Here is a 55,626-nt window from a genome sequence, read left to right on the forward strand (position 1 = left end):
AACTGGGGTCCCACCGACGAACTCGAACGGAGCCGTAACAGGTCACCCCTGTCACGCCGCCGCACACGGACACCACGCTGCGGCTACCTGCCGGGTCGCGCACCGCACACGAGGAAAGGTACGACCGTGACCACCACGTCGATCGACTTCATCTCCGCCCGTACCGTCTTCGACGCTCTCAGCCCTGCCGGGGCCGTCCGAGCGCTCGAAGAGGCGCTGCGCGCGGGATTCGATCCGGCCACGGACTTTCAGCGCAGCATCCTCGACGTCGCACACGGTCAGCTGCTGGTCATGCCGTCCCAGTCTCCGACCGGCGTCGGTGTCAAGATCGCCACCGTCGCCCCCGGCAACCCCGCTCGCGGACTGGCCCGCATCCAGGCCGTCTACGTGCTCTTCGACGCAGAAACCCTCACCCCGCGGGCGCTGTTAGACGGAACCGCCCTGACCACGCTGCGCACACCGGCCGTCTCGATCGCCGCCGTCAAACCCGCCCTGCTGCGCGGCTCGGCGCCGCTGCACGTGACCGTGTTCGGCGCCGGACCGCAGGGCACCGGCCACGTCGAGACCATCACCGCCGTCGTCCGCGGCACCCGAACCGTCGCCTCGGTCACCTACGTCCTGCGCAGCCCGGTCGACGCGATCGGGCTGCCCGGAACCAATCCTCGGGTGGTGCGGGCCGGCTCACCTGAGGCCGACGACGCGGTCCGCCGCGCCGACGTCATCGTCTGCGCGACCGGATCCGGAGAGCCACTGTTCGACTCCCGCACCAGCAAGGACGACGTCATCGTCATCGCCGTCGGCTCCCACGACGCCGACCGCCGCGAGGTCGACGCCGCCCTGTGTGCGCGCGCCCAGGTCGTCGTCGAGGATGTCGACACCGCACTGCGTGAGGGCGGCGACGTCATCATGGCCATCGCCGAATCCGCTCTGACCGCGGACACGGTGATCCCGATGAAAGACGTCGTCCGCGGTGATGTCGAGCTCCGCGGCGATCGCGCCGTCTTCTTCAAGAGCTCCGGCATGTCCTGGGAAGACGTGGTGGTCGCCGAGGCCGTCGCCGCCGAGCTCGCCCACTGACCGACCGGACCGCTCCGAGGAGAACCACCATGACCCTGACCGTCGCCGCCGGGACCGCGCACGACTACGCCCTCGAGCTGCTGCGGGCCGACGTCGGCTCCGGGTTCACCATCGCGGTGAACCCACCCGCCGACACCCGGCTCACCTCGTCGACCGAAACCACCAACGGGACCCTGACTGCGGTGGAACTTACGTACGGCACCTCCGGACCGGTCGCCCGCATCCGCACCGGCTTCCGCTCCAGCACAGATTCGCCACCGGAACTGCCCACCACGGCGCTGGCCCGGTTCGTCCTCGACAACACCCCGGACGTGCCCTGGGACGAGCAGGCCGGGTTCGTCGAGGACCTGCAACTGGCCCTGGCCCGGGTGCCGCGCTTCGAATCCCCCGTGCTGCTCGACGGCACCGCCCGGCAAAGTCAGCTCACCGTCTTCGGCGGCTACAGCATGCATCATCTGGCGTTGCGCGAGCGCACCATCACCCTGATCACCGCCTACCCTCGGCGCGGCGAACTGGCGCTGCAGACCACCTGACGCACCCTGCGCCGACGTCGTCACCTGGCTGAACGAACCCGGCATCGACGACTCTGCCTGACCTCGACTTTCGAAAGGACATCATGGCCACCATCGCCGGAACCGATCCCCGCACCGGAACCACCCTCGACCCTGTCGCCGACACCACCACGCCCGAGCAGGTAGACCAGCTCGCTACTGCAGCGGCGGCCGCATTCACCGAGCTGCGCCGTCTCGGCCGCGGATTCCGGGCCGAATTGCTCGACGCCCTCGCGGCCGCGGTCGAATCGCGCCGCGACGACCTGATCGCCACCGCCTCGCGCGAGACCGGCTTCAACGACACCAAACTCGGCGGTGAGCTGACCCGAACCGTCTTCCAGTTCCGGTTCTTCGCCGACGTCGTCCGTGACGGCGGCTACCTGGAGGCGACGATCGACCCGGCCGCCGACACCGGCATGGGACCGCGCCCGGACCTGCGCCGACTGCTGGTGCCGGTAGGCCCGGTCGCCGTCTTCGGGGCCAGCAACTTCCCGTTCGCCTTCTCCGTCCTCGGCGGCGACACCGCCTCGGCCGTCGCCGCGGGCTCGCCGGTGATCGTCAAGGCCCACGGATCGCACCCGGCCACCTCACTGCTGTCCTTCGAGATCCTGCGCGACGCCGCCACGGCCGCCGGCGCACCCGCGGGCACCTTCGGCATCGTCTTCGGCACCCAGGGCGGCGCCGACCTGGTGGCACACGAGGCCATCACGGCCGTCGGGTTCACCGGGTCGCTCTCCGGCGGCAAGGCCCTGCTCGAGATCATCAACGCCCGCCCGGAACCGATCCCGTTCTACGGCGAGCTGAGCAGTATCAACCCGGTGATCGTGACCGCCGCCGCGGCCGCCGAGCGCGGTGAGGACATCGGCCGCGGACTGATCGCCTCGATCACCGTCGGATCCGGTCAGCTGTGCACCAAACCCGGCCTGGTCCTGGTGCCCACCGGTCCCGACGGGGACCGGCTCGTCGCCGCCGCCCGCGCGGCCGTGGCCGAGGTGCCCGCCCAGATCCTGCTCAACAAGCGCATCTTCGACTCCTACACCACCGACACCGACACGCTCGGCACCCGCGGCGAAATCACCCACGCCACCGCCGGGCACCCCGCCGAGGCCGGGTACGCGGTGGCCTCGAAGCTGTTCGAGACCGATGTCGACGACCTCACCACTGGGCTGGTCGACGAGATCTTCGGCCCCGTCACCGTCGTGGTCCGCTACGACGCCGGATCGGCAACCAAGGACGTCACCCGCGCCCTGGACACGCTCCACCACGCGCTGACCGCCACCCTGCACATCGGATCCGGCGAGACGGAGCTGGCCGGCCAGCTGCTCGCCGTCGTCGAACCGCGCGCCGGCCGAGTGATCTTCAACGGCTTCCCCACCGGTGTCGCGGTCTCCTGGGCGCAGACGCACGGCGGACCGTGGCCCTCGACCAACTCGATCCACACCTCCGTCGGCGCCACCGCCATCCGCCGGTTCCTGCGACCGGTCACCTTCCAGGACGCCCCGGAAGCGGTACTGCCCGAAGAACTGCGCGACGGCTTCACCCAGATCCCCCGCCGCATCGACGGGGTCCTGCAGGCCGCGCACTGACCGAGCCTCACAGACAAAACTGACCCGCGGCGGCGCCGGACATCCCCAGGGGTGCCCGGCGCCGCCGTCGTTGCCGACCCCGCCCACCACAGGGCCTACGGGTTCTGCACCGGATCCGTTGCCGACGAGGCAGTCACGCGCCGCGGGGACATGGGCCGCCGGGTGACCATCCACACCGCGGCCACCACCACCGCACACCCGGCGAGTTGGGCGGGGCCGGGGCGCTCACCGAGGACGACCATCGCGATCACGAGCGCCGTGACCGGCTGCGCGAGCAGCAACGTGGCCCCGACCTCGGCCGACAGCCGGGGCAGCGCCGCCCCGATCAGCACCCACCCGACGACCTGACTGGCCAGCGCCAGCGCCGCCAGCCAACCGAACGCCGCCCACCCGGGGGTGAGATCGATGGTGCCCCATAACGACCCGACGGCGGTGCCGACCACACCGGCGGCGACGGTGGAGACGAACACCTGTGAGGAAGCCCGGTGCGCCGCCCCGGCCCGGCCGCTGAGAAACAGGTAGACCCCGTAGGCGCCGCCCGCGGCCAGCGCCAGCACCGTGCCGAGCAGCAACTGGTCCCCGGCCCCACTACCGCCGAGCATGCCTCCAGCCAGGGCGACCCCGGCGAACAGGAACGGCACCGCCACCACGAATCGCATCGGCACCGGCTCGCGGAAGAACAGCCACGCCAGGATCGGCACGACGACCACCTGGACATTGGCCACGACGGTGGAGATACCGGCGCCGATCATCGAGATCGAGTGCGCCCACAACGCGAAGTCGGCACCGAGCATGGCCCCACCGAGGACCTGGCCCGCCAGCACCTTCAGCGAGATGCCGCCATGCCGGCGGAACTCCCGCCACGCCAGCACCCCCAGGAACGGAGCGGCGATGGCGCAGCGGAAGAACGTCGAGGTCGCCGGGCTCACCCCGGACAACTTGATCAAGCTTCCGGTCAGCGACGTCGCGGCCGCGCCCAGCAGCACAATCAACCTCGGATCGACGCCGTCCGCCAAGGGCAGGAATCGTGTGAAAATACCGGGACGCGAATGTAACTCCGTCGCATACATCAATTCTGCAAACTCCGAACAGGTAGGAAAGTCAATGGTTCTTCGGGTGTAGAACAGTGTGGGTATGGTCGCGCTCGCGCCGGTCCGGTCGAGACTCGACACGGTGCCGAAGTCGGAGCGGGCGAGATGACGATCGGGCCGGGAAGGTGTTCGTTGCAGCCCGCAACACCCGCCCGGCCCGATCGCCGCCGTCGCCGTGTCCTATCCGGTGAGCACACCGGACTTGATCACGGCGAGGACGCCGGTATCCGGTCTGGCCAGCACCCCGAGGTCGTCGTAGGGGTTTGCTCGGGTGAGCACGATATCGCCGTACGCCCCCTCGGCGAGCACCCCGAGTTCGCCTGCCCGGCGCAGCAACTCCGCCGCCGTCGTCGTGGCCGAGCGCACGATCGCCTGCGGCGACTGGACTTTCGCCCGCAACGCGAACTCCTCGGACTGACGCTCGTGCATCTCGCCGAGCAGATCCGTGCCGAAGGCGATCTTCACCCCCGCCCCATCGGCCAGCGCCAACGCCCGGAATCCGTCGTCGACCACCGACCGGATCTTCGTCAGCTGCCCGGGATCGAGTCCGAGGGTCTGCCCGTCCTCGACCTGGGCGACGTAGGTGGCCAGCGTCGGCACGTAGAACGCGTCGTGTGCCAAGAACAGCTCGATCGAGGTGTCGTCGAGGAGGTTGCCGTGTTCGATGGTGCGCACCCCGAACCTCAGACCCCGATTGACCGCGGCCGCGGTGTAGGCGTGGCCGGCGCAGTAGATGTTGGCGGCGTGCGCCTCGGCGACGATCGCGGTGAGTTCCTCGTCGGAGAACTGCAGGGAATCCACCCGGTCCGTCGGGCTCGCGCATCCGCCCGAGATCATGATCTTGATGTGGCTTGCGCCGCGCCGAATCTCGTCGCGCGCGGCCCGGCGGACCTCGGCAATGCCGTCGCACACCCGGCCGAGCACCGGCAACGCGTAATGCAGGTCGTGCACGTCGCGACCGGCCGGGCGCAGATCCCCGTGACCACCGGTCTGCGACAACGCCTTGCCGCCGAAGATGATCCGTGGTCCGGGCAGCAGTCCGTCGTCGACCGCCGCGGCGATGCCGAAGTCGGCGCCGCCCACATCGCGGACCGTGGTGAACCCCCGGGCCAGCATCCCGCGCAGGATGCCGGCCGCCTGCGCGGTGACGTAGGCGGGGGACATGTCGGCGACCGCACCGAGTGAGGCGGTGACGGCATTGACGTGCACGTGGCAGTCGATCAGGCCGGGCAGCGCGAACGCCCCGGTGCCGTCGAATTCCCCGGGCAGGATCGGTGTGTTGTCGTCGGCTCCGATGTCGGTGATCCGGCCCGTCACGATGCGGATCCGCTGATCAGCGATCACGGTGGCGTCGGCGGGGTGCACCGCCGAGACGTGTCGGATGGTCAGGTCTTTCGTGGGGGTGGTCATCGGCCGATCAACTCCTTCTTGCGTTCGTCCGACAGTGGCCATTCGAGGACCCTCGCCCCGACGTGGACACGGATGTCGGCGGTCTCGGTGGTCAGGGCGGGCATCTCTTCGCCGACCCGGCGACCCTGAGGGGTGGTCGAATGCCAGATCAGTGCCTCGAGGTCGTCCCACCGCTGGACCGACATGATGACCAGGGGGTCTTCGATGTCCCGGTAGAACTCGTAGAAGTCACAGCCGGGCTCGGCCCTGGTGGCTGGGATGACGTCGGTGAACAACGCCAGCGCAGTGTCGACGGTCTCGGGGCGGAATCGCATCCGCGCGGTACAGGTGATCATCACTGGCTCCTTACCGGTTGACGGTGTTCTGGCCGATCGACTCGAGGGATTTTCCGGTGGTGCGCTGTCCGAAGACGGCGACCACCGTCGCGCCGAGGGCGAGCAGTACGAGCAGCATCACGAACACCCCGGCGAAGCCGACGCTGCCGTAGGAGAAGCCGATCGCGATCGGCGCGATGATGCCGCCGATGCGCCCGACCGCCGAGGCCACTCCCAGGCCGGTGGTGCGGATCATGGTCGGGTAGATCTCCGAGGTGTAGGAGTACTCGAGGGCGGCATTGCCGTTCATGAAGAACGACAACAGCATTCCCCAGACCACGATGGAGGTGGCGGAGTCGGCGAACGCCATGCCCGTGGCGGCGGCCGCTGCTCCGGACAGGTACAGCACGATCGCCCACTTGCGCTCCATCATCTCGCTGACCCACGCGGCCGAGAAGTACCCGGGGGTTTGCGCGATGTAGATCAAGATCGCGAACATGAAGCTCTTCGAGATGTCGAAACCGCGCTCCACCAGTAACGACGGAATCCAGGTGAAGAAGCCGTAGAAGGTGAAGATCGCCACGAACCAGTAAATCCACGCGGTGAAGGTGGTCTTGCGCAGGCCGCCGCGGAAGAGCGCCTTCAGGTTGTCGGCGACGTTTCCGGCGGAGACGACCACGTCCGGGTCGGGAGCCGTCGCGGGCGGCGGCGGCAGCGGCTTGCCGGTGCGCGCCTGCACGTCCTCCTCGATGGCGGTGACGATCGCCGCCGCTTCCTCCTTGCGGCCGTGCACGTGCAGGAACCGCGGGGACTCGGGCAGGCTGCGCCGCCACCACAGCACCAGCAGGATCGGGACCGCGGTGATCAGCTGCACGTACCGCCACCCGTGATCGAACTCGCTGACGATGAAGTAGCCCAGCAACGCGGCCATGATGTAGCCGAACGAGAAGAACGCGGCCAGCGAACCGATGTACCGGCCGCGCAGGCGGGAGGGGACGAACTCCGACAGGTAGGGGGCGATGATCGCGCTCTCGGCTCCGGTGCCGATGCCGGCGACCACCCGGGCGCCGAACAGCACCCAGAAATTGGGGGAGAACGCGGCGATGACGCTGGCGATGCAATAGATGATCAGCGCGGTCACCATGACCTTCTTGCGGCCGATCTTGTCGCCGAGGATGCCGGCACCGAGAGCGCCGATGAGGAATCCGATCAGCAGGCTGCTACCGAGGATTCCGGTCAGCCCGGTCGACAGTCCCCATTCCTCGCGCACCGACGGGAGGATGAACGCGACGATCGCGCCGTCCATCGCATCGAAGGTGTAGCCGAGACCGCCGGCGAAGAGCAGTTTGTAGTGAAACCGGGACAGGGGCAGCCGATCGAGTCGAGCCGCCAGTTCACCGGATGACATCGTGGCACGCTTCGACTGCGCGCCGACCGATGGTGTGGTTTCCATGTGTTTCTCCAACCTCAGGGGTCGCCCAATGGCACCGATACAATGTCACACATCACATTGTTTGAGGTGAAAACTAGGCAACTTCCGTGAAGGGTCTGGATAATGTGACGTGTGACATGGTACTCCTAGGAATGGGAGGTGTGGAAGGGCGGATCGGCTGCGTACCCGGCCTCGGGAAGCGCTGGTCGAGATCGCCCGCCGCCGCACCATCCACCCCTCGCAGGCGGCCCCGGCACGGTCCTACCCCAGGCATCGGCGCCGAGAACCGTCATGTCCCCGCGCACACCACCGGATGTGCCACACCCCGAGGAAGACCATGACGCCATCGCACACCCCACCCGACATCGCCCTCGGTGACTTCGAGCAGTCCGACGCCCACCTACAGAGAAAAATCGGTCTGTGGCAGCTGATCGCCATCGCGGTCACCGTGCAGATCGGAGCGTCCTGGCTGCTCGCGCCGCTGGCCACCGCCGGCCTTGCCGGCCCCGCCGCCGTCGTCACCTGGATCTTCGGCGGCCTGATCTTCACGATCATGGCCATCCCGTGGCTCGAGGCCTCGACCGCGCTGCCCCGTACGGGCATCAGCGTGCGGGGCCCGCAATTCACCCACGGCTCCCTGCTGAGCTGGATGAACGGGTGGGGATACATGATTGCGTGCATCACCCTCCCGCCGATCGAGGCGCTCGCCGCACTGACCTACCTCGGCGGGCAGTTCCCCGGGCTGGGACTGCTGCACGTCGTCGACGGTGTCACCATGCTCACCTGGCCCAACGGGATCCTCGCCGCGGTCCTGCTGATCGCAGTCTTCTTCCTGCTCAACGTCTTCGGCGTGAAAGTGCTGGCGAAGACCAGCGCCTGGTTGTCGCTGTGGAAGATCGTCATCCCGATCGTCGTGGCCATCCTGCTGTTCTTCTCGTTCAAGTCGGAGAATTTCACCGACTTCGGCGGCTTCGCGCCCTACGGGGGATCGTCGATCTTCCACGCCATGACTGCCGGCGGCGTCGTGTTCGCCTTCAACGCCATTCGCGTCATCGCCGACTTCGGCGGTGAGTCCGCGAACCCCCGCAAACACCTGCCGATCGCCATCGTTGTGGGCGGCCTGTTGATTCCGCTGGTGATCTACCTCGCCCTGCAGGTCGGGTTCCTCGGAGCGATGGACTGGACGAGCCTGGGCCTGACGCCCGGCGACTGGCAGGGGCTGAGCGAAAGCAACTGGGCCGCATCCCCACTGGTCGACGCCCTCGCGGTGGCCGGCTTCGCCTGGTTCGGGACCATCCTGCTCATGGACGCGGTCGCCGCCCCCGCGGTGACCGGTCTGACCTTCGCCGGAATCTCCGGCCGCACCACCTACGCCAACTCCGTCAACGGCGCGCTCCCGACGATCTTCCAGCGCCTCAACCGCTTCGGCGTGCCCTGGGTGTCGATGCTCCTGTGCCTGATCGTCAGCCTGCTGTTCCTCTTCCCGGCCCCGAGCTGGTACCAGATGGTCGGCCTGGTCTCCACTGCCCTGATCGTCAGCTACCTGATCGGCAGCCCGCTGGTGATGGTGCTGCGCCGCACCGCCCCCGACCTGACCCGGCCGATCCGGCTGCCCGCCGCCGGACTGCTGTGCGGACTCGCGCACGCCGCATCCCTGCTGGTGATCTACTTCGCCGGCTGGTGGACCCTGACCAACCTGCTCACCATCTTCTTCTTCGCCCTGCCCATCGCCGCCGCCTACATCGGACCCCGCCTCGGCTGGTTCAGTCACACGGTCGGCTACACCATCGCGATCGTCTTCACCACCGCCTGGATCACGCTGGCCTGGGCCGGCGGATGGATCCTCACCGTCGGCACCACCAAACGGGAAGGCACCCTCGGCGACTGGACGTTCATCACCCTGTTCGTCGCCGCCGTCCTCCTCACCCTCCTGGTCATGTGGATCGCCGGCAACGCCGACGGCAAGCGGCAAGTCGCCGCCGCGGTATGGATGCCGGTCTCCCTGCTGTTCGCCATGATCGCCGCCTACCTCACCGACACCACCAACGGACACGAGAAGATCCTCGGCGACCTCTGGACCGCGCTGCTCGTCGTCGCCGCCGGTCTCGTCAGCGCAGTCTGGGCCACCCGCAGCGGTTTCGAGACCGAGGAGATCCTCGCCGTGCTGCGCTCGGAGAAGGAACTCGCCGCAGGTCGCGAGCACGGTGACGAATCGCTGCAAGAGCAGAAGGTCTGACGTGGCGGCGGGACCGCACGCACTGTCGATGTCCGTACTGATGACCCCCGACATGAGCAACTTCTCCGGAAACGTTCACGGCGGAGCGCTACTCAAACTGCTCGATCAGGTCGCCTACGCCTGCGCGAGCAAGTACGCGCGGTCCTACGTGGTGACCATCTCGGTCGACCGAGTCATCTTCCGCGAGCCCATCCACGTCGGTGAACTGGTCACCTTCTCGGCCTCGGTGAACTACACCGGCCGCACCTCCATGGAGGTCGGCATCCGGGTCGAGACCGAGAACATCAACACCGGAAACACCCGGCACACCAACAGTTCCTACTTCACCATGGTGGCCGTCGACGAGCAGGGCCGGCCCACCGCTGTCCCGGAACTGGTTCCCGCCGACGATGTCGCACACCAGCGCTACCAATCGGCCCGCCGCCGACGCCGGGCGTTCCGAGATCTCGCCGCCCACCAGCAACCCAAGGACGCACTCGGGGCCGATCCCGCACCGGTCTGACAGCTGCTCTTGCCGGTGACTGCCCCCGCCCACCCTCCGGAGGGGCGGGGGCAGTCACACGGAGAAATGTCGCATGCCACACCGCACGCATAATGCCATGTAACATTGCATTGCTCCTGGTATGATCAGCAGAACGAAATCACGTGGGAAACGCACCCGTGCACCCCACCGATCTGCATGCGTCGAGCGACGCCCACCGGTCAATCAGGAGGAAGCATGTCCACGAGCATTTCAGCTCCTGTTCTGGCCGCGTTCGCACCTCGACGCAACATGCGAGAAGAGATCATCGAAACCCTCCGGGGTGCCGTCATCTCCGGTGAACTCCGACCCGGGCAGGTCCATTCCGCGCCGGTGCTTGCAGAGCAATTCGGTGTCTCGCCCACTCCGGTTCGCGAGGCCATGATCGACCTCGCCAAGGAAGGTCTGATCGAAGTCGTCCGTAACAAGGGCTTCCGGGTGCGGGAGCTCTCCGAGGAAGAACTCGACAACCTGACTGCATTGCGCCGGTTGATCGAGGTCCCGACTGTGCGACGAATCGCCGAGGTCGGCGCCCCCACGGAGGCGCTCGAGGCATTGCGGCCCCTGGCGCTCGGCATCGAGAAGGCCGCGGTCGAGGGTGACCTCATCGCGCACGTCACCATCGATCTCGAATTCCACTCCGGACTGCTCGCGCTGTCCGGAAACCCGCAGTTGGTCGAAACCGTTCGATCGTTGCGCGCCCGCTCCCGGATCTACGGTCTCAAAACCCTCGCCGAACGCGGCGACCTGATTCCCTCCTCCCATGAACACGCGGAACTTCTCGACCTGATCGCCGCCCACGATGCCGACGGCGCCGAAGATCTCATGCGCCGGCACATCGGGCATGTACGCGGAATCTGGGCCGACAAGGACTCCGACCCCACCTGAGAAGCGGATACGGCGGCGACCGTTCACGGCACCGCCGGCGCGAGGTCCTTCCCGGCCGACAGTAGGCTGCGGACGTGCAAGCGCGCTGGAAGACCGCTCCGACCCCGGACGCAATCGAGCCGGACCGTGCCTTCGGGCGATTCGACGGGGGGATGCCGTGAACAATGCTGGTTCCATGCGTGCACAAGGCGCGGCGCGCGCACGAAAGCCCACGATGGACGACGTCGCTGCACGGGCGGGAGTGTCCCGCACCCTGGTCTCGTTCGTGATGCGTGGAAAGCCCGGAGCGGGGGAGGAAACACGCCGGCGCGTGCTGGAGGTCGCTGCGGAACTCGGGTACAAACCGGACAGTGCGGCACGATTGCTGGCCCGCGGACGCAGTCGAACGCTGGGGGTGCTGCTCGACGTCCAGCAGCCATTCCAGGCCGAGCTGGTCACGAGGATCTACCCGGTCGCGAAGGCGGCGGGGTACGAGGTGCTGTTGTCGGCGAGCGCACCGGGGCGCAACGAGGTCGAGGCGATCGAATCGATGCTCAGTCATCGGTGCGAAGGTCTGATCCTCCTGGGGCCGAGTTCGGGCCAGGAGTACCTCGACGAACTCGAGGACCGCGCCGTCGTGGTGGTGGTGGGAAAGCCGATGCGGCCGAGCGTATTCGACACCGTGCGCAGTGCCGACGACAGCGGTATCCGGCAGTCGGTCGATCATCTCGCCGACCTCGGGCACCGCGTCATCCATCACATCGGCGGAGGCTCGTCGCCGGGCGCGGCCGCGCGAAGCGACGCCTACGTCGCGGCGATGTACGAGCGTGGCCTGGCGGAGTTCACTCGGGTGATTCCGGGACTCCACACCGAGGCCGCGGGAGTGGCGGCGGGACGCCTGATGCTCGAGGTGGGTGTCCTTCCGACCGCAGTCCTGGCGGGTAACGACCGGTGTGCGCTGGGACTGATGGACTCCCTGGACCGGGCGGGTGTCGACGTCCCCCGTGACGTGTCGGTCGTGGGTTACGACGACAGCGAGATCGCGCATCTGTCGCGCATCGACCTGACCACGGTTCGTCAGGACGTCGATCAGCTGGCCGAGAACGCGGTCGACTTCGCGGTGCGGCGGCTCGAGGACGACACCGCGGCCGCTACCGATGTCGTCGTCGAACCGCGGTTGATCGTGCGGGGGAGCACCGGACGTGCCCGGTCCGCTCAGCGCGAGCGCGCTCTCCGTCGGCGCGTTCTCGAGCGATGAGGCGCCGGGCCTGTCGTCGACCGCAGGCTGAGGCGTGGCCGGAGGACCACCGATACGGGTTCGGTCCGTCCGTCGTCGAGCCGTTCCAGCACGGCCGCCACCGCCCGCCTGGCCTGTTCGCGCGGATCCTGGCTCACCGACGTCAACGCGATGTGCGTCAATTGCGCCAGCTGGGAGTCGTCGTATCCGGTGATCGACATGTCGCCCGGAACGTCGATCCCGTCCTTCTGGATCGCGTCCAGCAGTCCGATCGCGCAGCGGTCGTTGACGCACACCACAGCGGACGGTAGCTCGTCGCGATCCAGCAGCGCCGCGGTGGCGGCGCCCGCCATTTCGGTGAAGCCGCTGACGACGATCTGCGGTTCCAGCCCGTGGCGGTTCATCGCCCGGGTGTAGCCGGATGCCCGGTCCGCGCCGATCGCGCCACTGCCCGAAGCATGGATGATGTCTGTGTGTCCCAGTGCGACAAGGTGATCGACGATCATCCCGACTCCTCGACCGTCGGCGGTCCGAATCGTATCGACGGTCGTCCCGGGTAGGCGGCGCCCCACGCTGACCACCGGCGCGCGTTCGTCGATCGCGCGGAGCATGGCGGCGTCGAGTTGCGGTCCGAGCAGGACGAGCGCTTCGCATTGGAACTCGAGCAGCATGTCGACGGCCCGGGCCTGGGTGCGTGTGGCGGTCACGGGTCCGAGCACCACGTCGTATCCGGCTCGTTCCGCGTCGTCGACGAGAAAGTCGACCAACTCCGTGTGGAACGAGTTTCCGATCTCGGCCATGACGCCGATCAGTCTGGTGCGGCGCAGGGACAGGAGGGCGGCGGCACGGTTGTGGCGGTAGCCGAGCTCGTCGGCTATCTCCGTCACGCGGTTCCGAGTGGCTTCGCTGGGGCCGGCGACGTTGCGGAAGACCATCGACACCAGCGCTTTCGAGACGCCGGCGCGATCGGCGATGTCCTGCATCGTCGTTCGTCGTGGGGTGCGCTCGTCGATGGTCGATCTCCTTGTTCGTGCCGCTCCGGTGATTCATTTCGTCACGGGCTTGACCGCGGGGTGTGATGTGGCCGATAGTAGGCTACTGAAGCGCTTAAGTAGACCGATCTAACCACACCCGTTTCGTGGGCACATCGTCCTACCGGCGCCCGGTGATCGATCAGTTCAGTGCAACCGCGACGAAGGAAGAAATGATGAAGCTCGGCGTCTACAACGCGATCCTTCACGACAAGAGCCTGCCCGAGGCCCTGGAGACCATCGCGTCCCTCGGTCTGGAGGGCATCGAGATCAACTCGGGCGGATTCCTGCCTCCCGTCCACATCCCGGTGGCCGATCTGCTGTCCGGCAGAGTCGCTCCCGCCGAGTACCTCGCCGTGTTCGAGGGAACGGGCGTGTCGATCGCCGGCCTGAACTGCAACGGCAACCCGCTGCATCCCGATCCCGAGGTCGGCCCGGAAGACGCCGACGACCTGCGTAACTCCATCAAGGTCGCCGGACTGCTCGGCATCGACCGGGTCGTCACCATGTCGGGTCTGCCCGCCGCACATGCCGGCGGTCAGTGGCCGGCCTGGCACGTCAATACCTGGGACTCGGGCTACCTCGATTCGCAGGACTACCAGTGGGACGAGGTCGCGGTCCCGTTCTGGACGGAGATCGACGCGCTCGCCCGGGAGAACGGCGTCAAGGTCGCCATCGAGATGCACCCCCAGAATCTCGTGTTCAACCCGCCGACGATGAAGCGCCTGGTCGACAAGATCGGTGCCACCAATGTCGGCGCCGAGATGGACCCGTCGCACCTGTTCTGGCAGGGCATCGACCCCGTGAAGGCGATCGAGTGGCTCGGCCCGCTCGTCTACCATGCGGCAGCGAAGGACACTCGCATCAACGAGAACTGCGAGATCTACGGAGTCCTCGACGATCGCTTCACGCGCATTCCCGCGGACCAGAATCCGACCGGGCTCGGCGGCAAGCACGTCGTCAACAAGTGGCCCGAGGACTCGGCGTGGGACTTCGTCGCCGTCGGCAACGGACACGACGTGGACTTCTGGAGTCGCTTCCTCACCGCCCTGTACAAGGTCGATCCCGACATGGCCGTCAACATCGAGCACGAGGACACCGCATACAGCGCACTCGAGGGACTGCGGATCGCGACCGACACCCTCTTGGCGGCCAAGAAGTCGGCCGGAATCTGACGAAGGGGAGGGCGACGGTGACAATCGGCTGGGCGACATACCCGTACGACGGCCGCGTGGTGGTGGTGACCGGGGCCGGATCGGGCATCGGCCGGCAGATCGCCGTCGCATTCCTCGAGCAGGGCGCGACAGTCTGTCTGCTGGGGCGCTCGCCCGAGGCGCTCCACGACACGGTTGCGCGGTTCCCTGCCGACCGCAGCCTGGTGGTCCCGACCGATGTGACCGTGCAGGCCGAGGTCGACCGCGCTGTTCGGTCGATACTCGACCGTTTCGGCCGGATCGACGTCGTGGTGAACAATGCCGGGCTGAGCGAGCCGAGTGGCATCGACGAATTCGACCACCAGGCATGGGAACGAATGTGCTCGGTCAACCTCGACGGGTTCATCCATGTCGCACGCGCGACGGTGCCGGCACTGGAGACCACGGCCGGCAACCTGATCGCGATCTCGTCGGTTGCGGGACTCGGTGGCGACTGGGGCCAGTTCGCTTACAACGCAACCAAAGGCGGCGTCAACACCATGGTGCAGAGTCTGGCGTTGGACCTCGGTGGCCGGGGGATACGAGTCAATGCGATCGCCCCCGGTTTCATCGCAACCAAACAGACCCGGTCCCGACTCGACGACGTCGAGTTCTCGAACGCGTTGATGAACCGCGTGCCGATGGACCGCGCGGGTGTGCCGGAAGATGTTGCACGACTGGCGTTGTACCTCGCCGGCCCGGATGCGGGCTACATCACGGGCGCGATCATCCCCGTCGACGGCGGCATCACCGCGTCATCGGGGACTCCACGTCCCCTGCGGCCGATTCGGTACCAATAGCGGTCATGCCACTCGGGGGTGCGACGAATGTTCACCGACTTGTCGCCCCCCGGTCGACGTGGCGCCGGTCTGCCGACATCGTCGCGGACGATGCTGCGGATATGAGCGCACTGCGTCCGGTTCACGTCGTTCTCGCCGAGCAGGGATCGGTCACCACCGAGCAGCAGGCAATGGCGTACGTGATGGAGGGATTGGTCCTCGTCAACGGATTGCCGGTGCAGAATCCGCGGCGGCTCGTCGGCCCCGACGATTCGGTCGCACTCGATCAGTACCTGTGCACCACAGTGTTCTGAGAACTACCGATCGCGCGCTTCGGCGAGTGCGGTGGTGCGCTGGTCGATCCAGGTGCGCATGGACTCGACCTTCTCCCGCAGTGCGTCGGCGGTGAGGCCGTCACTGGTCGGGATGGACGCCGAGACGGTGTCGAGCAGTTCGAGGGCGCGGCCGCTGCCGTACATCTCTTCGTACAAATCCCAGTACGCGGCCTGGTAGCTCGCGTCGAACGCGTCGGAGGCCAGGAACCGTGTCTTCAGGGAGTTCCCCATTCCGGCCGGCGACCTCGCCGGATCGTTGCCGGCACCCGGACCGCGTCCCATGCCGCCCATCGTGACGGCCTGGTCCGGCCCGGTGGTCGCGTCACCGTTCATGGCCAGGTTCAGGTCCCAGGAGATGACGGAGATCTTCTCGGTGTCCAGGTCGTACCAGAGGTAGTAGTTCTGACCGGGGCCGGACATGTCGTCGCCGTTGACGAGCAGGTTCTGCGTGGCCAGGTAGCGGGCGAAGGAGTCGACATCGACCCAGTCGCCGAGGTGGGCGTCGAACTCCTCGTCGTCGGCCGAGTCCAACCATTTCAGGAAGTTGATGATGGGCTGGACGTCGCCGGTGCCGGCGGCGTTGAGTTGCTTGAACTGGTCGGTGTAGTCGGCCTGATCGTCACCGACGTAGGTGAATCGGGAGTTGGCGTCTGCCTTGTACAGGTACCCGTCGGAGTCGAACAGCGAGTTCGCGTACGACTCGTCCGGGTGCTCGAGCACCAGACGCGTCGCGGTGGCCCTGTCCCCGATCGAGTACACGGTGTAGGCGTAGCGCTGCGACGGCTGCCCGGTCTCCGCGGTCAACGACAACGCCATCGCCTCGTTGAGGACCGGGGTGCCCGGGCGCACGGACAGTTCGGTCATGCCCTGGTATGCGCGGCCTTCGGCGTTCCTGTCGAAGCTGATCAGCAACGGCAGAGACGTCGGATCGTCCTCGGAGATCGCGGTCATCCCGCCCATGGCGGCCGCCGGATCGAATCCTTCGGGCAACTGCCCGTCCTGCGGCATCTCCATCCCCTCGGGTGGTTGCATTCCACCGGGCGGGCCGGCGCCGTCCCCGCGGAGGCCCATCAACGTCGAATTGCCTTTGAGTCTCACCTCGGCATCGGTGATGGTGGTGCCGTCGATGGTGATCGTGGCGTTCACCCACTTCTTCTCGCCGTTGTCCCGGTAGGCGGAGATCATCTCGTCGTACTCGGCGTCGGTGATGTCGATCGTCAACTCGTGACCGACGGTGCTGTCGAACAGATCAACGGTGCCGGTGATGTTCTCGGTGATCTCCGAGGCGATGACGGTGGCATCACCGGTGATGTAGGGGTGAATTCGGTTGGCGCCGAACACCGTCGCCATGAAGGTGACGAACGCGACGAACACCGCGGCCAGCTTCCAGTGTTGGCGCAGCGACGTCGGGATCCGGTGCCGGAGTCGGCGCTTCGGTGGTCCGGCGGCGGCGGTGGTCGTCTCGTCCATCAGATGTCCGTCTGGTCGTATCCGGTCAGGACGGTCACACGCTGACCCGTGTTGACTCCGCTGAGGGCGGAGATCAACTCGGTGGGTTTCTTGTTCTTCTTCAGCTGCGCTGTGTAGTACAGCTCGTTGAGCGCCCCGGACCTCACCGCTTCGGTCGAGACCAATTCGAACTCGGTGCAGTACTCGATCAGCACATCCTCGACGAGGGAGGTGTACTCCTGCTCCGGCGGAACCTGGACCTTGACCACCTGACGCTGCACGTCGAGCTTGAACCAGTTGAACTTGTACATGATCAGCATCACCAGGCAGATCGCGACGGTCGCGGCGATCGCCAGCACGTAGAAGCGGGTGCCGGTGGTCATGCCGATCGCCATCACCAGGAAGATGAACCCGACGTCGCGGGTTTCCTTGATGGCGTTGCGGAATCGGATCACCGACAGGGCCCCGACCAGGGCGAATGCGCGGGCGATGTTGGAGCCGACCACCAGCATGATCAGGGTGATGATCATGCCGCACAGCACCAGAGTCTGCACGTAGGACTGACTGTAGGAGACGTTCTTGTGGGTGTACCGGTACACCCACGCGATGATGGCCGAGAGGACGAACGACAACGACAACGACACGATGATGTCGAACGTCGTGAACGTCCCGCTCAGATCCTGCAGGTCGAAGTTCATTGTGATCCTGTTTCGATAGAGGTGAAGGCACTCCGGCCCGCCCTGGGCGGAGGCACCTGGAAGGTCAGCGCCCCGCCGGGGCCTGATCGTTCAGGAGTTCGGCAGGCGCACGATCGTCGAAGCCATCCGGCAGCACCAGCTCGGGTGCCCCCATCCGCGACCGCGGGGCCAGCCCGAACGCCTCGACGGACTGGCAGTACTTCGACACCCGGATGACCGACATGTCCAGGCGCGCAGTCAGGTCCGTCGCCCAGTACGGCACCCGCTCGTTGGCCTTGAGTTCGACGACGGCCAGCTTCGGCGGAATGCTGAACCGGTTCGGTGCACCGGAGGCGAAGTGGAAGTCCCGGTCGCGCCCGTGCACCTTGTGGTCGATCGTCACCCGCAAACCCAGGTCGGCGTCACGGCCGACGAAGGCCTCCCGCAGATACCCTGTCGTCACCACCGGCCGCAGGTCGAGGTTGCCGATCATTGTCGTCACCTCGTTGACGAAGGAGCGCTGCGTCGGATGGCAGTCGATCTCCTGCCGGCCGTTGAGCCACCGCTGCGCCTGACCGTAGGGCAGGGCGATCCGCCGCTTCTGCGTCACGCGATTGACTCGCTGCTTGATCTCGATCTGCACCGGAGTCTCGTCCGTGCAGTCGGCCGGCGATCCGTACAGCCGCAACCGCAGCTTCCGCCGGAACTTCAACCCCTCGATCTTCTCCCAATAGAAACGCAGATCCGGGGTGTCGTAATACAGCGAGGTCACCGGGTATCCCCCGTGCGGAGAGTAGGGGTCGGCGTCCATCCGCGCCGCCAGTTCCCGACGCAGCTCGGGCACCTCCAGCTCGTCGACGAAGTACTTGATCTCGTACCGGTTGAACGCATGCAGCCTACTGGCGGTCTGCTGATAACCGGTCGGAGTCGTGGGGACGTCGTCGGGTCGATGACTGCTCTCCGCCGACGGTCTGCGGAAACGCTCGAACACACCCATGAAGCCGCCCCTCTACCCTCTGCGCACCACTCGGGTGAACTCTGCATGAACGGCATCAGTTCACCCGACTAACCTCGAGGAACAATGCACTGAACCTGGCAAGTAGCTGGCAAAGGGTAGGTAAAGTCCGCGCTGGTTGTCGCGGCGCGAGGCGGAGTGGACCGCTACGGCGCCGCCGCAGGGAAGGCGCCGGGTGCGGGGTGGCCGGTCACGTACAGGCCGGGGATGCCGATGCTGCCTCCGGCGGCGGTGATGTCCATCAGTGAGTTCAGGACGGTGGCGGGTTGCTCCCGGTCCGCTTCGGCGCCATGTCCTTTGGCCTCGAAGCCGACGGCGTCGACGTCGACGGTCTGGCAGCCGAACGAGCGGGCTTGTGCGAGCCGGTCGGCGTTCATGTCGGCCACGATGACCACGGCGGCCCCGAGCAGCTGGGCGGCGACCGCTGCGGCGAGACCGACGGGTCCGGCGCCCGCGATGTAGACGGTCGACCCCGGACGGACCCCGGCGGTCACGGCGCCGTGGAATCCGGTGGGGAAGATGTCCGACAACATGGTCAGGTCGAGAATCTTCTCCATCGCTTGATCGCGGTCGGGAAATTTCAGCAGGTTGAAGTCGGCGTAGGGGACCATGACGTACTCGGCCTGACCGCCGACCCAACCACCCATGTCGACGTATCCGTACGCCGACCCGGGCCGGTCGGGGTTCACATTCAGGCAGATCCCGATCCTGCCGAACTTGCAGTTGCGACAGCGTCCGCAGGCGATGTCGAACGGCACCGAGCACAGGTCGCCGATCTCGACGAATTCGACATCGCGGCCGACTTCCACGACTTCGCCGGTGATTTCGTGGCCGAGGACCAGACCCTCGGGGGCAGTGGTGCGGCCGCGGACCTCGACCGTGCCGGGGCCGATGTAGGTGACTGCTCGGTTCGACGCCACTGCCGTGTTCCTTCGTTCGGGATCCGAGGGAGACGGTGGTGTATCAGTGGGCCGCGGGGCCCAGGCGGACGATGCGGCCGCCGATCATCCATTCGGTCAGGTAAAGGGCATCGTCGCGGACGGTGATGCCGTGCGGGCTGTTGAACGATCCGTCGCGGAGTCGGGGTGCGACGGTCTGCCCGGTGTCGTCGATGCGGTTGGGCCAGCCGGGTTCGTTCCGGTCACGCGGAGACGACCCGATGTGACCGAGGTAGTCGTCACCGTCGAATATGGCCAGTGCGCCGAACAATTCGGTGACGACGAGGTGTCCACGGTAGTCGACCATGCTGGACGGGCTGTCGACCACGTCGGCGGCGAGGGTGCGCAGGTAGGTGCCGTCGAGACCGAAGACGACGATGCGGCGGTTCGATCGGTCGGCGACGTAGAGCCTTTTCTCGGTGCCCTCGGACCGGATCAGGATGCCGTGCGGGCAGTCGAAGCGTGTCCCCGACTCGGTGCCGTCGACAGTGGCGAGCAGGACGCCGTCCGCCGAGTAGCGGTGGATCAGGCTCTGCCCGTAGCCGTCGGCGACCCAGATGTCGCTGCCGGGGTCGTCCGCGTCGACGAGGGCGACGGAGGTCGGGCTCCACGGCCGGGAGGCGTCGGGGTCGTCGAGTTCGCGCACCACGTGTCCGTCGAGGTCGAGAGCGACCACCCTTCCGGGCGCGTGGATTTCACCGTAGTCCGGGGTGTCGTGGACGAAGCGGTGCCCGTTGTCGGCGGCCCACACCACGAGTGCGCCGTCCGTGGTGTTCGCGACGGTGAGGCAGTGCATCTCCGTCAGGGCAGTGGTGATGCGCGTGCTGTCTCCGCTGTCGTCGATGCGGATCAGGTCGCGGCCCTCGGGATGGGCGACCAGCAGCGAGCCGTCGGGAAGGGCGGCGATGCCCGAATGGAGCCAGCCGGTGCCGCCGTCGTGCCCGGTGGGCACTCGGGTCCAGCGGAGTGGGGTGTCACCGATGGCGAGTGCGGTGAGGTCGAGGCGGGTGCGCAGCGGGGTCGGCAAGAGAATGGTCCTCCGGTGTCGGGGCGGTGGGTGTCAGCGCAGGAACTGTTTGAGGTTGACCGTCGGGTCGGCGAGCGCCACCGGGTCGGCGACGACCCGCCTCGCGATGGCCATGTCGGCCAGGCGGATGTCCCTGGCCACGCTGTTTCCGATGCCGACGGCGGCCGCCGAGACGAGTCGGCCCGTGGTGTCGAGCCCGTAGCGGATGCTGACCCCGTCGGGACGGGACCGCACGACCTCGGCGGCGGCCTCGGCCGGCAGCCCGGCGACCTGCAGGCTGAGATCGTATTGATCGGACCAGAACCAGGGGACTGCGTCGTAGGTCCGGTCGCCGCCGACCATGTTGTGGGCGGCGACGACGGCCTGGTCCTGGGCGTTGCGCCAGGCCTCGAGGCGGATCCGGCGGCCGTCGTAGAGAGGGTGGGGGAAGGAGCAGCAGTCGCCTGCGGCGAAAATCCGCGGGTCCGACGTGGTGAGGCGATGATCGACCACGATGCCGTTGTCGACCTGCAGTCCCGTCTTGTCGGCGAGCGCCGTCTCGGGAACGGCGCCGATGCCGACCACGAGGACATCGGAGGTGATGAGGTCGCCGTCGCCGAGCGTGACGGTGGTGCCGGTCTCGGACTCGGTGATCTCGGTGAGGGTGACGCCGCACCGGACCGTGACCCCGGCCTCGACATGTCGGGCGTGGACGCGGTCGGCGACCTGCGCGGGCACCGCACGGCCGAGGAGGCGGTCGGCGACCTCGAGGACGGTGACCGCGCAGCCGAGGGAGCGTGCGGCGGCAGCGAGTTCGAGCCCGATGAAGCCGCCACCGATAACCGTCACCCGGTCGGCCGAGCGGAGCCCGGCACGCAGCCGGAGGGCGTCGTCGTGGGTGCGGAGGGTGTGGGCCCGGTCGAAGCCGGCGGCCATCGGCAGCTTCCGTGGCGTCGCCCCGGTGGCCAGCAGCACACGTTCGTAGTCGATGCGCCCGCCATCGGCGAGAACGACTTCTCGGTGGTCGCGGTCGAGGTCGGTGACCTCGACGCCGGTGCGATGCACGATGTCGAGGTCCCGCAGCGCGGCCTCGTCGTAGATGGACACCGGCACCGGGTCGAGGTCCGCGAGCAGGGTCGCCTTGGACAACGGTGGCCGCTCGTACGGCAGGTGCCTTTCGGCGCCGATCAATTCGATCCGGCCGTCCCACCCGGCCTCACGCAACGCGGCAGCGGCCCGGGCGCCGCATTCGCCGGCGCCGACGATCACCATGGCGCGCATGTCAGCCGATTCCGATGTGGACGGTGTCGGAGTCGTCGACCTTGACCGGGTAGGTGCGCAGGTTCTCGATCACCGGTGCGCCCTGCGCTGTGCCGGTCGCGTAGTCGAAACGGCCGTTGTGTTTGGGGCATTCGATGGTCTTTCCCATGACGAGGCCGTCGCAGAGGAGTTCGCGTTCGTGGGTGCAGTAGCCGTCCGTGGCGAAGAACTCGTCATCGGCGGAGCGGTAGATGGCGTACTGGGTGCCGGCGTGCTCGAACGGGACGATGTCCTCGGTGTCGATGTCGTCGGCCTGGCAGGCGGGGATCCAGTTCATGATGGTGAGGCCTTTCGTGCGGAAGACGGAGCGTTCTCGGGGTGGGCGTGGGTCACACGGCGACGGCGCGATCCTCGGCGGGCGCGGGGGTCGGCTCGTTGTACGGCGCGGCTCCTTCGGGAAGTTCGCGGCGTACGTAGTACGTCTGGTCTTTCAGCTGCGCGAGGACGGCCGGGATGATCTCCTTGTACGCCGCCCACATCGACGGGTACGGCTCGGCGCAGTCGTCCTTGATTTCCTCGTGCAGTTCGGCGAGCCGATGCGACGGAATCATCGGGAACATGTGGTGCTCGACGTGATAGTTCATGTTGCAGTACAGGAAACGGTTCAGTCGGTTCATGTAGACGGTGCGGGTGTTGAGCCGGTGATCGAGGACGTTCTCGCCGAGGCCGGCGTGCTGGGTGAGGCTGTACACCCAGAGCATGGAGGCGCCGTAGGCGCGAGGCAGTCCGATCAGCAGCGCGGGAACGATCGAACCGGTCGCGACACAGCCGGCGGCGGTTGCACCGTAGATGCCGAGCCAGATCCGGGCCGTGCGGTACACCTTGGGTCGCTCGGACTCGGGCACGAATGTTTCCTCCTCCTCGTCCAGCCGCCCGGCCGCCCGCGTCACCATCTGCTTGAATGCGGTCGGCACGTCGATGAGCCCGATCATGTTGGCCGCGATTCGCGCCAGCCGAGCCGGCCGCATCGCCACGATCTCCGGATCCCGCCCGACGACGAGGGTGTCGGTGTGATGGCGGGTGTGACTCCAACGCCACACCGTCGGGTCCTTCATCATCATGAACGATGCGATCTGGTACACCGCGTCGTTCTTCCATCGGGTGGCGAAGAATGTGCCATGACCGGCTTCGTGCCACCGTGCGTCCGATGCCGAGCCGTACAGGACCCCGTACGCGGCCAGCGCAGGCACGGCGGCCCATTTCTTGCCCTTCGACCAGGCCAGCGCGCCTGCCACGCCGGTGACGGCGAGTGAGCCCAGCCAGAGAGCGGTGTCCTTGGTGGCCGGCTCGTCCGAACGGCGCATCAGTTCCTTCATCCGCTTACGCGGGATCGCACTGCGAAACCAGTTGCCGCCGGACAGTCCTTCCTCGACGGCCTTCTGCCCCTCCGGGCCGGTCAGATCGTAGCGGGCTAGACGTTCGGTCCCCATGGGACGACCACCTCTGCTTTCCAGTCTCTCGCCGCGAGAGCCTCGCGGGCCTGTCGCGAACGGTGCGGTGAGGCGCATCACTAGAGCGCTCTAGAACAGAGAGTAGAAAGTCGATGTGGTGATGTCAACCGCTGGCGGGGTAACTCAGGCGCGGGCGGGGCCGGTGGTTGCCCGCACCATCAATATGGGCTCGAGGACCTGTTCGCGTTCGTCGATCCTCGCGCCCTCCACGCGGGTGATGGCCCGGTCGATCGCGAGTTTGGCCATGCGCCGCGGGTCCTGCGCCACGGTGGTGAGGCGGATGTGCGGGAGCTTGGAGACGGCGCTGTTGTCCCATCCGATGATCGAGATATCTTGGGGCACTCGATATCCTGCATGCATGAAGGCCTCGAGAATCGAGACCGCCACCTCGTCGTTGAAGGCCACCACCGCGGTGGGCAGCTCGGGATCGTCGAGAAGTGTCCGGGCGGCCGTGTAGCCCTCGAGCTGCGTGAGGCCACCGGATAGGACCCGGGATTCGTCGGCGAGGCCCTGGGTGCGCATGGCTGTCAGGAATCCGTCGCGCCGGGAGTCCGCGACGGCGCCCTCGCCACCGTCGACGTGCACGATCCGTCGGTGCCCACGCTGGACGAGATGCTCGACGGCCATCGTCATGCCGTCGGCGTCCGAGGTGCGGACGACGTCGACGTCCGGGTCGTCGACGTGCCAGCCGACCACGACGAGCGGTACCTTTCCCGCGAGCACGGGCTTGGGCGTGGCCGGGCCGAGCATGATCAGTGCGTCGAACCGGAAATCCTGCAGGCTCTCCACCGCGCGATTCTCGTCGCGGCTCTGCGTGAGTGCGCTGAGGATCAGCTCGTAGCCGCGGTCCGCGGCCGCCGTGTACAGGCCGTCGAGGACGTCGAAATGGAACGTGCCGCTCATTCCGAAGACGGTCCCGATCAGCTTCGATCGGCTCCTGGCCAGCATCTGGGCGCGCACGTCGGGCCGGTAGCCGAGCTCGTCCGCGGCCCGCATCACCCGCTCGCGTGTCGCTGCGCTGGCGCCGGGAGCGTCGCGGATGACGATGGAGACAAGTGCTCGCGAGACACCGGCACGGGCTGCGACGTCCGACAGCGTCGCACGCCTTTTCGGGAGGGCCGCTTCTCCACCTCTGGTGCTCACCGCACGCCTCCCGTCCGAATCGTGAACTGCTCGGGAATCGATCCTACGGCGACCCCGCGACCGCCCGAGGGGGTGAGCGCCGTGGCCGGGATCCGAAGAATTTGCGGATGTGCCCTTGATCACGCCGCTAGAGCGATCTAGTGTTCTGGATCACCCGTTGAATGTGCGTATGTCAGGACATGACATCGCCTCCCTCCCGGTTACTGCCACTTCGTCGAAGGACTACGCAATGGCCATCCAGAACACCACCACCCCCGGTACGGAGCAGCCACCCACGGCGCGCGCCGGCAGGAGGTTCCTCACGAAACTCACCGTCATCTCCACGCTCGGCGGCCTGCTGTTCGGTTACGACACCGGCGTGATCTCCGGGGCGCTCCTGTACATGCGCGACGACCTGGGCATGACCAGCGTCCAGGAAGCCGCGGTGGTCAGCGCCCTGCTGTTCCCCGGGGCGGCGTTCGGCGCCGTCTTCGGTGGCCGCGTCGCAGACCGGCTGGGCCGGAAGTCCAGTCTCGTACTCTGCGCGGTCATCTTCCTGGTCGGCGCGCTCGGGTGCGCCCTCGCGCCGAACGTGACCATCATGATTCTCGCCCGCATCGTCCTCGGATTCGCGGTGGGCAGCGCTTCGGTGACGTGCCCGCTCTACCTCGCCGAGACAGCCCCTGTGGATCGGCGCGGCCGCATGGTCACGATCAACGAGCTGATGATCGTCACCGGGCAGTTCCTGGCGTTCGTGATCAACGCGGTGCTCGACCAGTTGATCGACCATGCATCGGTGTGGCGGTACATGCTCGCCGTTGCCGCGATCCCCGCCGTCGCCCTGTTCGTCGGCATGCTCACGCTCCCCGATTCGCCGCGCTGGTACGCAGTCCGCGGTCGCCTCGACGCGGCGCACAGCGCCCTGCGCAAGAGCCGGAGCGCCGCCGAAGCCGACGCCGAATACGCCGAGATCGTTGCCGCCGCCCAGGAGGACGTCCGTGAAGACAAGGGCGCCGCACTCCGCGACCTGCGTGCCTACCCGTGGATGCGCAAAATCCTCTACATCGGAATCGGTCTCGCCGTCGTGCAGCAGGCCACCGGCATCAACACCGTCAACTACTACGCTCCGACCATCCTGGAGAACAGTGGGCTCACCGCCTCCGCTGCCCTCGTCGCCACCGTGGCCATCGGCGTCACCCTCGTGGTCACCACCGTCCTCGGAATCTGGCTGCTGGGCTTCGTCCCACGTCGCCGCATGCTTCTGATCGGCTTCACCGGTGTCACGCTCGCCCAGGGTGCCCTGGCCCTGGTGTTCCTGCTCCCCGAATCCACCGTTCGCAGTTACGTCATCCTCGCGGCGATGATGCTGTTCGTCGGTTTCATGGCCACCTTCATCGGCACCTGCGTCTGGCTCCTGCTCTCGGAGATCTTCCCGATGGCCATCCGCGGATTCGCCATGGGCGTAGCGGTATTCGTGCTCTGGACCACCAATGCCGGCATCTCGTTCCTGTTCCCGATCATCGAGCGGGCACTCGGCGGGAGCGGCACATTCGGTCTGTTCGTTCTCGTCAACCTCGTCTCGCTCGCCTTTGTCGCACGCTACGTCCCCGAAACCAAGGGACGTAGCCTCGAAGAGCTCGAGAGCGAGTTCCGTCACGGCGCCGCTGCTCGATGACCGACCCGAACCCGTGCGGCGCATGTACGAGGTCGAGGAGGGTCGTCCCGTGTGGAAGCTACGGCCCCTGATGCTGGCCGTGATCGTCGTCGGTCTGGTCCGCCCGCTGGCCGTTCGTCCTCGGCATCGTGGTGGTAGCCGTGGCCATCCTCTATTACGTCACACCGAATGTGAGACAACCGAAGTTCCGTTGGATCAGCGCCGGGGCGTTCCTCGCCATCGTCACGTGGATCATCGCGTCGGTCCTGTTCGGGCTCTACGTCGCCAACTTCGGCAGCTACAACAAGACATACGGCTCCCTGGCCGGAGTCATCGTGTTCCTGCTCTGGTTGTGGATCACCAATCTGGCGTTGCTCTTCGGCGCCGAACTGGACGCCGAACTGGAACGCGGACGAGAGTTGCAGGCCGGCATGCCGGCCGAGGACGAACTGCAGTTGCCGCCGCGAGATACCCGGGTTTCGGACAAGAACGCGGAGAAGTACGAGGAGTACGTCCAGCAGGGCAGGGCATTACGCGAGAGTGACGGTAACACCGCCGACGTCGATGCGGTGGAGCGGTAACCGGCGTCGGAATTGTCGGTCTGCATCACCCGGCTCGCCGGGATTCAGCGAGTGGAGGATGTCGCGCTTACCCACTCGGATACGAGGTTCGTTCTCGACGTCGCCGGGCACGGCCGGTGGACCGTCACCGTCAACGATGCCGGCCATGTACCCGGTCAGACAGTCGCGAGCACATACGAGAGCACGAATCCCGCCCGTCTCGGACGCCGCGCCGTCGAGTTTCTCGCTGCCATGCGGCTCCCGGTGTGCGCCCTCGGCGAGCCGGTCCAGTCGCTGGCTGAGGACGGTGAAAACGATCGCGCCGGCAGCGAGTCCGAGTGCGGCCCGCGAGATTCCGCCTTGGTGGTACGACTCTTCGAACAGCTCGAAGGTCAACGCGGTGATGAGAGCGCCTGCGGCGAACGCCAGCATGCCGGCGAGGACGCGTTTGGGAAGCGTGAACCGGCCGCCGACCAGCGCTCCGATGACCAGAACTCCAACATGCCGCTCAACGAGGTTGCCCTGAACATCATCGAACACGGACCCGACCCCGCGAAGTGAGCGACGGTGGGTCGCGGAAACACGTTGTTCGCTGCCGTTTCTCCCGGGTCGGGGTTCATCCGGTCGGAGATGGATTGCCCGGGCGGATTTCGGGGAAAGCGGTGAGTCAGGGCCGGTGCTCGACCGGTAGGGACATCGGTCCAGGTTCTGCGGGTTGACCAAACCAGCCCGCGGGACCGTTCCCCAGTCCACTAGAAGAGACGTCGCCACCACCAGCTGCGGTTCGCCCTCCCACCGCAGCCGCCTCGGCGATGTGCAGCTGCGCCGAGTTCGAAGCGATGTCGAGTACCCCCAGCCGCACACCGGGCGACTACCCCGGACCTGCAGAGCGAACCATCGAGCGGCATCGTTTCCGTGCCTCCCAGGCCGCCATTCTCAGGCTCTGGGTGTTCGGATCCGCACGGGTGAGGAGTCCGGCGCCGGGACGCGCTCCCTGGGTCGGGCGGCCGCGAGGCGGGTTCGTCGGGTGTGGCGGGCGCGTTCGGTTTCGGACATGCCGCCCCAGATGCCGTGACTTTCGGCGGTGAGGGCGTGGGCGCGGCATTCGGTGAGGACGGGGCAGTCCTGACAGATGAGTTTGGCAGTGTGCTCGCGCTGCGCACGGATGCGGCCGCGTTCACCGTCAGGGGAGAAGAACACCTCGGTGTCGGTTCCCCGGCAGGAGGCGCGGCGCTGCCAGTTGCGGTCGATGTGGTGGTGCGAACGATCAGGCATTTCGAAATGGGTCGCTTTCGGGGTCGAACAGTGACGCGATCCGCCGGCAAGAGCAGGGCACGTAAAGCTGCGGGTGGGGACCTGGGCCGGTCGCCGGCGGTGTGACCGAAGAGGTCGATGTCGGAGAGTGGGTTGGTATGGCCTCCTTGCGGGATCGGACAGTCTTGCCCGGGATGGTCGGGAAGTGTTGTGCAACAAAGAGCTTCGATTCTTCGCGGTTCTACACCTGATGTCCGGGCGCGGGCAGTGGCAGACCGGGGACATGGACGGCGATCTGTACGGCACCGGGTCCGCGGTCGAAAATGAACGGTCTCGGCGCGGTGATGCCATGGCTCGACATCGGGGTCAGGAGGCACCCTCCGCGCTCTCAGAAGAGCTGGTGAAAGGGTGTGATGCTGATGCTATCGGCACACCGGTGGACGATTGACAGGAATCGCTCGACAGTAACTGGCATCACATCGGCCGCCTCGGCCGATGAGCATGAGCACGCCGGTGCGGTGTGCTTGATCGCGCGAACACGCGCACGGGCACGGACTGGTGAACCGAGACGATCGAATGGGTACAAGTGTTGACATGAGATGGCCACTTTCCGAGTGGGCCGGGACCCGGACGCAGCGACCCCATGCGGGTGGCTGGGGTACCTGGCTGCGCAGGGAGCTACAGCACCCGGGCCTGGTGTCCGCCGTGAAGTGCACGGTGGCGGTGCTGACCGCCTGGTTGCTGGCCGATCGAGTGTTGCAGAGCCCGGAGGCCTTCCTTGCGCCCTACGCCGCCTTGTTCATCATCGGCACCACGGTCCGCAGCTCGGTGTCCGCCGCCGCACGTCAGGTCACGGTCGTGGTTCTCGGTGTGCTCGTTGCCGCGTTGGCGGCAGGCACCCTGCCTGGACTCGCCGCCATCGCAGGTGCGGTGGCAGTCGGGACGATCCTCGGCCGCAGCCGGTGGTTGGCGCCGGACGGGATGTGGGTAGCGATCACCGCCCTGTTGGTCGTGCTGTACGGATCGGCCACGAACGCAGCCCTGGTGTTTCATCGCGTCCTCGATGTCACCGTCGGTGTGCTCGTCGGCGTCGCGGTCAACGCGCTCGTGCTGCCTCCCGACCAGCTTTCCACGGCCCGCGATCTGATTCTGCAACGTGCTCATGAACTCTCGACGCTCCTTGCCGATCTTGCCTACGGCCTCCGGTCCGGCCGTCACGACGGTGACCGAGGACGGCAACGGGTGTGGGATCTGCACAAGTCGACCGGCGCCGGGGTTGCGCTGCGCGAGGGCCGGGAAAGTCTGCGCGGCAACCTTCGTAGCCCCGGCTGGACCAAGGTAGGCGGATCGCAGGTGTACCTCCCGGTAGCAACGGTCCTCGACGACACCCTGCTGCATGTGTCGGTGCTGGAAGTTGCGGTCGAGGCGCTCACCGGCACCGATGATCTGCCGGCAGGTCTCCCGGCGCCCACACTGGAGCAACTTCGGCACGAGGCAGCGGCACTGCTCGAGGCATTCTCGGCCGCATTCGACGAACTCACCTGGGACCCGGCTCACCATCGAGAGCCCTACCTGCGTGTCGTGCAGACCGCTCTGCCTGAAGCCCGCTCGCGCCTCGAGTCCTTCGAGGAATCTGTCCGACGACACCAACCCGTACCCGGTGCGTGGTCGGCGATCGCCTTGGCCGCGGATGGCCTGTGGGCCGCGCTGGCCGTGCTGGACATGTCCGATCCGCGCTGACGCGCGAAACTTGCAGCAACGTTCGTCGCCGGACGTGGAACTGAGTGAGTTGGGGAGCGCTGCGCTACAGAGAGTTTCGCGCGGATCCGGCTGTGATGGTTCCGGTACGGCAAACAAGGTAAGAATGAACCGCAGGACACCCCGGCGGCGCGGTGGCGCCGGTAGAGGATGCCGGAGCTCGTCCGGGCTGTGTGGTGATGCCCTGCACCCGACCGGGGGCCGGCCGGTGTACGGCGATGTGCTCGCGTGGGTTGTCGAGGCCACTGTCGGTGTGGTCACTGCGCGGCTGGGTGGCGCGGGTCCGGAGGAGACGTTGATCCTCGACGTTCGCTTCGCCGAAGGACGGTACGACGACGGCGACGCATTGCCTCCGTCGGAGCGCTGGGTGCTGCGGACGGTGTCGGCGTTCCTCGCCGAGGATCTGGTAGAGGGAGAGCGGTCGCTTACTGCCGCTGAACAATTTGACATCACCCTGCGCGCGGAAATCTTGGCCGACGCCCTGATCTGGCTGGACTTCGTCCTCGATGTCGATCTTCCCGACCCGCCCGACTTCACCACCGCACAGGAGGGGTGACGGCTCGATCACCGCGCCGATATCCTCGGGAACCGCCTCACCCGCCCTCAGCTCGTGCGGGGCGGCTGGTGTGCGGTGAGCAACAGGTGGTCGAACCGCGTGCGCAGGCCGGTGTCGGGTTCGAGCTCGCGGAATCTGGCGACGATTCGTTCGGCGAGGATGCGGAGCCGGATGTTTGTTTCCTGTGAACGCCAGGTCAGGATGTCGAACGCGCGGTCGGCGGGGATACCGTAGACGAGCATCAGGGCCCCTTTTGCCTGCTCGATCACCGCCCGCGACTGCTCGAGTGCGGCGACGGTTTCGTCGACGGAGTCTTTGACGTCGTTGCGGTGGGAGTCGGTGATATCGATGTAGAAGCCGGTTGTGCCGATCACCTGGCCGGTGTCGTCGTGCAGGTGATCACCGACGACCACGACGTGGCGGACTTTGCCGGCGGTGTCGATGATGCGGTGTTTACTGCTGAACGGTTCGGCCTCGTTGACCATCCGGTCCAGGACCCGGGCGACGTGCGGATGGTCCTCCGGATGCTTGTGGGAGAGCAGCAGCTCGGTGGTCGGAGTGACCTCGCCGGGCCGGTAGCCGTGCATCTGGGCGACGGCGTCGGACCATTCCCACCGCTGACCGTCCAGGTAGAAGCGGAAACTACCCACCCGCTGTGGCTCACCACCACCGAACACCTGCTCTGAATCCACGACTACTTTCTAGCGCACCGTCGCATGTCGCGCAGGTGCTATCCGACCCGAATCAGGTTCGACGACCCGCCGCATGCCCGCGGAGGGGGCACGATCGATCTCGGGATTCACCACCGCTGGCGCGTACGCGGTGGCTGCGTCCTCGGGGTGAAACCGCGACACTTGTACCGATCTGTCAAGGAGTTCGCGCAGCCGACGCGCGTAAAACAGGCGTCCGAGGGGTAATCCTGGGACAGCCACAGTTTCCCTGCCCGGCAGCTGGACGCGGCGCTGCGGGTCCCCACGGCTCGTGGACGGCGTGGGTCGCGGTGAGAACGCGGTGCCGGTCCGGTCGGCTTGCAGTGATGATCCTGCGCTGCAGCAGCTTCCGAGCAAGCGTGACCAGCCCGGGCGGCAAAGCGTGCCGAAGGCGTAGCACTCGGCATTCACACTTCGGTGGAACGAATGGCGGAAAAGGCGGTGAGCGGGGTGAGCGCCGGACCGCAGACCACTACGGAACTGCGGGTCGAGGCGGCCCGGGATCAGTTGCCGATCATTCGGGCGGTCGCGCGGGAGCTGGCCCACCGGCGCGGCTTCCTGCTCACCGAGATCGCGGACATCACTCGCGCGGTCGACGAGGTGGGTGCCGCGCTGATCGAAGCCGCGACGCTCGGTTCTCCGCTGCGCTGTTCGTTCGAGGTCTCGGGGTCTGCCTTCCTGCTGACCACTGCGGTCACCTCGCGCCGAGGCCTCCCGCGGTACCCCGGTGCAAGGTGGCGGTCACTGGAGGCGCTGACCGACCGCGTGCTCACCACCGACCTGCTGGGGGAGAAGTCGGGCGAGCGCGAAGTTGTGGTGGCATTCATGAAACAACGTCGCGGACGCCGCTGAGACGACCGGTGCCGGCCGGCGGCAACCTGTTGCGGTCCCGGCCGGTGGACACCCTACGTCGGCGAGATATCGGCCGCTCGAGGTGCGGTCGTCCAGACCGCACGCGGCGGGCATGTCGGAAGGAACGGGTCGATCCCGGGCAACCAGGAGGCTTGCGCATGGACCGCTGTCCGGGTACGGCCGCCGGTTCGCCTTTTCGTGCGCCGGGTACCCGACACCGCTGCACCCATCTGGGTGCTCCGCCGCATGACGGCTCCCTCGACGACGGGTGCATCGAATGCCCGTGGCACGGCAGCCGTTTCGACGTCGCGGACGGCCGGGTTGCGCGAGGTCCCGCGACCCGTCCGCAGCAGGTGTACGAGGCCCGCGTGCGGGACGGACGGATCCAGGTGCGCCAACCGGACGAGCAGCGAACGCTCCGCACCAATCCCGTTGCCAGCGATAAGGAATGACGGAAGCGCGTCGTAAGAACCATCGGCGGTGCGCATCTGATCGTGGTGAGGTGGCGGGGCTGTGGCGGAGACCTCTGTGAAGACCCGCGGACCATCGAGACCCAGACCTGAGCAGGATACCTGCACAGAATCAATCGAAGACTCCCACGATGTCGAGTACGAGCAGGATTGCGATCGCCACGAATACGACCACGATCACGCCGACCACCACCATGGTGGCGATGCCTGTCGGCGGAAACGCCCAACTCGTGCGCGGTTCGTTCTCGGACAGTCCTGAAGTCTGGGCGGCGTCGGGCGGGGTCGAGCCCGGCGGGACACCGCCGCCCGGCTCGAGATCGGGGGTGTTCGCCGGATCGGGGTCCGGAGGTTGAGCGGTCGTCATGAAGCGGCCCTTCGTGGAGTGCTGCCGTTTCGTCCGTCGAACTGACGGCTGTCGCATACGAGTACCCGGATTCGCGACGCACACACGGCCACGAACGGCGGCGGTGGAATGCCCCGGTGTCGGGGGACGGCGGCGAGTGGGTAAACGTTGTGACGACGACTGTGCACCGCGGTCGGCGATGCATACGAACTGGCAACGAAAGCCGATGATCCTGAGCGGGTATGTCGATTGCGGCGACACTGCCCGCCCCCAAAACAGGACAGCTCATAGGGCGAGCGCTCCGGTGCTGGCTTCCGCAGCCGCCGGTTCGGGACCGGCATCAGTGGTTGCGCAGCGCGTCGATCAGTTCGCCCTTCCTCTTGGACGAATAGCCCGACAGACCGACCTCCTTCGCCTTCTTCTTCAGCTCGGCGACGGTCCAGTCCTCGTACGACGACGATGTGCCGCCCTTGCGGCTGGTACTGGACCGGCCACGGTTGGCGGCCGAGTTCGCGATCCGCGCCGCCTTCTCCTTCGATGCGCCATCCTTCCGTACTTCCTGGTACACCTTCTCGTCCTTGATCGATGACCGCGGCATGGTGGTCCCTCCTCGACTCGTTGCTGCTCGTCGGGTACCCGGATCCGCTGTTCCGTACCAATCGGGTACGGCGCCTTACCGTCCGTCCGCTACTGCGGGCCGGCCTGAACGGTCGCCGACATCGGGAAGTTCTGACCTCCGCGTGGACGTGCCAGTCGGGGTTCGGGTGCGGAGTGCGTAACCGACGTACGACACGGCGGGGAGCAACTGCGCAGCTGCTAACGTCGGCGTCGTCACTCGGAACCCAGGAGCGCTCCGCCATGAAGTACACCGTCTCGACCGAGATCGCCCTGCCGCGGGAGGCAGCGGTACAGCTGCTCGCCGACCCGGCACACATGCCGAAGTGGCTGCGGGGTCTGGTGCTGCACGAACCGTTGAGCGGGGTGCACGGGCAGGTCGGCACCACATCGCGGGTCGTGCTGCAGATGGGGAAGCAGAAGTTCGAGTGCACCGAGACCATCACGCGTCGGGAACCGGCAGACCTGCACGCGATCCCGAAGGGGAGCGTCGTTCACTTCGACCGTGAGATCGTCGGCGAGGGTATGTGGAGCGCCGTGCGCGACCGGCTGACCGAAGCCGGCCCGGAGACGACGCTCTGGGAGAGCGAGAGCGAGTACCGGTTCAGCGGCGTGCTGATGCGGCTGGTGGGGCTCCTGATGCCCGGCACCTTCCGCAAGCAGTCGCGACAGCACATGCAGGACTTCAAGGCGTTCGCCGAGCAGGGAACGGACGTCCGCGAAGCGAAGGATTGAGACACGATCAGCGCTCGTTCCCCGAAGGGTGCAGTGTGGGGTGGGCGAGGGTTCGGCGGATGAGGTCAATGTCGGCGCCGGTGGCGAGCAGGATGGTCAGCAGCACCCGGGTTTTGAGCCCGTCGAGCAGCCCGGCGGGGATGAGGCCGCGGCGTTGCAGGTCGATCTCGCCGCCGACGCCGCCGTAGGTCGACCGCAAGGCGGGACCGGTGCCGGGGCGTCCGGCGTAGAGCACGGGGATGTGCCGGGCGATCTGTTCGAGCGGCTGTGCCCAGGACGGGGGTGTGGAGCCGCCGCCGGCGGCTTCGATCACCAGACCGCGGTAGCCGACGTCGACGAGGTGGGGGAGCAGGCGGCCGTCGTCGCCGATCGCGGTGCGCAGCAGTGCAACCGGAGGGAAGGGCCCGTCGGGAAGTCCCAGGGGGCGCCGGCGCGGTGGAGGGGTGTGGAGATATACGACGCCCTCGCTGATGTCACCGAGTGGGCCGGCGGCGCTGACGAAGGCGTCGACATGGCTGGTGTGCCGCTTCTGGACCTGGGAGGGGACGTGGATGCGGTCGTTCATGACGACGACGACCCCGGCGTCGCTGGCGGCGGGGTCGGTGGCCACCCGCAGCGCGCCGACCAGATTGGCGGGCCCGTCGGCGCCGGGCGCTCCGGGGTGGCGCATGGCCCCGGTGACGATCAGCGGGGCCGGCGCCGACCACATCAAGTCGAGAGCGAACGCCACTTCCTCGAGAGTATCGGTACCGGTGGTGACCACTACACCGCTCGCCCCGGCGGCGACCTCCGCTTCGGCATGGGCGATCACGCACCGCAGCAGGTCGAAATCGATTGCCGCGGAGGGAACTTGCGCGAGACTGCGCTCGGTGATCTCGACCCCTGGCAGTAGCTGCTCGATCACCGGGCGCAGACTCGGGGACTGCTCGCCGGGGAGGACACCGGGACCCCCGGCGTGCGGGAAAGCCGCGATCGTCCCACCGAGCGTGCAGAGCGCAACGCGGTGACGGGCACTCATGAGCTACTCCTCTCGGCTGCACCGAAGTGCGGGGCGGCGTCGATCCGGGTGGTGGGGTCAGAGGTGTGTGTGCTCATCGGATTCCTTCTGTACCTCTTCGGTGACTTCACCGAGGGCTTCGGTGCCGGTTTCCGGTGCCCACACAAAGCAGATGAGGCCACCGATGGCCAGGACGACCACGCAGGCGATCAGGGCGACGTCGACGCTGTACTGGGCCACGACGATCGGGAGCAGGAAGGTGCTGGCGGCGGAGCCGATGCGGCTGGCGGCGACCGCGATGCCGACGCCGGAGGCGCGTAGGTCGGTGGGGAACAGTTCCGGTGGGTAGACGTATTCGAGGTTCACCGCGGCGGCCAGGACCAGTGCGAACAGGGCGAAGATGACGACGGCGACGACGGGGCTGGTGTCGGCGAAGGCGACCAGGGCCGCGAGCAGGGCCGCGCCGAGGAAGAACGTGCCGATCAGGAATGTGCGGCGGGTGAGTCGGTCGATGAACGCCAGGCCGAGGACGGCGCCGATGAGCAGGAAGGTGTTGTAGGCGGCTCCGGCGCCGAGTTTGCTGGTGACGCCCAGCGATTCCATGACCTGGGGGGGAGAAGGTTCCCAGCGCGAAGAACGGAATGACCTGGCAGACGTAGAACAGGGCGCCGACGGCGGTGCGCCTGCGGAACTTCGGGGTGAACAGCACCCGGATGCCGCGGCGTTGGATCGTGGTGGTCTCGACCGGGGGTGGGAGGACGCCGGCGCCGAGGTGGGTGCGGACGACGGCGGCGGCTTCGGCGGTGCGGCCGTGCTGGGTCAGCCACAGCGGGGACTCGGGGACACCGAGCCGGAACCAGAAGATCAGCAGCGCGGGAAGGGCGCTGGCGGCGAGCATGTATCGCCAGGATTCGCCGTGGAGTTGGGTGAGGAGGTAGCCGACGAGGTAGGCGGCGACGTAGCCGGTGGCCCACGCCACGGCGAGCAGGCTCATCAACCGGCCGCGGAAACTGCGGGGTGCGTGTTCGGTGACGAGGGATTTGCTCACGACGTAGTCGGCGCCGAGGACCACCCCGATCAGCAGTCGTAGAACCAGGAGCTGCCAGGGCGATTCGATGAAGAACTGGATCGCGGACAGGACCGCGAAGAGGAGCATGTCCCACGCGAAGATGCCGCGGCGGCCGATCCGGTCGGCGATCGGGCCGGTGACGATCGCGCCGACGAACAGGCCGGCCAGGGTGGCGGCACCGAGGAGACCGATCCACATCGGGGTCAACCCGAGGGCGCCGGTGGAGGCGGTGATGACGATACCGATGATGCCGAGGATGAACCCGTCGCTGAACTGCCCGCCGGTGCCGGCGATGGTGACCTTGATCTGGAACTTCGTCAGCGGGGCGTCTTCGTAGGCGACCGGTGCGGTGCGGTGGGCGAGGTTAGTCATGGCGGGCACCGTTCGTGACGGGGGCGGTCTGCGCCTGGTCGTGGTAGCGGGTGGTGGTGGCTTCGTAGCCGGTGGTGGCGGCGAGGGTGACCCAGGAGTCGAGGGCGCCGCGCAGGTTCTCCTCGCGGCGGGGCCCGTCCCAGGTGATCCCGGCGACGCAGCGGCGGACGAACGAGGTTGCGGCGGCGGTGATGTCGGAGAGGATGGTGATGATCGAGTCGACGATCACCGGTTCCATGATGTTCAGTTCCAGCTCGCCCGCGGCGACGGCGCACTGCACGGTGTGGGCGGCGCCGCGGATCCGGTAGCTCAGCTGCATCACGTACTCCGGGATCGCCGGGTTGACCTTGGCCGGCATGATCGACGACCCGGCCTGGACGGCCGGGATGGTCAGGTCCCCGAAGCCGCCCGCAGGACCGGAGGACAGCAGCCGGATGTCGGCGGCGATCTTCGCCATGGTGAGGCCGGCGCGGGCGCCGGCATCGGCGATGGCCGCATACGGGTCGAGGTTGGCCAGGGCGTCGCACAGGTCGGGGGCCGGTTGCAGGTCGCGGCCGGTCACCGCCGCGAGTTCGCGGACCGCGATCGCGCGGTAGCCCTCCGGTGCGCCGAGCCCGGTCCCGACCGCGGTGCCCCCGAGCGCCACGGTGTGCATCTCCGCGACCGCGTCACCGAGGGCGCCGGCGGTGCGTCGGATCGCGGCGGCCTGCGCGCGGTGGGACCGGCCCGCGGTGAGGGTGACCGCATCGCGCACGCAGGTGCGACCCAGATGCGGGGTCTGATCGAACTCGGCGCCCTTCGCCTCCAGTGCGGTCGCCAGTTCGTCGAGCGCCTCGAGCGGCTCGTGCGCCAGGTCCAGCATCGTCAAGGCCATCGCGGTCGGGTAGGTGTCGTTCGTCGACTGCGAGGCGTTGACGTGGTCGTTCGGGTGCACCGGCTCGCCGAGCAACTGGGAGGCCCGGGCCGCGACGACCTCGTTGACGTTCATGTTCGTGGTGGTGCCACCGCCGCCGAGCAGCAGCGCCGACGGGAACTGGCCGGGGTGCGCGCCGGCCGCGATCTCCTCGCACGCGGCGACGATCGCGTCCCTCCTGCCTTCGTCGAGGACACCGACCTCGTGATTGGCGCGCGCGGCGGCCAGTTTCACCAGGGCATAGTTCCGCACGAACGTGGGCACATCACCGAAGGTACGACCGGGCCCGGGGAAGTTCCCGAGCGAGAGGGTTGTCTGCCGACCGTAGAGCCGGGTTGCCGGCTCGGCGGTGGTCTGTGCGATGACCATGAGGTGGACCTTTCGTGTGATGCGAACCACTGGGGAGTGGTGACAACTGTAGGAATCGCATCCAGCGCGTCCAACCAACTGTGCTTTCACAGCAACACTTTTTTCGCTCTACTGGGGGTTTGATGCAAAATCGTGAAATAGTGTTGTTCCCACAGCAACGAAGGGTAGGTCTGATGTCGGAGTCGAGTGCGGAACGGGTGGCCGCGCTGCTGCGCGCGTTCGGGCGCGGCGGCAATGCCTACGGTGAACATTCCGTCAGCGACCTGGCTCGCGCGGTCGGCCGCGAGCGCAGCCAGGTCTCGCGCATGCTCAAGGCACTCGAGCGTGGCGGGTTGGTCGAGCAGGTTCCCGACACCCGCCGCTACCGGCTCGGATGGTCGCTGCTGGTTCTGGCCACCGGCGCCGGCGACACCCCGCTGCTGCGGGCGGCGCGGCCGGTCCTGCAAACCCTCGTCTCCCGGGTCGGGGAGGTGGCGTTGCTGTCGGTGCAACAGGGCAACCGGTCCCTGACCGTGCTCCGGGAGGAATCCCACCAGTCGCTGCGGGCCGGCGGGTGGGTCGGGCGCAGCTCCCCGATGCACTGCACCGCCTCCGGACGGGCACTGCTCTTCGACAGCGGCGACGAACTCGTCGAGGCGCTCACCGCCGAGGATTTGCTCACTCCCATTTCGACGCTCGCCGCTCCGGCTGATCTGGGCGAACTCCTCGAACGCCTGAAAAGTGAACGAGCACAGGGATATTCCGTCGCCAGCGAGGAGGTCGAGATCGGATTGACGTCGGTCAGCACACCGGTGCGGGATCGCAACGACACGATCACCTCCGTCATCAACATCTCCGGTCCCACTTCCCGGCTCATCACGCACATCGAAGACATCGCGAAACTGCTCAAAGCGGGCAGCGCCACGATCCAACGAACCCTGACGTCACCGGGACCCCCAAGTCTGTCGGCCCGGCGAGGCTGAGCACCAGCCGCGGTCCGGCCGGACGCATCCGCGCGATCGCCGCCGCACAGGTCCAGCGCGCGGCGGCGATCCCGGAAGCATCGAAGAGCGGATCCGGTGCTCAGGCGGCGACGAGAGTCTTCTGCGGGTAGAGGAAGAGGTTCTCCGGGTCGATCGCGAGGTCCACGTCACCGCGGTGGTTCGGGGTGAGGCAGTTGGCGGCGATCTGGTCGCCGCCGATCGACAGCAGGTATTCGTAGCGGGCGCCGACGTACGACGAGGAGTCGACGTGGGCCCGGATGAGGTTCGTGCCCGAGGAGACCGCGTGTCCGGGGGTGGTGATCGTGACCCGTTCCGGACGGACGGCGACGGTGACGGGGTCGCCGGCGCGGACGTCGAATGTTCCGGCGGCGTGGACGATCTGACCGGATCCGAGTTCGACATGGGTTTCGGTGGCGTCGGCCCGGACGACGCGGCCGTCGAGGAAGCTGCAGCTGCCGACGAACGCGGCGACCTCGCGGGCGGCGGGACGGTCGTAGATTTCGGTGGGTGCGGCGATCTGCACCATCCGGCCGGCCGCCATCACGGCGATCCGGTCGCTCATCGCCAGCGCTTCCTCCTGGTCGTGGGTGACGTAGATGGTGGTGATGCCGACCGAGGCCTGCAGTCCCTTGAGCCACGCGCGGGCCTGCTCGCGCAGTTTCGCGTCGAGGTTCGACAGGGGCTCGTCGAGGAGAAGGACGCGGGGCGAGTAGACCAGGGCCCGGGCGAGGGCGACCCGCTGCTGCTGGCCACCGGACATCTCGTGCGGGTAGCGGCCGCGCAGGTGCAGCAGGTCGACCTTGTCGAGTGCGTCGTCGATCAGATCGTCGCGCCGGGCTTTGGGCACCTTGCGCAGTGACAGCGGCAGCGCGAGGTTGTCGGCGATGCTCATGTGCGGCCACAGCGCATACGACTGGAACACCATGCCGAGGTTGCGGCCCTCGGGTGGAATGAAGGTGCCGTTGCGTCCGCTGAAGAACACGACGTCGTCGAGTTCGATGGAGCCGGTGTCGGGGCGGTCGAGTCCGGCGATGCACGAGAGGGTGGTGGATTTACCGCACCCGCTGGGGCCGAGGAGGGTGAAGAACTCGCCGTCGTGGACGGTGAAGTTGATGTCGTGCAGAACCTGGGACCCGTTGAAGGTCTTGTTGACATTGGTGACGGTGAGTTCAGGCATCGGAGTGGCCCTTCAGGAGTTTGGTGGCGACGGTGACGAAGAGGACGGTGATGGCGATCTGGACGGTGGCGAGTGCCGCGACGGATCCGGCGTTTCCTTCGGCCCACAACTGGAGTGCGGTGGTGCCGATGACGCTGGACTCGGAGTTCGCCAGGAAGACGGCGGGTGAGTATTCCTTGATCATCGTCACGAAGACGAGGATCAGGGCGCCGGCGAACGCGGGAACGATGAGTTTGCCCAGCACCCGGGTGAACGTCTTGAACCAGTCTGCGCCGCTGACGCGGGCCGCGTTGTCGAGTTCCTCGCCGATCTGCATCAGCAGCGGCGAGATGTTGCCGTAGGCGGTGGGCAGCGCCCGCATGCCGAACGCGATGACCAGGATCCAGATCGTGCCGGTCAGCAGGGTGGAGACGAAACCGGGGGAGAAGGCCAGCGCCCAGAAGAATCCGATACCGACGATCAGTCCGGGCATCGCCTGCGGGGCGAGGGCGAGGTACTCGACGAGCTTGCCGCCCTTCATGGTCGACCGGCGAGCGACGAGAACCGCGAGGGTGGCGAGCACGCCGACGACGACCGCACCGACGATCGCGATGATCACACTGTTGACGATGGACATGTAATAGGAGCGGTAGCTGAAGATCGGAACGTAGTTCGCGAAGGTGAGTGTCGAGAACGGCGACTTCAGCGGGGTCAGCACCAAGGTGAACGAGCGGAACACCAGCGTCGCGATGGGCAGGAGCGCACCGAAGATCAGGTAGACGGCGATGAACGCGGCCGAGATCCACTTGATCCACCCGAGGTCGAACTGGCGGGGGCGGGTGGCCTTCCCGCGAACGGAGACGAACCTCTTGGAGTTCTTCAGCAGTTTCGCCTGCATCGCGACCATCCCGACGGTCACGACGAGGATCAGAACCGAGGCGGCGCCGAGGACGCCGTAGTCGGGATCGATGGCCTGCAGGCCGTTGGTGTAGAGGAACGTCGAGAAGACCGTGATGTCCGAAGGCTGTCCGTAAAGCAATGGCACCGACAGCGTTTCGAGCGACATACTCACGATCAGCACCGAGCTGTAGACGATCGGCGGCCGCAGCATCGGAACGACGACCGACCGGAGGATGCGCACCGGTCCGGCGCCGCAGACCTGTGCCGCGGATTCGAGAGAGGCGTCCGCCTGGCGCAGCGCGCCGACACAGAAGGTGAAGGCGATCGGGGCCAGGGCCACCGCTTCGGTGAGTGCCATCCCAGGGATCGAATACAGGTTCCACGGAACGAACCCGAAGAACTCGCGGAACTGGACGCTGAAGAATCCGGCGGGCCCGTAGAGGATGATCCACCCGAAGCCGAGCAGCAGTGAGGAGATGTAGAAGGGCCAGCGCATCGATCCGGCGATGAAGTTGCCGAAGGGCAGTTTGGTGCGGGTGATCACGATGGCCATCGGGACGGCGAACAGCTGTGCCAGGATCGTGGTCAGGCCCGCGAACAGCACCGTGTTGACGATGACGTCGCCGAACCCGGCCTCGGTGAACAGGCGGCCGTAGTTGTCGAGGCTGAAGATGCCGCCGCTCTCGTAGAGCGGGCGGTCGATGAACGACTGGTAGAGGGTCGGCACGACCGGTGCGAGGACGAGGGCGGCGAGAATCAGCAGCACGGCGTACTGGATGAGCGTGTCGCGGCCGATGTTGCGGAACTTGCGGTAGCGCGGGCTTCCGAGTTCACCCGGGCGTAGAGGGACGAAGGATTCGGTGGGCCGCGTGTCGGGAGGTGTCGTCAGTGTCATGGTGTGATGTCGCTATCTCGGCTCAGCCGGCTTGCAACGAAGACCAACGGTCCGAGAACTGTTGGATTTCCTCGTCGGATGCTTTGGTGTACGGGATGAGGATCGTGTTCTTCTCGCCCACCGAGGCGATGACGTCGCGGTACGTGGGCACACCGCCGTCGACGCGCTCCACTCCGTCGCGGTAGGCGGTCAGTCCGCCCTCGGCGACGGCGGCCTGCCCGTCCGCGGACAACACGAAGTCGGTGAACAGCTTTGCCGTCGCCGGGTGCGGGGCACCCTGCAACATCGACATTCCGCGGCGCAGCAGCGGTGTGCCGTCCTCGGGGAAGACTGCCTTGATCAATCCGCCGGTGCGCTGCTCCGCGGTCAGGGCCGGCGATCCCATGAAGAACCCGACGGAATACTCACCGGCGGTGACCTTTTCCACCTGCGATCCGGTGGAGGTCTCGTTCTTGCTGTAGGGCAGGATCTGAGCGAGGGCGTCCCAGGCCGCCGGATCGTTCTCGACGAACGCCCGGGTCACGGTGAATCCGAAGGCGCCCTTCGGGTTTCGGACGGTGACGGCACCGTCGAATCGATCCGGGTTCGCCGTCACCTTCTCGGCGAGATCGGCAATTCCGGTCGGCCGGTCCTGCTCGTCGAGTAGCGCGGTGTTGTAGATCATCGAGATCGGGTCCACCGACAGCGAATACACCGAGGGCAGGGCCTCGGCGAAGTCGGGCAGATGTTCCTTCTCCGGCGACTGGTACGGGGCCACCGTTCCGGGGCGTTCGACGAAGTCCGCCCACGCGTCGGCGGCCCCGGTGACGATGACGTCGGCCGACGTCTGCCCGATCGCCTGCTCGCTGAGCACCCGCTGGAAGACTTCGTCGCTGTCGAGGTTGGTGGCGTTGATGCGGTCCACCCACGGGTACTTCTTCTGGAATGCCTTGAAGATCGGCGCCCAACTCTGCTGGTCGGTGCTCGAGTAGATCGTGAGAGCACCGCCTTCGTTTTTGGAGGCCTCGACGACGGACGATGCGTAGTCGCTCGGGTAGTAGTCCGGCAGCGCCACCTGGTAGTCGCTGTAGTCCCGGCCCACCCCGCACGCGGTGAGTGCGCCCGCGGTCACCGCCGCAGCGGCGAAGGCACCGAGTCCGCGGCGCACCCGCCTCCGCGAGGTCCACGGTGCGCTGCGCCGCAGGTCACCCTGCTCGTGTGTCATGTGATGGTCTCCTCGGATGGGGTCATCGTCTCCGCCGACGGCGGAGAGCGCCGATACCGGTAGTTCGATCCGCCCGCCGTGTGGTGGGGAGCGGCGGGTGTGAGGTGGAACACTAGCGCCAGGTAAGGTTTTTCGCAATGCCTTAATACCAACAGGGTTGGGGGTGCACCAAGGTTTGCCGGGGTGTGCCTCTTTCGTGGATAAAATTGACCGACTCCGAGAGGCGGCAGGACGTGACGATGACCGCAACACCCTTGGTGAACCAGATCGCCGTGCAGATCGTCGAGTACATCCGGGCGAACGGGCACGAACCCGGAACCCGATTGGTCGAACGCCGGCTGGCCGACGACCTGCGCGTCTCGCGGTCTCCGATCCGGGGTGCGCTGCGACTTCTCGAGCAGGACGGGGTGGTCGGGCCGGCCGAACGAGGCGGATTCGTCGTCCTCAAGTCCGGTGATGCGCTGTCGGCTCCGGCCGTCGCCGATTCAGGCCACCGCGAGGAGGTCTACCTGCGGGTCGCCGAGGACCGGCTCAACAATGAGCTGCCCGACAAGATCACCGAGAACGAACTCGCCCGCCGCTACGACCTCACCCGCTCCGAACTGGCCGAACTGCTGCGCCGGATGACCAAGGAGGGGTGGATCGACCGCCTCCCCGGCTACGGCTGGGAGTTCCTGCCGATGCTGACCTCGCTGAAGATGTACGAGGACAGCTACCACTTCAGGCTGGTCATCGAGCCGGCCGCCATCCTGGAAACCACCTTCGAACTCGACCGGGCCGCGCTCGAGGCGTCTCGCGACGCCCAGCAACGGCTCGTCGACGGCGATATCTGGACGGTCTCGAACGCCGAACTGTTCGACCTGAACTCCCATCACCACGAGGTCATCATCGGCTGCAGCCACAACGCCTACTTCGTGGACGCGCTGCAACGCATCGACAAGACGCGCCGGCTCATCGAATACCGGAAGTCGCTGCAGCGCGAGAAGGCCATCATCCGCTGTCGGGAGCACGTGCAGATCGCCAACCTCCTGCTCGACGGCGACAACGCCCGCGCGAGCTCGCTCATGTACCGCCACCTCGCCACCGTCAGCGTGGAGAAGACCGCGCACTGACCGCTCTTCTCGGGGCTGTGGTCGCTCAGTCCTTTCGCGTATTTCTGCATGTCAGACGCTTGCGGCGGGTCGCGCCCGAAGTTGTTGGTATTAAGTGGTTGTAAAAAACCAGCAGAGGGCTTAGTGTGGTGGAGCACACCGAAGAGTTCTGGTGTCGCGACTCACCGAAGAGGACCAGCAATGTCAGGCAGCACGAACATCCCCGCCGATGCGCCCACGATCTGCGACTCCCACGTCCACGTACTCGATCCCGAGCGTTTCCCGTATGCGGACGACCGGACGTACACACCGGCGCCGGCGACGGTCACCGACCTCGAGACCTTCATGCAGAAGACCGGGGTCGGGCGTGTGGTGCTCGTGCAGCCGAGCGTCTACGGCACCGACAACTCGGCGCTCGTCGACGGCCTCGGCAAGCTGGGCCCGGGCGTCGCCCGCGGTATCGCGGTCATCGACACCGCTCGCACATCCGATGCCGAACTCGGATCTCTGCGAGACCACGGCGTGCGCGGCCTGCGCGTGAACGTCGCCGTCCACGGTGACGACGGCAGTGCCCTCGCCGCGTGCATCGACCGGGCAGCCCCGTTCGGGCTGGCCGTCGAGATCTACGCGGGCATGCCGTTCGTCCTCGCTCACCGCGGCATCATCGAATCCTCGCCGGTGCCGGTGGTTCTCGACCATTACGCCGGTGTCGACCCCGCCGCCGGAAATGCCGCGCCCGGGCTCTCCGAACTGACCGAGATTCTCCGCGCAGGGCACGTCTGGTTGAAGATGTCCGCGCCGTACCGGCTGCCGAACCGACCCGCCTCGGGTGATGTGGAAGCCCTGTCCCGCCGCCTCGTCCGGGCGAATGTCGATCGCCTGCTGTGGGCCTCGGACTGGCCGCACACCGGTCGCCTCCCCAAGGAAATCACCCGGACGCAGGACGCGATCGACCCGTTCTTCGACGTCGACGATGTATCCGTGCTGGCCGCGATCCGCCGCGCCGCCGGATCCGACGAGAACGCCCACCGCATTCTCGTCGACAACCCGGCCGCTCTGTTCGGCTTCTGACCTCACCTTCCCCTGAAATCACGGGCGTCACTGCCCCGTCAAAGGACCGACCATGGCAACACACACGAAGGCGCCCCGCGGCGCCGACCCGCAGGAACTGTCCGGGCATCCCTGGCGCGCCCGCTGGTGGGCCCTGATGGACCGCGACATCGGGATCATCCCTATTCCGATCTACATCCTGCTGGTCGGGTTGCTGATCGGGTTCACCGCGATGGACGTCGTCAAGAGCGACATCACGATGGTGATCGCCGTGATGGCCGTCTTCGCGTTCACCCTCGGCGAGATCGGCAAACGCGCCCCGGTGATCCGCAACATCGGCGGTGCCGCGGTCGTGGTCACGTTCGTGCCGTCCTACCTGAACTACAAGGGCTGGATCCCGGCGTCCAACGTCGACATCGTCAGCGACTTCTTCAAATCCACGAACATCCTGTACCTGTTCATCGCCGGGGTGATCGTCGGCAGCATCCTGAGCATGGACCGCACGGTCCTGATCAAGGGCTTCGTGAAGATCTTCGTCCCACTCGCGGCGGGGTCGGTCGTCGCCGGAATCGTCGGCACCGCAGTCGGTTCCCTCGTCGGGATCGGTTTCCGGGACACCCTCTACTTCATCGTGGCCCCCATCATGGCCGGCGGCGTCGGTGAGGGTGCGGTCCCGCTGACCCTCGGCTACGCCCAGGTCGGCTTCGGCGAGCAGGGCGAACTGCTGGCGAAGGTCATGCCCGCCATCCTCGTCGGCAACCTCACCGCCATCATCCTGTCCGGTCTACTCAGCTACCTCGGCAAGAAGCGCCCGCACCTGACCGGTTTCGGCCGCCTGCAGCCCGGCGTCAACGACGACCTCCTCGAGGCCGAGGACACCAAGGACCAGTCCAACCTGTTCAGCGTCCAGAACATCGCCGCCGCCATGATCGTGGCCGTCACCCTGTACCTGGCCGGGCAGATGGCACACGAGGTGCTCGGTCTGCCGGGCCCGGTGACGATGCTCTTCCTCGCGGTCCTGCTCAAGCTCGCCCACGGCGTCACCCCGCGCATCCAAGCCGGCTCGAAGATCGTCTACACCTTCTTCCTCACCGCCATGGCGTTCCCGATGCTCTTCGCCTTCGGACTCGTCCTCACGCCGTGGGAGAAGCTGATCGAAGGTTTCGCGCCCCGCAACCTGATCACCATCGTCGCCACGGTCACCGCCCTGGTCGTCACCGGATTCTTCACCTCCAAGCTCGTGCGCATCCACCCGGTCGAGGGCGCCATCATCACCTCCACCCACTCCGGTATGGGCGGCGCCGGTGACATCGCCATCCTGACCGCCAGCGATCGCATGCGGCTGATGCCGTTCGCGCAGATCGCCACTCGCATCGGCGGCGGTATCACCGTCGCCGGAATCCTCGCCCTCGCCGCCGTGTGGGGCATGTAAGTAACACCCTCTCCACCACTCCCACCGAAAAAGGACATTCCCATGAGCACCAAGATCCTCGTTCTGCCCGGCGACGGCATCGGCCCCGAAATCACCCCCCGCACCCTGCAGGTCCTCGAGGCCGCCGACCGCGCCCTCGGCCTGGATCTGGAATTCGAGATCCACGACATCGGACTGAAGAGCCTGGCGGAGAAGGGCACCACCCTCACCGACGCCACCATGGCCCGCATCCCGGAGGTCGACGGCGTCGTCCTCGGGCCGGTCTCGCACTACGACTACCCGCCGCGGTCGGAAGGCGGCATCAACCCGTCCGCCGAGCTGCGCACCAAGTTCGAACTGTTCGCCAACGTCCGCCCGTGCCGCTCCCGCGAGGGGCTGAGCATCCTGCGCGAGCAGATGGACCTGGTCATTGTCCGGGAGAACACCGAGGGCTTCTACTCCGACCGCAACATGTTCGCCGGCACAGGCGAATTCATGCCCGACGAGAGCATCGCCCTGTCGATCCGCAAGATCACGGCCGCCGCCTGCGAGCGGGTTGCCCGCGCCGCGTTCGAACTCGCGAAGGGCCGCCGGAAGAAGGTCACCGCCGTCCACAAGGCGAACGTCGTCAAACTCTCGGACGGGCTGTTCCTGCGTGAGGTCCGCAAGGTCGCCGCCGAATACCCCGAGATCGAACTCGAGGAACTGATCGTCGACGCCACCGCCGCCCTGCTCATCCGCAAGCCCTCCCGGTTCGACGTCATCGTCACCACCAACATGTTCGGCGACATCCTCAGCGACGAAGCCTCCGAACTGACCGGCAGCCTCGGCCTCGGCGGTGCGATCAACGCCGGCAACGACATCTGCGTCGCCCAGGCCCAGCACGGGTCCGCCCCCGACATCGCCGGTCAGGGCGTCGCCAACCCGACGTCGCTGATCATCTCCGCCGCGATGCTGCTCGACTGGATCGGACAGCGCAAGAACGACCCCGCCCTGATCGAAGGCGGACAGCTCGTCATGCGCGCGATCGACCGTGTGCTCGACAACCCCGACACCCGCACCCGCGACATCGGCGGCTCCCTCGGCACCGACGAGTTCACCGCCGCGGTCCTGTCCGCGATGAACGAACTCCGCTGACCCCAGCCCCCACTTTCCGCGGACACCCGCAAGAGGACCCCATGACTGCATCGATCACCACCGTCAACCCCGCCACCGGCGAACCCCTCGAGACGTATCCGACCATGTCGGACAGCAAGATCGACGAGGTTCTCGACACCGCCGCTGCCGCGCAGGAGAAGTGGGCGCAGCTCGACTTCGCCGCCCGCGGACAGATCCTGCGATCGGCCGCCGCCGAACTGCGCAACCGCCAGGACTCCCTGGCGCTGCTGGTGACCCGGGAGATGGGCAAACCGCTCGTCGAGTCCCGCGCCGAGGTCGAAAAGTGCGCGGTCGGGCTCGAATACTACGCCGACAACGCGGCAGCGTTCTTGGCCGACGAAACCTACGCCACCTCGGCCGACGACAGCTGGGTTTCCTACGAGCCCGTCGGGATCGTGCTGGCGATCATGCCGTGGAACTTCCCGCTCTGGCAGGTGTTCCGCTTCGCCGCGCCCGCGCTGATGGCCGGAAACGCCGCCCTGCTCAAGCACTCCCCGAACACCACCGGATCGGCAATCGAAAGCGAGAAGATTCTGCTCGCCGCCGGCCTGCCCGAGGGACTGTTCACCGCGCTGCTCGTCGCCGAACCGGATGTGCCGGCCACCACCGAACGCCTCATCGCCGACCCGCGAATCGGTGCGGTGACGATCACCGGCAGTGAACGTGCCGGCAGCGCCGTCGGCTCCATCGCCGGCCGGGAGATCAAGAAGTCCGTCCTCGAACTCGGCGGCTCCGACCCGTTCGTCGTCCTCGCCGACGCCGACCTTCCCAAGGTCGCCGCCCTCGCCGCGCGGGGACGTTTCCTCAACAACGGGCAGAGCTGCATCTCTCCCAAGCGGTTCATCGTCGACGCCTCCGTCGCCGAAGAATTCACGCGGCTGCTTCTCGAGAACGTCGGTCGGCTGCAGGTCGGTGATCCCGAGGCCGACGGCACCGACGTCGGACCGATGGCCCGGAAGGATCTGATGGACGGCATCGATCGGCAGGTGCAGGCGGCGGTGCAGCAGGGTGCCACGCTGCTGCACGGCGGTCATCCCCTCGACGACACCGCGGGATTCTTCTACGCCCCCACCGTGCTCGCCGACGTCCACAAGGGAATGTCGGTCTACGAGGAGGAAACGTTCGGACCCGTCGCCACCGTCATCACCGTCGACGGACCGGACGAGGCCGTCGCCGTCGCCAACGACACCCGATTCGGGCTCGGCGCCAGCGTCTGGGGCACCGACCTCGACGCTGCCGTCGCGGTCGGCAAACGCATCGAATCCGGAGCCTGCTTCATCAACTCCGTGGTCGCCTCCGACGCCCGGATGCCATTCGGGGGGAGCAAACGTTCCGGCTACGGCCGCGAACTCGCCTCCGCCGGCATCCGCGAATTCGTCAACGTCCGCACCTGGTGGGCGATGAAGGAACCCGGTTCTCAGGCACCCGTCTCCGAGTAATCACCTCCCGCACGACACGAAGGATCACTTCCATGACCAACACCGCCATCACTCCCGGACACCACGTGACCGCCTCGGCCGGCGACGACGGCCGACCCGCCGTGGTGCTGCGCGCCTCCGAGATCACCCCGCGCCAGCGCGGCGGCGGCGCTCGCACCATCCCGCTGGTCTCCCAGCAGGTCGGCGCGAAAGACTTCCTCAACGGCATCACCATGTTCGGCCCCGGCGCCGCCATCCCCGAACACATCCACAACTGCGACGAAAGCGTGCTCATCATCAAGGGCTCCGCCGTCGCACACATCGACGGTGTCGAATACCCGGTCACCGTCGGCGACAACTCCTTCATCCCCGCCGGCATCCCGCACTTCTTCCACAACACCTCCGAGACGGACGAACTGCACATCTTCTGGACCTACGCGTCCATCGACGCGAACCGCACCATCCTCGCCACCGGCGTGACCACACGCATCGACGAGGAACACGGCACCAACATCGCTTGACCGCCCCAACCCCTGGAAAGGAGGCACCATGGTCTGGGAGATCGCCCAGCTCGAGATCCTCGACGGCCACAACGAAGCATTCGAATCGGCACTCGCCGAGGCAGTCCCACTGTTCCACCGCGCCCACGGATGCCGCAGCATGCAGGTGCAACACTCCGTCGAGCTTCCCCAACGCTATCGATTGATCGTCGAGTGGAACACCATCGAAGACCACACCGTCCGCTTCCGCGAATCCGAGGACTTCCAGAAGTGGCGCGGTCTGGTCGGCGAACACTTCGCGGAACCGCCGGTCGTCGAACACACCCACGCGTTGGCCGTCGGATTCCAGACCACCACCGAACCCGCCGCCTGACCGGCAGTGTCACACAAGCCGTTCGCCACGCCCGCTCACCGGGATGGCGAACGGCTTTACGTGTCGATCGGCGTCACCGAAGCGGTCGGCCGGCGCACAGGCAGCGCGGTTCCCTCCACCAACAGTTCGCATTTCCGTAGCGATTCGGCGGGTCCGCGGTGAGCGCCCGCGGCCGGAACGATCTTCGCGACCTCATTGGTGACTAGGACGCGCCGGTGCACGTCGTCGATGTCGGGATCGGTGACGGTCCGGATGTGCGGGCATATGGATCGTGACTCCTAACAGTCCCGATCGAAAGACCTGACTTTGCCTGCCCTTTCCGTGGGATGCGACGATGTACGCCAGTGCGAACCGCAGGTGTGGGCCGACCTGGCTCGGTTACTGGGCCCGGGCGAGCTCGCCGATTTGTTCAGCTGCGCTGCGACGCCGCCACCGGACTGGGAACCGGTGTTCGTCCTGGACGGCCGTCAGACGATCTGGCCGGACAATGCGCGCGCCGAGGGTTGTCCGGCAGAGTCGGGTGTGATCGAACTCGGCGCGGACAATGTGCCGGAGATGCGCGACCTCGTCGAGCGGACCCACCCGGGACCGTTCTGGCCGCGTACCCACGAACTCGGAGCCGGTGTGCGTGGCGTTGACCGGCGACGTCGAGCGGGGTCTGCGGTCGATTTCGTCGGATAAGGAACTATTGGGGTGCCGGCGACCGGCGGTCGGGCAAGCTACCGGTTCCGGTGAGGCGGCGGGTGGCGTCGGAAGTGCCGCTCGCGTCCCCGGTTCCCGGTGTAGTCGGTGTTGTGCCGGGCCCGGTGCAGGTGCGTGCGGCGGCGCCGGAACCCCGGCCGGCGCTTCGGCTTCGGCGTCCAGCGGTACGGGGGTGTGTCCGGGCGTCGGCGCCGGTGGCGCAGCGTTGCTCCTGCGCCGGTTCCGGGTTTGGTGCCGAGCGCGCTCCTGAATCCGGAGTTGTCGCCGGGGTGGTCCGTGCCGGGCGGCGGGCACCGGCCCAGGGCAGCGTCGCCGAGGTGACGAGCACGACGGTCATGCCCGCCCATTGCGGCGCGGACAGGTTTTCTCCCAGGAACAGCTGCGCGGCAAGGACCCCGACCACCGGCTCGAGGAGGCCGAGCAGGCTCACCGGGCCCGACCCCAGAGCGCGTACCGCGAGGAACGAACCGGCGATTCCGACCGGCATGAGCACCAGTCCCTGGACCAGAATCGAGGCCCACCCGGTGGGGGCGAACGACCAGCTGTCGCGTCCGATCAGGGCGATGCCGCCGCTGGTGACACCGGCGCCGAGGGCCGCGAGACCGCCTGCGGTGAGGGCGCTGGTCTGCCGCACCCAGCGTTCCCCTACGACGAGATAGAGGGCGTACCCGACCGCGCAGAGCAACGCGGACACGGCTCCGAGCGGTGCGACGGCGGTGGCGCCGCTGCCGGCCACCAGCGCGATCCCGCCGGTCATCAGGACGGCGAGCAGCAGCTGGCCGCGGTGGACTCGGCTGCCGACGCCGAGCCACAGCAGCATGAGAACGACCAGCGGGTAGACGTGGACGAGGACGACGGCGACCTGTGCGCCGGTGATGCGCACGGCGGCGAAGAAGCACAGCAACTGCAGACCGAAGAGCGGACCGCACACCAGCGACAGTCCGAGTGCCGGGCGCAGCGGCACCCGGCGCAGTCGTCCGGTCGCCCAAGCGAACCCGAGCAGTAGAACGGCACCGACGAGACTGCGGAGGCAGACCAGGACGGCGGGGGAGACGCCGCCCGCGTAGCCGATCGCGGCGGCCGTCGGCGTGAGCCCGTACGCGATCGCCGAGGCGAGTCCGAAGAGCCAGAACGCGGCGGGGTGGTGACGAAGCGCAGTCTTCGCCCGCACCGTCGTCTCCGCGCGCCGATCGGTTCGTCGTGTACGGGATTGCAGGGCCACGGGTTCCTCCCCCTCTCATGATGTTCGTACCGAAGTATGAGGCGACTCAGGTGTTCAGGACAAGTGAAAGAATCTGTACCCGGGGTTTAGTATTTGTGAATGGAGATCGATCCGCGACGGTTGCGTTACCTGTTGGCTGTGGCGCGGGCGGGTGGGATCTTGGCGGCTGCGGATCAGCTGCATATGACCCCCTCGGCGGTGTCGCAGCAGATCGCGCGGCTCGAACGCGAAACCGGGCAGGTGTTGATGACGCGCACCTCGCAGGGCTCGGTGTTGACCGCGGAGGGAACGTTGCTCGCCGAAGCCGGGCAAGAGGTCGAGCGAACCCTGGCGGGGGTACGGTCCCGGCTGCAGCAGGGCCCGGCGGAGTTGCACGGGAGGATGCGCATCGCGGGCTTTCAGAGCTTCCTGTCGGTCGTGATCGCCCCCGCTCTCCCGCAGTGGCGCCGCGCTCTGCCCGGGGTGGTGTTCGAACTGGTGGAGACCGAACTGGACCCGCATCTGCGTTCACTCAAGGAGGGCGAGTTCGATGCCGCGATAGTGGAACTCGACGCCGGAGCAGCCGAGACCGCCCCACCGGCCGGGATCGCCGAGGTTCCCCTTCTCGATGAGCCCTGGAAACTGGTCGTTCCGGCGGGGACGCTGATCACCGACATCACCGACCTCGAACACACCCCGCTGCCGTGGCTTGGTGAGCCCGAAGCGGCAACAGCGTACCCCGCACGGAGACTGCGACGGATCTCCGGGAGCAACAAACAGATTGTGCACCGCTACTTCGGCACGCAGACCGCGCTGGCGCTGGTGGCCGCCGGGGAGGGGATGACGGTGCTGCCATCGCTCGCGCTGCGGGGGATGCTGCGCGAGGGAGTCGATGTCATCGACGTGCCCGGGCTCGGTACCCGCCGGATCGTTCTCCGGAGTTACCCCCGAGGGAAGATCGCCGACAATTTGGTGGCAGCAGTCACCGGGTTGCTGCGCGAGGCCACGTCCACTCTGAACGCCGGCAGCGGTATCGAATCGTAGTTTGCTTGTGAGAGAGGAACAGTCAACGTCGGCAGGTCCGCCCGATCGTCGCCGAGATCAACCGGGTCCTCGGCGCGAAGGACGACCCGTGGGGTGTGGCGTCCTGGTGGCTGCACCCGACCGACCTCAAAGGCCGACGGACTTGCCGATCGATGCGGCGGGCCCGGCACAGGAAACAGTGATCTCGCCGGATGTTGGGTGAGTCGCCCTTGTCTCGCTCAGCCGGACTTCTTTGGGAAACATATCGTCCCGGCCGGGAGAGGCCGGGACGAGATGCCAGAGGCCGGAAGTTGGCCCCCCGATCAGGTGGTCACACACAGGGCGAACTGAAACAGTTGTTGTCAGTTATCCGTCAGCTCTTGCGCTTTCGGATGAATTGGGCCGAATCGAGGGCCTTCTCCCGCTTCTCCGCCCGGCGCTCCTTGAGAGCACGTGCAGACTGTTTCGAACTCTTGACGGCGGACTTGTCAGCCATTGTCGGTCCTTTCCGAATCGGCAACCGCGAACTGACCTCGACCATACCCAACAAAAGAAATAAGTCCAGTTCAGCGGCCGATACGATGCGACTCATGTACGGGCGGGTCGTGAGGACGGGGCCGGTTTGGAACAACGTCACCGGGTTGTACCTCCGATCGGAGACGCTGTGCGTCTCGGCACCGTGCACCCGGTCGTCCTGCAATGACGGTCAGAGCTTCCGAGGTGCAAGGCGCGCAGTAAATTTCACGGAGCTTGCTTATTTCCTGCCGATGGCTATGGTGCAGGGCAGCGTTAATGGCATCTATCTGGAGGACTGAAATGTGAGTGCAGCCACCGATCGTCAGTGGGCGGTTCGTGACGCTGTTCTGCGTTGGCTTCTCGCGAAGACGACGGAGGGCTATCGCAGCCCGATTCTGGACGCGGATGCCATCGGAGCGGAGGTCGGGTGGGTGGCCTCGGCGCTCACCCACGACGAAGTGGCCGACGCCTCGATGTTTCTGTTCAAGGAGAACTACCTCACCGGGGTGCCGGTAATGGGGATCGGGATTCCACGACCGATGCTGACGGTTGCGGGACGTCGGGTGGCCAAGGCCGGCAAACCACTGAGGTCCAGGGTCGACGCTCATCCAGCGAAGTCGCACCAGCGTCTGACGGCCTCGCCTGGGTAGTCATCGGCGACGACGGCGGCGGCAGTGAAGTGAATGAGAGAACGGCTCGACTGGTCACTTGTCACTCGACGATGAGTACCTGATCACGGGTCGACCTCAGAACCGTTGGTTCTGCACCGCCGTCGGGACCCTCGCGGGGCCTGCTCGTCGCGGCGCTGCGTGGTACGGGGAGACACGCCTATGCCATCAACCCGATGGCGGTGGCCCGGTACCGCGATCGGCATTCGCCGGCAGTAGTCACACCAACCGAATCATCACCAGCTTTCCGGGCCTGGGTGAGGCGACCGGCGCCAGGGTCTTGGCCGCGATCGCGACGACCGCACGCCGCCGCACTGCGTAACGTCTTCAACCGGCTCCTGGGCTAGCTCTATCACTGTCTTCAAGCCGTTGTGCTGCACGCGCCATCTCTGCCGAGAGGGGAGTGCGGCGTGCGGCTGCTCTGGTTGGGATGGTGTGCGTGAAGATCAGCCCCAGAGTGGTGGGGCCTCCGGTCGAAGTGCGTTGAAGGCTCGATCGAACAGGCTTGGCAGGGAGTCGGTTCCGGCTGACTGGGCCCACGCCCGGGTCGCGGCCAGATATGCTCCCACGCTCGCCGCGGCGATGACGGCGACATCGAGGTCGGTTCGGGGATCCAGGTCGAACTTGGTGCTGATGACTGTGGCGAGGCTTGCACGCCAACGGTCGACGCGGTCGAGGTAGCTCGCGCGCAGCGAGGGGGCTTCTTCGACCAGGTGGTAGAGCGCGAGGGCTCGGGCCGGGTTGGCGTGTGCCCACTCTTCGAACGGGGTCATGCTCAGTCGCAGCGCTGTCCACCGGTTTTCATCGATGGGACAGGCGACGAAGCAGTGGCAACCCTCCTCGGCGAGCTTGCTCAGCCGTGATACGACGACATCCTCCTTGCTGCGGAAGTAGCGGAAGAAGGTCCTGCGGGAGATCCCGGCGGCATCGCAAATCTCGTCGACGGTGGTCTCGTCGAAGCCCTTGTCGAGGAACAGTCCGATCGTGGTCTCGGCGACCTCCGACCGCATGCGGTCCTTCATGCGCTGCTGTAACGGCTCGGAAGCACTGGGACTCATGCATTGCATCCTAGCCACTCAATGCCACTTGGTGCTAACCTGCCACTGAGTGCCAGGAAGGCATTTAGTGGCCAACGGTCGATGTCCGCGCGGTCACTCGCCTGGTTGTCCCACCCCTACTTTCGACTCGGAGAAGTGAATGAAAGCAGTGCAGCTGGTCGAATCAATCGGACCGTCCGGACTTCGTGTGACAGAGCTGCCGGATCCAGATCCGGTCGGCGATCTGGTCGTGGTGGACCTGCATGCGGCCGGAGTCTCATTCCCCGACCTGTTGCAGACGACGGGCAGCTATCAGATGGTCCAGGCGCTGCCCTGCGTGCTCGGGGTCGAGGGCGCCGGCATCGTTCGGTCCGCCCCGCGCGGCAGTGGTCTGACGGAGGGGCAGCGTGTCGCGGTGCTCGCGCTGTCGGGTTCATGGCAGCAGACGGTGGCGGTGCCGGTCGGCTATGCGTTTC

The 55,626-nt window shown here is 66.9% G+C and carries 55 protein-coding genes and 3 pseudogenes (1 of these 58 cut by a window edge); 29 read left to right on the forward strand and 29 right to left on the reverse strand.

Going from position 1 to position 55,626, the window contains the following annotated elements; genetic code table 11:
* The first annotated feature begins 126 nt into the window (after nt 1-126).
* The 3 genes from ACFU5V_RS03325 (at nt 127) to ACFU5V_RS03335 (ending at nt 3,214) form a co-directional block, all read left to right on the forward strand.
* Nucleotides 127-1,077: an ornithine cyclodeaminase family protein gene (locus ACFU5V_RS03325; RefSeq protein WP_378696832.1), complete on the forward strand. Its 951-nt coding sequence runs from the start codon at nt 127-129 to the stop codon at nt 1,075-1,077.
* A gap of 29 nt (nt 1,078-1,106) precedes the next feature.
* On the forward strand, nt 1,107-1,610 hold the full coding sequence (locus ACFU5V_RS03330; RefSeq protein WP_378696834.1) for a hypothetical protein: 504 nt from the start codon (nt 1,107-1,109) through the stop codon (nt 1,608-1,610).
* 83 nt (nt 1,611-1,693) lie between these two features.
* Nucleotides 1,694-3,214 (forward strand): aldehyde dehydrogenase (NADP(+)), encoded by a 1,521-nt coding sequence (locus tag ACFU5V_RS03335; protein ID WP_378696835.1) that lies wholly within the window; start codon nt 1,694-1,696, stop codon nt 3,212-3,214.
* 95 nt (nt 3,215-3,309) lie between these two features.
* On the opposite strand, the gene ACFU5V_RS03340 is transcribed toward ACFU5V_RS03335, so the two are convergent.
* From ACFU5V_RS03340 to ACFU5V_RS03355, 4 genes are all read right to left on the reverse strand, one after another.
* Nucleotides 3,310-4,230 carry a DMT family transporter gene (locus tag ACFU5V_RS03340; RefSeq protein ID WP_378696837.1) on the reverse strand — a complete coding sequence of 307 codons (921 nt, stop codon included), beginning with the start codon at nt 4,228-4,230 and terminating at the stop codon, nt 3,310-3,312.
* Nucleotides 4,231-4,485: 255 nt separating this feature from the next.
* The gene (locus ACFU5V_RS03345) at nt 4,486-5,715 is read right to left on the reverse strand and encodes an amidohydrolase family protein (RefSeq protein WP_378696839.1); all 1,230 of its coding nucleotides are present in this window, start codon (nt 5,713-5,715) and stop codon (nt 4,486-4,488) included.
* Nucleotides 5,712-6,050, reverse strand: coding sequence for a putative quinol monooxygenase (locus tag ACFU5V_RS03350; protein WP_378696841.1), 339 nt, complete (start codon nt 6,048-6,050; stop codon nt 5,712-5,714). Before ACFU5V_RS03350 ends, ACFU5V_RS03345 begins: the two co-directional genes overlap by 4 nt.
* Before the next feature lie 10 nt (nt 6,051-6,060).
* Nucleotides 6,061-7,482, reverse strand: a complete 1,422-nt coding sequence (locus ACFU5V_RS03355; RefSeq protein WP_378696843.1) for an MFS transporter — start codon at nt 7,480-7,482, stop codon at nt 6,061-6,063.
* Between the two features lie 316 nt (nt 7,483-7,798).
* Between ACFU5V_RS03355 and ACFU5V_RS03360 the strand changes: the two genes are divergently transcribed.
* The 4 genes from ACFU5V_RS03360 (at nt 7,799) to ACFU5V_RS03375 (ending at nt 12,342) form a co-directional block, all read left to right on the forward strand.
* Entirely contained in the window at nt 7,799-9,697 is a 1,899-nt protein-coding gene (locus tag ACFU5V_RS03360) for an APC family permease (protein ID WP_378696845.1), read from the forward strand.
* A gap of 28 nt (nt 9,698-9,725) precedes the next feature.
* Entirely contained in the window at nt 9,726-10,199 is a 474-nt protein-coding gene (locus tag ACFU5V_RS03365; RefSeq protein WP_378697559.1) for an acyl-CoA thioesterase, read from the forward strand.
* 216 nt (nt 10,200-10,415) lie between these two features.
* Entirely contained in the window at nt 10,416-11,105 is a 690-nt protein-coding gene (locus tag ACFU5V_RS03370) for a GntR family transcriptional regulator (protein WP_378696847.1), read from the forward strand.
* Nucleotides 11,106-11,280: 175 nt separating this feature from the next.
* A complete protein-coding gene (locus ACFU5V_RS03375; protein ID WP_378696849.1) occupies nt 11,281-12,342 on the forward strand; it encodes a LacI family DNA-binding transcriptional regulator in 1,062 nt (353 codons plus the stop codon).
* On the opposite strand, the gene ACFU5V_RS03380 is transcribed toward ACFU5V_RS03375, so the two are convergent.
* Nucleotides 12,300-13,304: a LacI family DNA-binding transcriptional regulator gene (locus ACFU5V_RS03380; RefSeq protein ID WP_378696851.1), complete on the reverse strand. Its 1,005-nt coding sequence runs from the start codon at nt 13,302-13,304 to the stop codon at nt 12,300-12,302. The genes ACFU5V_RS03375 and ACFU5V_RS03380 overlap by 43 nt on opposite strands.
* A gap of 224 nt (nt 13,305-13,528) precedes the next feature.
* Here ACFU5V_RS03380 and ACFU5V_RS03385 point away from each other — a divergent pair, with 224 nt between their 5' ends.
* The 3 genes from ACFU5V_RS03385 to ACFU5V_RS03395 all read left to right on the forward strand — a co-directional run bounded on the left by ACFU5V_RS03385 (nt 13,529) and on the right by ACFU5V_RS03395 (nt 15,638).
* Nucleotides 13,529-14,527 carry a sugar phosphate isomerase/epimerase family protein gene (locus ACFU5V_RS03385; RefSeq protein WP_378697561.1) on the forward strand — a complete coding sequence of 333 codons (999 nt, stop codon included), beginning with the start codon at nt 13,529-13,531 and terminating at the stop codon, nt 14,525-14,527.
* 17 nt (nt 14,528-14,544) lie between these two features.
* Nucleotides 14,545-15,345, forward strand: coding sequence for an SDR family NAD(P)-dependent oxidoreductase (locus ACFU5V_RS03390; protein WP_378696853.1), 801 nt, complete (start codon nt 14,545-14,547; stop codon nt 15,343-15,345).
* A gap of 101 nt (nt 15,346-15,446) precedes the next feature.
* Nucleotides 15,447-15,638, forward strand: coding sequence for a S4 domain-containing protein (locus ACFU5V_RS03395; protein WP_378696855.1), 192 nt, complete (start codon nt 15,447-15,449; stop codon nt 15,636-15,638).
* Nucleotides 15,639-15,641: 3 nt separating this feature from the next.
* On the opposite strand, the gene ACFU5V_RS03400 is transcribed toward ACFU5V_RS03395, so the two are convergent.
* The 9 genes and pseudogenes from ACFU5V_RS03400 to ACFU5V_RS03440 all read right to left on the reverse strand — a co-directional run bounded on the left by ACFU5V_RS03400 (nt 15,642) and on the right by ACFU5V_RS03440 (nt 24,658).
* Nucleotides 15,642-17,129, reverse strand: a complete 1,488-nt coding sequence (locus ACFU5V_RS03400) for a CotH kinase family protein (RefSeq protein ID WP_378696857.1) — start codon at nt 17,127-17,129, stop codon at nt 15,642-15,644.
* Nucleotides 17,129-17,806, reverse strand: a complete 678-nt coding sequence (locus ACFU5V_RS03405) for a DUF4956 domain-containing protein (protein ID WP_378434553.1) — start codon at nt 17,804-17,806, stop codon at nt 17,129-17,131. Before ACFU5V_RS03405 ends, ACFU5V_RS03400 begins: the two co-directional genes overlap by 1 nt.
* A 64-nt stretch (nt 17,807-17,870) precedes the next feature.
* Nucleotides 17,871-18,782, reverse strand: a complete 912-nt coding sequence (locus ACFU5V_RS03410) for a polyphosphate polymerase domain-containing protein (protein WP_378696859.1) — start codon at nt 18,780-18,782, stop codon at nt 17,871-17,873.
* A gap of 170 nt (nt 18,783-18,952) precedes the next feature.
* Nucleotides 18,953-19,720: pseudogene (locus tag ACFU5V_RS03415) on the reverse strand (alcohol dehydrogenase catalytic domain-containing protein); the annotation flags it as partial.
* A gap of 43 nt (nt 19,721-19,763) precedes the next feature.
* Entirely contained in the window at nt 19,764-20,765 is a 1,002-nt protein-coding gene (locus tag ACFU5V_RS03420; RefSeq protein ID WP_378434557.1) for a hypothetical protein, read from the reverse strand.
* A 33-nt stretch (nt 20,766-20,798) separates the two neighbouring features.
* Nucleotides 20,799-22,025: an NAD(P)/FAD-dependent oxidoreductase gene (locus tag ACFU5V_RS03425; RefSeq protein WP_378696861.1), complete on the reverse strand. Its 1,227-nt coding sequence runs from the start codon at nt 22,023-22,025 to the stop codon at nt 20,799-20,801.
* Nucleotide 22,026: 1 nt separating this feature from the next.
* Nucleotides 22,027-22,341, reverse strand: coding sequence for a MocE family 2Fe-2S type ferredoxin (locus ACFU5V_RS03430; RefSeq protein ID WP_378434561.1), 315 nt, complete (start codon nt 22,339-22,341; stop codon nt 22,027-22,029).
* 52 nt (nt 22,342-22,393) lie between these two features.
* Nucleotides 22,394-23,494, reverse strand: a complete 1,101-nt coding sequence (locus ACFU5V_RS03435; RefSeq protein WP_378434563.1) for a fatty acid desaturase family protein — start codon at nt 23,492-23,494, stop codon at nt 22,394-22,396.
* A gap of 144 nt (nt 23,495-23,638) precedes the next feature.
* The gene (locus tag ACFU5V_RS03440; RefSeq protein ID WP_378696863.1) at nt 23,639-24,658 is read right to left on the reverse strand and encodes a LacI family DNA-binding transcriptional regulator; all 1,020 of its coding nucleotides are present in this window, start codon (nt 24,656-24,658) and stop codon (nt 23,639-23,641) included.
* 229 nt (nt 24,659-24,887) lie between these two features.
* Between ACFU5V_RS03440 and ACFU5V_RS03445 the strand changes: the two genes are divergently transcribed.
* Together ACFU5V_RS03445 and ACFU5V_RS03450 are read left to right on the forward strand one after the other, a co-directional pair.
* Nucleotides 24,888-26,312, forward strand: coding sequence for a sugar porter family MFS transporter (locus tag ACFU5V_RS03445; RefSeq protein ID WP_378696865.1), 1,425 nt, complete (start codon nt 24,888-24,890; stop codon nt 26,310-26,312).
* Nucleotides 26,313-26,325: 13 nt separating this feature from the next.
* A pseudogene (locus ACFU5V_RS03450) lies at nt 26,326-26,872 on the forward strand (YihY/virulence factor BrkB family protein); the annotation flags it as partial.
* Here the strand turns inward: ACFU5V_RS03450 and ACFU5V_RS03455 are convergent.
* Nucleotides 26,822-27,391, reverse strand: coding sequence for a hypothetical protein (locus ACFU5V_RS03455; RefSeq protein ID WP_378696867.1), 570 nt, complete (start codon nt 27,389-27,391; stop codon nt 26,822-26,824). The pseudogene ACFU5V_RS03450 and the gene ACFU5V_RS03455 sit on opposite strands and share 51 nt — an antisense overlap.
* A 396-nt stretch (nt 27,392-27,787) precedes the next feature.
* Nucleotides 27,788-28,126, reverse strand: coding sequence for a WhiB family transcriptional regulator (locus tag ACFU5V_RS03460; RefSeq protein ID WP_378696869.1), 339 nt, complete (start codon nt 28,124-28,126; stop codon nt 27,788-27,790).
* Nucleotides 28,127-28,699: 573 nt separating this feature from the next.
* Between ACFU5V_RS03460 and ACFU5V_RS03465 the strand changes: the two genes are divergently transcribed.
* Together ACFU5V_RS03465 and ACFU5V_RS03470 are read left to right on the forward strand one after the other, a co-directional pair.
* Nucleotides 28,700-29,845 carry an FUSC family protein gene (locus tag ACFU5V_RS03465; RefSeq protein ID WP_378696871.1) on the forward strand — a complete coding sequence of 382 codons (1,146 nt, stop codon included), beginning with the start codon at nt 28,700-28,702 and terminating at the stop codon, nt 29,843-29,845.
* A gap of 313 nt (nt 29,846-30,158) precedes the next feature.
* Nucleotides 30,159-30,419, forward strand: coding sequence for a hypothetical protein (locus tag ACFU5V_RS03470; RefSeq protein WP_378696873.1), 261 nt, complete (start codon nt 30,159-30,161; stop codon nt 30,417-30,419).
* 47 nt (nt 30,420-30,466) lie between these two features.
* On the opposite strand, the gene ACFU5V_RS03475 is transcribed toward ACFU5V_RS03470, so the two are convergent.
* Nucleotides 30,467-31,111 carry a PAS and ANTAR domain-containing protein gene (locus tag ACFU5V_RS03475; protein WP_378696875.1) on the reverse strand — a complete coding sequence of 215 codons (645 nt, stop codon included), beginning with the start codon at nt 31,109-31,111 and terminating at the stop codon, nt 30,467-30,469.
* Nucleotides 31,112-31,570: 459 nt separating this feature from the next.
* Here ACFU5V_RS03475 and ACFU5V_RS03480 point away from each other — a divergent pair, with 459 nt between their 5' ends.
* Both ACFU5V_RS03480 and ACFU5V_RS03485 read left to right on the forward strand, forming a co-directional pair.
* Nucleotides 31,571-31,981 (forward strand): anti-sigma factor, encoded by a 411-nt coding sequence (locus tag ACFU5V_RS03480; protein WP_378696877.1) that lies wholly within the window; start codon nt 31,571-31,573, stop codon nt 31,979-31,981.
* A 158-nt stretch (nt 31,982-32,139) separates the two neighbouring features.
* Nucleotides 32,140-32,433, forward strand: coding sequence for a Rieske (2Fe-2S) protein (locus tag ACFU5V_RS03485; protein WP_378696879.1), 294 nt, complete (start codon nt 32,140-32,142; stop codon nt 32,431-32,433).
* Nucleotides 32,434-32,563: 130 nt separating this feature from the next.
* On the opposite strand, the gene ACFU5V_RS03490 is transcribed toward ACFU5V_RS03485, so the two are convergent.
* Both ACFU5V_RS03490 and ACFU5V_RS03495 read right to left on the reverse strand, forming a co-directional pair.
* Entirely contained in the window at nt 32,564-32,815 is a 252-nt protein-coding gene (locus ACFU5V_RS03490) for a DUF6480 family protein (protein ID WP_378696881.1), read from the reverse strand.
* A 319-nt stretch (nt 32,816-33,134) separates the two neighbouring features.
* Entirely contained in the window at nt 33,135-33,392 is a 258-nt protein-coding gene (locus ACFU5V_RS03495) for a Rho termination factor N-terminal domain-containing protein (protein WP_378696883.1), read from the reverse strand.
* Between the two features lie 260 nt (nt 33,393-33,652).
* On the opposite strand from ACFU5V_RS03495, the gene ACFU5V_RS03500 reads away from it, so the two are divergent.
* Nucleotides 33,653-34,144 (forward strand): SRPBCC family protein, encoded by a 492-nt coding sequence (locus tag ACFU5V_RS03500; RefSeq protein ID WP_378431137.1) that lies wholly within the window; start codon nt 33,653-33,655, stop codon nt 34,142-34,144.
* 7 nt (nt 34,145-34,151) lie between these two features.
* Here the strand turns inward: ACFU5V_RS03500 and ACFU5V_RS03505 are convergent, their stop codons facing one another.
* The 4 genes and pseudogenes from ACFU5V_RS03505 to ACFU5V_RS03520 all read right to left on the reverse strand — a co-directional run bounded on the left by ACFU5V_RS03505 (nt 34,152) and on the right by ACFU5V_RS03520 (nt 37,864).
* Complete coding sequence (locus ACFU5V_RS03505) at nt 34,152-35,162, reverse strand: asparaginase (RefSeq protein ID WP_378696884.1); 1,011 nt, start codon at nt 35,160-35,162, stop codon at nt 34,152-34,154.
* Between the two features lie 57 nt (nt 35,163-35,219).
* The gene (locus tag ACFU5V_RS03510; protein WP_378696886.1) at nt 35,220-35,744 is read right to left on the reverse strand and encodes an MFS transporter; all 525 of its coding nucleotides are present in this window, start codon (nt 35,742-35,744) and stop codon (nt 35,220-35,222) included.
* Nucleotides 35,745-35,817: 73 nt separating this feature from the next.
* A pseudogene (locus ACFU5V_RS03515) lies at nt 35,818-36,582 on the reverse strand (MFS transporter); the annotation flags it as partial.
* A complete protein-coding gene (locus ACFU5V_RS03520) occupies nt 36,575-37,864 on the reverse strand; it encodes a lyase family protein (protein ID WP_378696888.1) in 1,290 nt (429 codons plus the stop codon). The pseudogene ACFU5V_RS03515 and the gene ACFU5V_RS03520, both read right to left, overlap by 8 nt.
* A gap of 173 nt (nt 37,865-38,037) precedes the next feature.
* On the opposite strand from ACFU5V_RS03520, the gene ACFU5V_RS03525 reads away from it, so the two are divergent.
* Nucleotides 38,038-38,826, forward strand: a complete 789-nt coding sequence (locus tag ACFU5V_RS03525) for an IclR family transcriptional regulator (protein ID WP_378696890.1) — start codon at nt 38,038-38,040, stop codon at nt 38,824-38,826.
* Between the two features lie 100 nt (nt 38,827-38,926).
* Here the strand turns inward: ACFU5V_RS03525 and ACFU5V_RS03530 are convergent, their stop codons facing one another.
* From ACFU5V_RS03530 to ACFU5V_RS03540, 3 genes are read right to left on the reverse strand one after another with little or no spacing between them, the layout of a single operon-like run.
* Entirely contained in the window at nt 38,927-40,024 is a 1,098-nt protein-coding gene (locus ACFU5V_RS03530) for an ABC transporter ATP-binding protein (RefSeq protein ID WP_378696892.1), read from the reverse strand.
* The gene (locus ACFU5V_RS03535; RefSeq protein ID WP_378696894.1) at nt 40,017-41,798 is read right to left on the reverse strand and encodes an ABC transporter permease; all 1,782 of its coding nucleotides are present in this window, start codon (nt 41,796-41,798) and stop codon (nt 40,017-40,019) included. The genes ACFU5V_RS03530 and ACFU5V_RS03535 overlap by 8 nt, the downstream gene beginning before the upstream one ends.
* A gap of 22 nt (nt 41,799-41,820) precedes the next feature.
* Entirely contained in the window at nt 41,821-43,002 is a 1,182-nt protein-coding gene (locus ACFU5V_RS03540; protein WP_378696896.1) for an ABC transporter substrate-binding protein, read from the reverse strand.
* A 239-nt stretch (nt 43,003-43,241) separates the two neighbouring features.
* On the opposite strand from ACFU5V_RS03540, the gene ACFU5V_RS03545 reads away from it, so the two are divergent.
* The 8 genes from ACFU5V_RS03545 (at nt 43,242) to ACFU5V_RS03580 (ending at nt 50,684) form a co-directional block, all read left to right on the forward strand.
* Nucleotides 43,242-44,114, forward strand: a complete 873-nt coding sequence (locus tag ACFU5V_RS03545) for a GntR family transcriptional regulator (RefSeq protein WP_378431128.1) — start codon at nt 43,242-43,244, stop codon at nt 44,112-44,114.
* Nucleotides 44,115-44,294: 180 nt separating this feature from the next.
* Entirely contained in the window at nt 44,295-45,164 is an 870-nt protein-coding gene (locus tag ACFU5V_RS03550; protein WP_378696899.1) for an amidohydrolase family protein, read from the forward strand.
* A gap of 52 nt (nt 45,165-45,216) precedes the next feature.
* The gene (locus ACFU5V_RS03555) at nt 45,217-46,575 is read left to right on the forward strand and encodes a 2-hydroxycarboxylate transporter family protein (protein WP_378696901.1); all 1,359 of its coding nucleotides are present in this window, start codon (nt 45,217-45,219) and stop codon (nt 46,573-46,575) included.
* A 42-nt stretch (nt 46,576-46,617) separates the two neighbouring features.
* Nucleotides 46,618-47,691 (forward strand): isocitrate/isopropylmalate dehydrogenase family protein, encoded by a 1,074-nt coding sequence (locus ACFU5V_RS03560; protein ID WP_378696903.1) that lies wholly within the window; start codon nt 46,618-46,620, stop codon nt 47,689-47,691.
* Between the two features lie 41 nt (nt 47,692-47,732).
* Nucleotides 47,733-49,151: an NAD-dependent succinate-semialdehyde dehydrogenase gene (locus ACFU5V_RS03565; RefSeq protein WP_378696905.1), complete on the forward strand. Its 1,419-nt coding sequence runs from the start codon at nt 47,733-47,735 to the stop codon at nt 49,149-49,151.
* 32 nt (nt 49,152-49,183) lie between these two features.
* The gene (locus ACFU5V_RS03570) at nt 49,184-49,651 is read left to right on the forward strand and encodes a cupin domain-containing protein (protein ID WP_378696907.1); all 468 of its coding nucleotides are present in this window, start codon (nt 49,184-49,186) and stop codon (nt 49,649-49,651) included.
* A 28-nt stretch (nt 49,652-49,679) separates the two neighbouring features.
* Nucleotides 49,680-50,003 (forward strand): antibiotic biosynthesis monooxygenase family protein, encoded by a 324-nt coding sequence (locus tag ACFU5V_RS03575; protein WP_378696909.1) that lies wholly within the window; start codon nt 49,680-49,682, stop codon nt 50,001-50,003.
* Between the two features lie 306 nt (nt 50,004-50,309).
* Nucleotides 50,310-50,684, forward strand: coding sequence for a hypothetical protein (locus ACFU5V_RS03580; RefSeq protein ID WP_378696911.1), 375 nt, complete (start codon nt 50,310-50,312; stop codon nt 50,682-50,684).
* 4 nt (nt 50,685-50,688) lie between these two features.
* Here the strand turns inward: ACFU5V_RS03580 and ACFU5V_RS03585 are convergent, their stop codons facing one another.
* On the reverse strand, nt 50,689-51,927 hold the full coding sequence (locus ACFU5V_RS03585) for a DMT family transporter (protein ID WP_378696913.1): 1,239 nt from the start codon (nt 51,925-51,927) through the stop codon (nt 50,689-50,691).
* Nucleotides 51,928-52,026: 99 nt separating this feature from the next.
* On the opposite strand from ACFU5V_RS03585, the gene ACFU5V_RS03590 reads away from it, so the two are divergent.
* Nucleotides 52,027-52,950, forward strand: coding sequence for a LysR family transcriptional regulator (locus ACFU5V_RS03590; protein ID WP_378431106.1), 924 nt, complete (start codon nt 52,027-52,029; stop codon nt 52,948-52,950).
* A gap of 352 nt (nt 52,951-53,302) precedes the next feature.
* Here ACFU5V_RS03590 and ACFU5V_RS03595 read toward each other — a convergent pair whose 3' ends face one another.
* Nucleotides 53,303-53,425: a hypothetical protein gene (locus ACFU5V_RS03595; protein WP_378431105.1), complete on the reverse strand. Its 123-nt coding sequence runs from the start codon at nt 53,423-53,425 to the stop codon at nt 53,303-53,305.
* Between the two features lie 322 nt (nt 53,426-53,747).
* On the opposite strand from ACFU5V_RS03595, the gene ACFU5V_RS03600 reads away from it, so the two are divergent.
* The gene (locus tag ACFU5V_RS03600) at nt 53,748-54,095 is read left to right on the forward strand and encodes a serine recombinase (protein ID WP_378431104.1); all 348 of its coding nucleotides are present in this window, start codon (nt 53,748-53,750) and stop codon (nt 54,093-54,095) included.
* Nucleotides 54,096-54,559: 464 nt separating this feature from the next.
* On the opposite strand, the gene ACFU5V_RS03605 is transcribed toward ACFU5V_RS03600, so the two are convergent.
* The gene (locus ACFU5V_RS03605; protein ID WP_378696915.1) at nt 54,560-55,171 is read right to left on the reverse strand and encodes a TetR family transcriptional regulator; all 612 of its coding nucleotides are present in this window, start codon (nt 55,169-55,171) and stop codon (nt 54,560-54,562) included.
* Nucleotides 55,172-55,310: 139 nt separating this feature from the next.
* On the opposite strand from ACFU5V_RS03605, the gene ACFU5V_RS03610 reads away from it, so the two are divergent.
* Nucleotides 55,311-55,626 carry the beginning of an NADPH:quinone oxidoreductase family protein gene (locus ACFU5V_RS03610; RefSeq protein WP_378696917.1) on the forward strand. The gene runs 653 nt beyond the window's last position, so 316 of the gene's 969 nt are visible here — the first part of the coding sequence; its start codon is at nt 55,311-55,313; the stop codon falls past the right edge of the window.

This window comes from Rhodococcus sp. NPDC057529, assembly GCF_042802055.1.
Lineage (GTDB): Bacteria > Actinomycetota > Actinomycetes > Mycobacteriales > Mycobacteriaceae > Rhodococcus_F.

Bases quoted from the DNA above. Each gene is read 5' to 3' on its own strand.
- ACFU5V_RS03365 (WP_378697559.1), top strand. From the start codon at position 9,726: ATGTCCGTACTGATGACCCCCGACATGAGCAACTTCTCCGGAAACGTT.
- ACFU5V_RS03560 (WP_378696903.1), top strand. From the start codon at position 46,618: ATGAGCACCAAGATCCTCGTTCTGCCCGGCGACGGCATCGGCCCCGAA.
- ACFU5V_RS03555 (WP_378696901.1), top strand. From the start codon at position 45,217: ATGGCAACACACACGAAGGCGCCCCGCGGCGCCGACCCGCAGGAACTG.
- ACFU5V_RS03540 (WP_378696896.1), bottom strand. From the start codon at position 43,002: ATGACACACGAGCAGGGTGACCTGCGGCGCAGCGCACCGTGGACCTCG.
- ACFU5V_RS03550 (WP_378696899.1), top strand. From the start codon at position 44,295: ATGTCAGGCAGCACGAACATCCCCGCCGATGCGCCCACGATCTGCGAC.
- ACFU5V_RS03485 (WP_378696879.1), top strand. From the start codon at position 32,140: ATGGACCGCTGTCCGGGTACGGCCGCCGGTTCGCCTTTTCGTGCGCCG.
- ACFU5V_RS03345 (WP_378696839.1), bottom strand. From the start codon at position 5,715: ATGACCACCCCCACGAAAGACCTGACCATCCGACACGTCTCGGCGGTG.
- ACFU5V_RS03525 (WP_378696890.1), top strand. From the start codon at position 38,038: ATGTCGGAGTCGAGTGCGGAACGGGTGGCCGCGCTGCTGCGCGCGTTC.
- ACFU5V_RS03575 (WP_378696909.1), top strand. From the start codon at position 49,680: ATGGTCTGGGAGATCGCCCAGCTCGAGATCCTCGACGGCCACAACGAA.
- ACFU5V_RS03510 (WP_378696886.1), bottom strand. From the start codon at position 35,744: ATGGAATCGCTGGGCGTCACCAGCAAACTCGGCGCCGGAGCCGCCTAC.
- ACFU5V_RS03570 (WP_378696907.1), top strand. From the start codon at position 49,184: ATGACCAACACCGCCATCACTCCCGGACACCACGTGACCGCCTCGGCC.
- ACFU5V_RS03425 (WP_378696861.1), bottom strand. From the start codon at position 22,025: ATGCGCGCCATGGTGATCGTCGGCGCCGGCGAATGCGGCGCCCGGGCC.
- ACFU5V_RS03495 (WP_378696883.1), bottom strand. From the start codon at position 33,392: ATGCCGCGGTCATCGATCAAGGACGAGAAGGTGTACCAGGAAGTACGG.
- ACFU5V_RS03595 (WP_378431105.1), bottom strand. From the start codon at position 53,425: ATGGCTGACAAGTCCGCCGTCAAGAGTTCGAAACAGTCTGCACGTGCT.
- ACFU5V_RS03330 (WP_378696834.1), top strand. From the start codon at position 1,107: ATGACCCTGACCGTCGCCGCCGGGACCGCGCACGACTACGCCCTCGAG.
- ACFU5V_RS03385 (WP_378697561.1), top strand. From the start codon at position 13,529: ATGAAGCTCGGCGTCTACAACGCGATCCTTCACGACAAGAGCCTGCCC.
- ACFU5V_RS03350 (WP_378696841.1), bottom strand. From the start codon at position 6,050: ATGATCACCTGTACCGCGCGGATGCGATTCCGCCCCGAGACCGTCGAC.
- ACFU5V_RS03370 (WP_378696847.1), top strand. From the start codon at position 10,416: ATGTCCACGAGCATTTCAGCTCCTGTTCTGGCCGCGTTCGCACCTCGA.
- ACFU5V_RS03500 (WP_378431137.1), top strand. From the start codon at position 33,653: ATGAAGTACACCGTCTCGACCGAGATCGCCCTGCCGCGGGAGGCAGCG.
- ACFU5V_RS03410 (WP_378696859.1), bottom strand. From the start codon at position 18,782: ATGGGTGTGTTCGAGCGTTTCCGCAGACCGTCGGCGGAGAGCAGTCAT.
- ACFU5V_RS03395 (WP_378696855.1), top strand. From the start codon at position 15,447: ATGAGCGCACTGCGTCCGGTTCACGTCGTTCTCGCCGAGCAGGGATCG.
- ACFU5V_RS03465 (WP_378696871.1), top strand. From the start codon at position 28,700: ATGAGATGGCCACTTTCCGAGTGGGCCGGGACCCGGACGCAGCGACCC.
- ACFU5V_RS03405 (WP_378434553.1), bottom strand. From the start codon at position 17,806: ATGAACTTCGACCTGCAGGATCTGAGCGGGACGTTCACGACGTTCGAC.
- ACFU5V_RS03535 (WP_378696894.1), bottom strand. From the start codon at position 41,798: ATGACACTGACGACACCTCCCGACACGCGGCCCACCGAATCCTTCGTC.
- ACFU5V_RS03520 (WP_378696888.1), bottom strand. From the start codon at position 37,864: ATGGTCATCGCACAGACCACCGCCGAGCCGGCAACCCGGCTCTACGGT.
- ACFU5V_RS03380 (WP_378696851.1), bottom strand. From the start codon at position 13,304: ATGCAGGACATCGCCGATCGCGCCGGCGTCTCGAAAGCGCTGGTGTCG.
- ACFU5V_RS03490 (WP_378696881.1), bottom strand. From the start codon at position 32,815: ATGACGACCGCTCAACCTCCGGACCCCGATCCGGCGAACACCCCCGAT.
- ACFU5V_RS03545 (WP_378431128.1), top strand. From the start codon at position 43,242: ATGACCGCAACACCCTTGGTGAACCAGATCGCCGTGCAGATCGTCGAG.
- ACFU5V_RS03505 (WP_378696884.1), bottom strand. From the start codon at position 35,162: ATGAGTGCCCGTCACCGCGTTGCGCTCTGCACGCTCGGTGGGACGATC.
- ACFU5V_RS03605 (WP_378696915.1), bottom strand. From the start codon at position 55,171: ATGAGTCCCAGTGCTTCCGAGCCGTTACAGCAGCGCATGAAGGACCGC.
- ACFU5V_RS03360 (WP_378696845.1), top strand. From the start codon at position 7,799: ATGACGCCATCGCACACCCCACCCGACATCGCCCTCGGTGACTTCGAG.
- ACFU5V_RS03530 (WP_378696892.1), bottom strand. From the start codon at position 40,024: ATGCCTGAACTCACCGTCACCAATGTCAACAAGACCTTCAACGGGTCC.
- ACFU5V_RS03460 (WP_378696869.1), bottom strand. From the start codon at position 28,126: ATGCCTGATCGTTCGCACCACCACATCGACCGCAACTGGCAGCGCCGC.
- ACFU5V_RS03400 (WP_378696857.1), bottom strand. From the start codon at position 17,129: ATGGACGAGACGACCACCGCCGCCGCCGGACCACCGAAGCGCCGACTC.
- ACFU5V_RS03355 (WP_378696843.1), bottom strand. From the start codon at position 7,482: ATGGAAACCACACCATCGGTCGGCGCGCAGTCGAAGCGTGCCACGATG.
- ACFU5V_RS03565 (WP_378696905.1), top strand. From the start codon at position 47,733: ATGACTGCATCGATCACCACCGTCAACCCCGCCACCGGCGAACCCCTC.
- ACFU5V_RS03430 (WP_378434561.1), bottom strand. From the start codon at position 22,341: ATGAACTGGATCCCCGCCTGCCAGGCCGACGACATCGACACCGAGGAC.
- ACFU5V_RS03445 (WP_378696865.1), top strand. From the start codon at position 24,888: ATGGCCATCCAGAACACCACCACCCCCGGTACGGAGCAGCCACCCACG.
- ACFU5V_RS03435 (WP_378434563.1), bottom strand. From the start codon at position 23,494: ATGGGGACCGAACGTCTAGCCCGCTACGATCTGACCGGCCCGGAGGGG.
- ACFU5V_RS03590 (WP_378431106.1), top strand. From the start codon at position 52,027: ATGGAGATCGATCCGCGACGGTTGCGTTACCTGTTGGCTGTGGCGCGG.
- ACFU5V_RS03335 (WP_378696835.1), top strand. From the start codon at position 1,694: ATGGCCACCATCGCCGGAACCGATCCCCGCACCGGAACCACCCTCGAC.
- ACFU5V_RS03375 (WP_378696849.1), top strand. From the start codon at position 11,281: ATGCGTGCACAAGGCGCGGCGCGCGCACGAAAGCCCACGATGGACGAC.